The organism is Xanthomonas campestris pv. campestris str. ATCC 33913 (assembly GCF_000007145.1).
Taxonomy (GTDB): Bacteria; Pseudomonadota; Gammaproteobacteria; order Xanthomonadales; family Xanthomonadaceae; genus Xanthomonas; species Xanthomonas campestris.
The window spans coordinates 2,650,399-2,706,711 of record NC_003902.1 but is presented as its reverse complement, the minus strand read 5'-3'; the positions used below and the strand labels follow the sequence as shown (position 1 = coordinate 2,706,711).

Here is a 56,313-nt window from a genome sequence, read left to right as displayed (position 1 = left end):
GCAGCAGCGCTCCGCTGACGCAGCTACAGGCCGTGTTGCGCCAGCGCCCAGCCCACATGCTCGCGCACCAGGGCGGAGTCGTCATGGCGCCGTGACTCCAGCGCGGCGAGCACGTCTTCGCTGCCGGGGGCATTGCCCAGGCCAACGGCGATGTTGCGCAGCCAGCGTTCGTGGCCGCTGCGGCGGATCGGGCTGCCTTCGGTACGGCGCAGGAACTCGGCCTCGTCCCAGGCGAACAGCTGCGGCAGGGTCGCCACATCCAGATCGTTTCGCGCGCGGAAATCCGGCTCGTCGGTGCGCTGGGCAAACTTGTTCCAGGGGCAGATCAGCTGGCAGTCGTCGCAGCCGAAAATGCGGTTGCCGATCGGCTTGCGCATGTCTTCGGGAATTGCGCCGTCGTGCTCGATGGTGAGATAGGCAATGCAGCGGCGTGCATCCAGCCGGTGCGGCGCGATGATGGCCTGGGTCGGGCAGATGTCGATGCAGCGCGTGCAGGTGCCGCAATGCGCAGTGGCCGGCGTGTCGATGGGTAGCGGCAGGTCCAGGTAGATCTCGCCCAGGAAGAACCACGAGCCGCCGCCGCGGTCGATCAGGCAGGTGTGCTTGCCGATCCAACCCAGCCCGGCATTGCGGGCGAGGGCGCGTTCGAGCACCGGCGCCGAATCCACGAACACGCGGTAGCCGAACGGCCCGACCTCGGCCTGGATGCGCTCGGCCAGTTTCTGTAGCCGGTTGCGCATCAGCTTGTGGTAGTCACGCCCCAGCGCATAGCGCGCCACGTACGCGCGGCGGCCGTCGTGCAAGGTGTCCCAGGCCTCGGTGTCGTCCTTGCGGCCGTAGTCCATGCCCACCGACAGCACCCGCAAGGTGCCCGGCACCAGTTCCTGCGGGCGTGAGCGCTTGTCGCCGTGCTGCGCCATCCAGTGCATGGTGCCGTACAGGCCTTCGGCCAGCCAGCTGCGCAAGTGCGCTTCGTCCTCGCCCAGCTCGATGCCGGTGATGCCGCAGCGCTGAAAGCCGGCCTCGCGCGCAAGCGTGCGGATGCGCGCGGCGGCATCGGTCGGGTCGGGGCGGGCAAGGACGGCGGACATGGCGACAAGTATAGAATTCCCGGCATGTATGCACCGCTCGCTCTTTACGACACCGCTGCCGCGCGCATGCTGGACGCGCAGGCCACCACGCTGCTCGGCGGCGACGGCTACACGCTGATGCAGCGCGCCGGGCAAGCCGCCTGGCAGTGGTTGCAGGAACGTTTGCCGCGCGCACGCCGCATCGTGGTGATGTGCGGCACCGGCAACAATGGCGGCGACGGCTATGTGCTGGCGCGGTTGGCTCACCGGGCCGGACGCCAGGTGCAGGTCGTGCATCTGCCCGAACAAGGGCCGGCCAGCGAACTGGCGCAGCGCGCCTGCACGGATTATCTGGCCGTGGGCGGCGCGATCGCGCTGTTCCCGTGTGCGCTGGCGCATGCGGATGTGCTGGTGGATGCGGTGTTCGGTATCGGTCTCAATCGCGCGCCCGGTGCGCAGATGGACGCTTTGTTCGATGCCATCAACGCCGCCGGCGTGCCGGTCCTGGCGCTGGACGTGCCCAGTGGCATCGACGCCGATCGCGGCATCGCACCCGGCAGCGCCGTGCGTGCCAGCGCGACCTTGCAGTTCATCGTGCCGCACGTGGGCCTGTACACCGGCGATGCGCTGGAATACGCCGGCGAGCGCGACCTTGCCACGCTGGAGGTGCCGGGCTCGGCATTCGACGGCCTGGCACCGGTTGCGCAGCGCTGGGAGCGTGATGCACTGGCCGCGCATCTGCTGCCGCGCCGACGCAACACCCACAAGGGCGAATCCGGGCGTGTGCTGTGCGTTGGCGGCAATGCCGGCAGCGGCGGCGCCATCATGCTGACCACTGAAGCGGCCCTGCGCAGCGGGTCTGGCCTGGTGCAGGTGGCAACCCGCGCCGAGCATGTGGCGCCGCTGCTGGCGCGCTGCCCGGAAGCGATGGTGCGCGGGGTACAGGAAGACGCCGACATCACCGCGCTGGCCGAGGCTGCCGATGCGGTCGCGCTGGGCCCCGGGTTAGGCCGGGACAGCTGGGCGCGCGCCTTGTGGAGCGGTGTGCTGGCATCGGCCACGCCCACCGTCATCGACGCCGACGGCTTGAATCTGCTCGCATCCACTTCGGTGCCTGCGCGGGGCCCGCGCGTGCTCACGCCGCATCCGGGCGAAGCGGGGCGTTTGCTTGGTCAATCCACCGCGCAGGTGCAGCGCGACCGCCTGGGCGCTGCGCATGCGCTGGCCACGCGCTTTGATGCGGTGGTGGTGCTCAAGGGCGCCGGCACCGTGGTTGCCGCGCCAGATCGCCTGCCGCGCCTGATCGACGCCGGCAATGCCGGCATGGCAGTGGGCGGCATGGGCGACCTGCTGACCGGCGTGATCGCCTCCTTGCTCGGCCAGGGCTGGGCGCCCTTCGACGCGGCCAGCCTGGGCGCCTTGCTGCACGCCTGCGCCGGCGATGCCGCCGCCGCCGACGGCGAGCGCGGCCTGCTTCCCACCGACCTGCTGCCGGCGCTTCGCCGTCTCGCCAATGCTGGAGCCATTGCATGACCACGCTGCACGCCTTTCTGGCCGACGTCGATGCCACCGAGCAGGTCGGGCAGGCCCTGGCGGCCACCCGGCCCGCCACCGCCGTGGTGCAGTTGCACGGCGACCTGGGCGCCGGCAAATCCACCCTGGCGCGTGCGTTGTTGCGTGCGCTCGGCGTCACCGGCCCCATTCGCAGCCCCACCTACACGCTTGTGGAACGGTATCCACTGACTGCCGGTGGCGAAGCCTGGCATCTGGATCTGTACCGCATCGGCCACGCGGGGGAGCTGGATTTTCTCGGACTGGACGAGGGCAGTGCCACCCTGTGGCTGGTCGAATGGCCGGAGCGCGGGGCTGGCGCTTTGCCGGCGGCGGATCTGGAGGTCGAATTGGCAGTGGCCGGGGAGGGACGCGCGCTGACCCTGCGCGGCGCGAGCCCAAGCGGGCAGGCATGGGTGAACGAGCTGGCAGCGCGGGACGAGTTGCGGGCGCTTTTTGCCGCCGAACAAGAGGAATGAACGCCAGGTTATGGATTATTAAGGGAAATTGCCTTGCAATTCGTGCGTTCGGGTGATTGAATCCGGCTCCATGACCCAGGGGAGCCACCATCGCTTTGCTTTCGCCCTGACCGCCGGCCTGAGCCTGGCGGTTTTTAGTGCGCGGGCAGGCGAAATCAAGCAAGTGGATGTCAGCACCGGGGCCACGGGCACGCGTGCAGAGATCCAACTTGCCGGCAGCGGCGGGTTCAAGACCTTGTCGCTGGCCAATCCCAATCGACTGGTGGTGGATTTCCCGGCCTCCTCGGCAAAGAGCGGCTTGAAGCTGCCGGCCGCCGCCGGGCTGGTGACGTCGGTGCGCACCGGGCAACCGGTCCCGGGGACCTTCCGGGTGGTGTTCGAGCTGGCAACGCCAGTCACTGCGCTGAAGCCGCAGATGCAGACCCTGGGCAGCGCCTCGACGCTGGTGATCGAGTGGCCCGGCGATTTCGCGCCGGCCAAGCCGGTCGCTTCAACATCAAGCGCTGTGCCAGCAGCAACAACGCCGCCAGCCGCAGTGCCTGCCACACGTCCGCTGGATGCACAGGCGGAAGCTGCACGTGCCACTGCGGCGCTCGCGGCCTCCGCACAGCGCGCCTCGGCGCTTCCACCGCCAACCCCGGCACCAGCGCCCACGCCGGTACCCGTGCCTGCATCGGCGATGCCGACAGTGACGCCTGCGCCGGTGCCCACGACGATTGCCACTGGCGTGCCGACTCCGCGTCCCGGGACGGTTGCCGCACCAGGCGCGCCCGCCACGACCGGCGGCACCCGCACCACGATCGCCACGGGCACGCCGTCGCCGGCAGCCATCTTGAACGGTGGCAACGTGGCGCAGGTCGCGCCGCAGGGCGCAGCCGTGACGTCGGCCGGTGTGGCTGCCGCCGATGCGCAAAATGACGATGTGCCGCCGCGCCCGCTGCTGCCAAGCGAGGCATCGCGCGTCAAGATGGCACCCGGCATGCGTCCGCTGGTGGTGGCCATCGATCCCGGCCACGGCGGTCAGGATCCCGGCGCCATGGGCCCGACCGGCAAGCGCGAAAAAGACGTCACGCTGGCCATCGGCCGCGAGCTCGCACGCCAGATCAACGCCACGCAGGGCATGAAGGCGTACATGACCCGCGATACCGACGTGTTCATTCCGCTGCCGATGCGTGCGCAGAAGGCACGCTCGGCCAAGGCCGACATCTTCATCTCCATTCATGCCGACGCTGCGGAAAACCGCAGCGCCACCGGTTCATCGGTCTATGTGCTGTCGACCAAGGGTGCGTCGTCGCAGCGTGCACGCTGGCTGGCCGACAAGGAAAATGCCGCCGACCTCGTCGGTGGCGTGCGCCTGCAGCAGACCGAAAGCACGTTGGCCAACGTCTTGCTGGACCTGGCCCAGAGCGGCCACATGAAGGCATCCGAAGACGCCGCAGGCCATGTGCTGGGCGGTTTGAAGCGCATCGGCAACAATCACAAGCCGCAGCTGGAACGCGCCAATTTCGCGGTGCTGCGCACTTCCGACATGCCGGCGATGCTGGTGGAAACCGCCTTCATCTCCAACCCGGATGAAGAGCGCCGGCTGATCGACCCGTCGTATCAGCGCAAGATCGCCTCCGCGGTGCTGGACGGTATCGATACGTTCTTCACCCGTCAGCCGCCCCCGGGCACCTTGTTCGCGGCACGTGCGCAGGCCGAGGCCGACGCCGCAGTCGGCACCGTGGCCGGCGGCAGCCGCTGAGCCGCTCGGCTATCATTCCGCACTGATTCCTCGATGACGGCGCCTGGCGCCGCCGGATGGCCGTGCCGACGTTTTTCCCCTTGATGTCATCATTCGCCCATGCGGGCGGCCACTGCGTGCGCGCAGCGCATCTGCCAGGGAGCTCCCGCTGATGGCGATCCGGCAATTGCCCGAGATCCTGATCAACCAGATCGCTGCCGGCGAGGTGGTCGAGCGCCCGGCATCGGTCGTCAAGGAACTGGTCGAAAACGCCCTCGATGCCGGCGCCACCCGCGTGGATATCGATCTGGAAGAGGGCGGCGTGCGGCTGATCCGCATCCGCGACAATGGCGGCGGCATTGCGCCGGAAGAGCTGCCGCTGGCGGTGTCGCGTCATGCCACCAGCAAGATCGCCTCGCTGGATGATCTGGAAACCGTCGCCACGCTGGGCTTCCGCGGCGAAGCGTTGCCGTCCATCGCCTCGGTCAGCCGCTTTACGCTGGCCTCGCGTCGCCCGGATGCCGAGCACGGCTCCGCGCTGCAGATCGAAGGCGGGCGCCTGGGCGAGGTGATGCCGCGTGCGCATGCGCCGGGCACCACCGTTGAGGTGCGCGAGCTGTTCTTCAACGTGCCGGCACGGCGCAAGTTCCTGCGCGCCGAGCGCACCGAGTTGGGCCATATCGAAGAGTGGCTGCGTTCGCTGGCACTGGCGCGCCCGGACGTGGAATTGCGCGTCTCGCATAACGGCAAACCGTCGCGGCGCTACAAGCCGGGCGATCTGTATTCGGACGCGCGGCTGGGCGAGACCTTGGGCGAGGATTTCGCGCGCCAGGCGCTGCGCGTGGACCACAGCGGTGCCGGCCTGCGCCTGCACGGCTGGGTGGCGCAGCCGCATTACTCGCGCGCCAGTACCGATCAGCAGTATCTCTACGTCAACGGCCGCTCGGTGCGGGATCGCAGCGTGGCGCATGCGGTGAAGATGGCCTACGGCGATGTGCTGTTCCACGGGCGCCAGCCGGCATATGTGCTGTTTCTCGAGCTGGACCCTGCGCGCGTGGACGTCAACGTGCACCCGGCCAAACACGAGGTGCGCTTCCGCGAGGCGCGGCTGATCCACGACTTCGTCTATCGCACTCTGCAGGACGCACTAGCGCAGACCCGTGCCGGCGCGCTGCCCGCTGATGTTGGGGTCGGGGGGGCGGCAGCCCTCGGTATCGGCGCCGTTGCCGCGCAGGGCGGCGGAAGCTACGTTGCTGACGCCGGTGCAGGGCATCCGGGCGCTGGCAGTGGCTCCGGCTATGCAAGCTGGGCGCCGTCGCAGGCACCGCTGGGTTTGCGCGTAGACGAGGCGCGCGCCGCCTACGCCGCGTTGTATGCCCCTGCGGCCGGCAGCGCGTTGCGCGACGACGGGCAACCGGTGCTGTCCGGCACCGGCTTGCCGGCGACCGCGCACGACAGCGGAGTCCCGCCATTGGGCTACGCGGTGGCGCAGTTGCACGGCATCTATATCCTCGCGGAAAACGCCGAAGGCCTGATCGTGGTCGACATGCATGCCGCGCATGAGCGTATCGGCTACGAACGCCTCAAGCAGGCGCACGACAGCATTGGCCTGCATGCGCAGCCGCTGCTGGTACCGATGACGCTGGCAGTGGGCGAGCGCGAGGCCGACACCGCCGAGCGCGAGGCCGATACGCTTGCCAGCCTGGGCTTCGAAATCACCCGCAGCGGTCCGCAATCGCTGCACGTGCGCAGCATTCCGGCGCTGCTCGCCAATGCCGACCCGGAGGCGTTGTTACGCGATGTGCTCGGCGATCTGCGTGAGCACGGCCAGAGCCGGCGCATCGCCACCGCGCGCGACGAGTTGCTGTCCACCATGGCCTGCCACGGCGCGGTGCGTGCAAACCGCCGGCTCACCGTGCCGGAAATGAACGCCTTGCTGCGCGACATGGAAGCCACCGAGCGCTCGGGCCAATGCAACCATGGCCGGCCAACCTGGGCCCGGTTTACGCTGGGCGAAATCGATCGCTGGTTCCTGAGGGGACGTTGATGACAGTGCTGCACAGGGGGAGGGGCTGGCTGCTCGGCATGTTGGTAGCGGTAGGTGTGCTCGGCTGTGGCCGCGAGGCACCACCCGCACCGGCGCCAGTGGCGTTGGACAAGACGTTTCTGGCCGATAACGCCGCCTGGCGCGAGGCGCGCCTGACCGAGCTACGCGCGCCCGATGGCTGGACCAGCCTGGTCGGTCTGCATTGGCTGTCGTTGAAGGCGCACTACATCGGCCGCAGTGCCGACAGCGGCATCCGCCTGGCCGTGGGGCCGCCCAAGATGGGCATGGTGTCCAGCGAGCGCGATGCGGTGTGGTTCGTGCCCGAGCGTGGTGCGGCACTGACCGTCGGCGGCAAACCGCTCACCGGCAAGATCCGCTTCCAGTCCGATGTCGATCCGCAGCCGACGCTGATCGGCTTCGACGATGGCAAAGGCGTGTTGAGCCTGATCCACCGCGGCGATCGCTACGCGCTGCGGGTCAAGCATGCCGACGCGCCGTCGCGCACCGGGTTTGCGGGGCTGGAGTACTGGCCCATCGATCCGTCCTGGCGCATCCAGGCGCGCTACGTGCCCAACAATGTCGGCAAAACCATTCCCATCGTGGATATCGTCGGCATCAGCAGCGAGCAGCCCAATGCCGGTGCGATCGAGTTCGAGCGCGATGGCAAGACCTATCGGCTGGAAGCCATTGGCGAGCCGGGTCGCCCGATGTTCGTGGTGTTCGCCGATCGCACCAGCGGCCACGGCAGTTATTCGGCCGGGCGCTTTCTTGATCTGGAAGCCCCGGACGCCTCCGGGCACGTGGTGGTGGACTTCAACCGCGCCATCAACCCGCCGTGCGCGTTCACGCCGTTTGCGACCTGCCCGTTGCCACCGCCGGAAAATCGCATCGACCTGGCCGTATCGGCGGGCGAAAAAGCCTACAAGGCAGCGCATTGATGCGCTGGATGACACGGGCGCGTCGCGCGCTGCTGCCCGCCTGCGCCGGCCTGCTGGCGATCGCTGCGTTGTGGGGCGGCACAGCGGCTGCCGCCTCGGCACCTGGCATCGCTGCTGCCGCCAGCCCGCCGGTGCCGCTGCTGTGGAAGGTCGATGGCAAGGGCGGCACCCTGTATCTGCTTGGTTCGTTCCATCTGCTCAAGCCCGACGACTACCCGCTGTCACCGGATGTGCTGCAGGCCTTTGCGCAGGCCGACCGGCTCACCTTCGAACTGCCACCGGCCGATGTGCAGTCGCCCGAATTGGCGGCCAAGATGCTGCGTGCCGCCCGCCGCAGCGATGGCAAGCGCCTGCAGGATGCACTCGAAGCCCCAACCTGGCAGGCGCTCGCCACGCAGGCGCGCAAGCACGGCATCCCGCTGGAGAGCCTGCAGCCGATGAAACCGTGGTTTGTCGCCCTGACGCTCAGCCTGGCCGAGATGCGACGCCAGGGCATGCAGGCCGATGCAGGGCTGGACAATTACCTGATGCAGCTGGCGCAGGCACGTGGCAAACCGGCCGATGGCCTGGAGCGCGCGGACGAACAGATCGCCCTGCTCGACAGCATGACTGCGACCGAACAACAGCAACTGCTGGCCGAAACCCTCGATGAGGCCGGTGCCGCCGATCAGGTCAATGCGCTGCACGATGCCTGGCGCCGTGGTGACGTCCATCTGCTGACCACGCAAATGGCCGAAGACATGCGCAAGCAGTATCCCGCGCTGTATCAAGACATCAACGTGGAGCGCAATGCGCGCTGGGTGCCGCGTCTGGAGCAGCGGCTGGGCAAGCAGGGCGGCACTACGCTGGTGGTGGTCGGTGCCTTGCACCTGCTGGGTCGCGACGGGGTGGTGGAGCGTCTGCGTGCACGCGGGTATCGCGTGGAGCGGATCTGCAAGGCCTGCGCGGAGCAGGCTGGCCACTGATGTGATGACGGGCGCGGCGCAGGTTGCGCCACGCCAGTCAGGGCTTAGCCGCGGTTGCGGGCCTTGCCGGTGGTGCCGGTCGCGTTGCTGCTGCTGGTTCCGCTGCCTAGACCGCTGCCCATGCTGCTGCTGCCGGGCGGGGTGGGCGGCGTACCAGGGCCACCCGGGCGACCGAAGCCGGCGCCGAAGTTGCGCTGGAATTCCTGCCAGAGCTCGAGATTGCGCTCGGTGAGCTGATTCATCATCGCCCAGGGCGTCTGCCCGAGCAGGTTGCCCATCTGCTGGCGGAACTGCTGCTGCTGGTCCAGGAACACCTGCATGCTGCGCTCCAGGTAATTACCCATGAAGCCCTGTAGGGAGTCGCCGTAGAAACGGATGATCTGGCTCAGCAACTGGGTGGAGAGCATCGGCTCACCGTCCTGTTCCTGGTCGGCGATGATCTGCAGCAGCACGGCGCGGCTGAGGTCTTCGCCGCTTTTTGCATCGCGGACCTCGAACTCCTCGCCGTCGATGATCAGTTGGCGCACATCCTCGATGGTGATGTAGCTGGAAATTTCCGTGTCGTAGAGACGGCGGTTGGGGTACTTCTTGATGATGCGAAGTCCGGCCATGGAACGTTCACTCACAACGATAGTGCGCGCAGGATGGCGCACCGCAGCAGCGCTTGCAACAGCCAGAACGCCTTATTTTCTTAAGCAGACGGGGAAAAAATGCTGCGCAGCATGATTTGACACGGATTTCCATGCTGCACCGCTCATCTGCAGCAAACGTTACCAGCCCATGTGGTGGCCGCCATTGATGTCCAGGTTGGAGCCGGTAATCCACGCCGCCTCTTCGGCCACCAGAAACGCCACTGCATACGCAATTTCCTCCGGCCGCCCAAGCCGGCCGGTGGGGATATCGGCGACGATCTTGGCGCGCACTTCTTCCGGCACAGCCATCACCATGTCGGTGGCCACGTAGCCCGGCGACACCGTGTTGACGGTGATGCCGAAGGCCGCATTTTCGCGCGCCAGCGAGATGGTGAAACCATGCATGCCGGCCTTGGCGGCGGCGTAATTGGCTTGGCCGTACTGGCCTTTGAGCCCGTTGATGGAGCTGATCTGGATCACCCGGCCCCAGCCGCGCTTGCGCATGCCTTCGATCACCGGGCGGGTCACGTTGAACACCGAATTGAGATTGGTGTTGATGACGTCGTGCCACTGCTCGGCGGTCATGCGATGGAACGTGGTGTCGCGGGTAATGCCGGCGTTGTTGACCAGCACTTCGATCGGCCCGAGCGCGGCTTCCACGTCGTCCACCAGCGCGCGCGCATGGTCGGACGAGGCCACATCCCCACGAAACAGGGCGAATTCGTAGCCTTGGACCTGCATGCGCTGCTGCCACTCGCGTGCTTTTTCTTCGTTGCGGAAATTGCTGGCGACCCGGTGACCCTGGTCGGCCAGGCGCTTGCAGATGGCGGTACCGATACCGCCGGTGCCGCCGGTGACCAACGCGACGCGAGATGTCATGCGCAACTCCAATGAGCAGATAGGGCTGGCGGCGCCCGCGACGCTGCGGAGGCGTCAGGGCGAAAGCCGGTGCTGGGTCGCAATTCTAGTCAAGCCGGGGCGTCGATGCGCGTGGCAGCGTCCAGGCTGGCAACGCGCGGCAGCCGCTGCGGCGAAAAATGCTGCACGGCATGCTGCAGCACACCGGCCACCGATGCGCGCGCGGGCAGGGCCGCCGGTGCCTGGCCCAGCGCCCGCCAGGCCGCGCGCAGCGCTGGCAGCGGGTCGCTGTCATCCACTGGTTGCGCCGCATGCGACTTGGAAAGCTTGCGCCCGTCGGCGCCCAGGATCAGCGGCAGATGCAGATAGCGCGGCGGTGCCACGCCCAGGGCCTGCTGCAGCACCAATTGGCGCGGGGTGGAGTCGAGCAGGTCCGCCCCGCGCACCACATCGGTGATGCCCTGCGCCGCATCGTCGACCACCACCGCCAGCTGGTAGGCCCAGTAGCCGTCGGCCCGGCGCAGGACGACGTCGCCTACTTCGGAGTACACATCCTGGGTGATGCGCCCCTGCAGCGCGTCCTGAAAGCTTGCCTGGGTGTTCGGCGGCACCCGCAGGCGCACGGCGCGGCGGATGCCCAGTGGCGCCACGCAGACGTGGTGGATGCCACCCATCGCGGCCAGCTCTGCGCGGCTGCAACTGCATTCGAACGCCGCACCGCTGCGCAGCAGCCGCGACAGTGCTGCCTCGTAATACGCATCGCGGTCGGACTGATACAGCACCGGCCCGTCAGAGTGCAGCCCGAACGCAGCCAGCGTATGCAATTGACGCTCTGAGGCGCCTGGCTCGGCACGCGGCGGGTCGATGTCTTCGATTCGCACATGCCATTCGCCACCGGCATGGCGCGCGAGCAGCCAGCTGCCCAACGCAGCCAGGAGCGAGCCGAAGTGCAGGGGGCCGGTGGGCGAGGGCGCGAAGCGGCCGCGGTAAGGGAGTGAGGACATGGGCAGCTGAATCGTCGGTCAGGTGCTTGCTTGATTTCAACCCGCCACGTCCGCAGATCCGCAGCAGTTCACCCTCTTTGCGTGCGGAGCCACTGCCTCTATGTTCAACCGTGTCGTCCTGTTTCTCTTGACCAACTTTGCGGTGCTGATCCTGGCCGGCATTGTGATGTCGGTGCTGGGCGTGAATCCGACACAGATGAGTGGCCTGCTGGTGATGGCCGCCATCTTCGGCTTCGGCGGCTCGTTCATTTCGTTGCTGCTGTCCAAGTTCATGGCCAAGCGCAGCACCGGCGCGCAGGTGATCACCGAGCCGCGGACGCAGACCGAGCGCTGGCTGGTGGACACGGTGCGCCGCCAGGCCCAGGCGGCCGGTATCGGCATGCCGGAAGTGGCCATCTACGACGGACCGGAAATCAACGCCTTCGCCACCGGTGCCAACCGCAACAATGCGCTGGTGGCGGTTTCCACGGGCTTGCTGCAGCACATGCGCGAAGACGAGGCCGAGGCCGTGCTGGGCCACGAGATTGCCCACATTGCCAATGGCGACATGGTCACCATGGCCTTGCTGCAGGGCGTGCTGAACACCTTCGTGATCGTGCTGGCGCGCGTGGTGGGCGGCATCATCGACAGCGCGCTGTCTGGCAATCGCGACAGCGGGCGTGGATTTGCCTACTACATCATTGTGTTCGTGCTGGAGATGGTGTTCGGCCTGTTCGCCACGATGATCGCGATGTGGTTCTCGCGCCGCCGCGAGTTCCGTGCCGATGCCGGTGGCGCGCAGCTGGCCGGGCGCAACAAGATGATCGCCGCATTGGAGCGCCTATCGCTCAATCACGGCCAGAACACCTTGCCCTCGCAGGTGCAGGCGTTCGGCATTTCCGGCGGTGTGGGTGAGGGCTTGCGTCGCCTGTTCCTGAGCCACCCGCCGCTGACCGAGCGCATTGCCGCCTTGCGTGCGTCCAACGGTACGGCGATGTAAGCCAGCGGTTTGCCTTTCAACAAAAAACCCGCGTCATGCGGGTTTTTTGTTGTGGCGTGTTTCCTTGATTCTCGGCAGCGCACCGTGGCGATAAACCGCACACGGCGCCAGCCAGCAGCATGGCGCCTTACGCGGGTGGCTATGGCCTCAGCCGAACTCGTAGTTCATCAGCGGGCCGGTGGGCGCGACGAAGTCGCCTTGCACGTAATCGACCCCCGCAGTGAAGAAGCTGCTCATCGACTGTGCATCGGCCACGAACTCGGCCACCGTGAGGATGCCGGTCGGCTGCGCCCGTGAGGTGATCTCGCGGATCTTTTCCTGGCTTTCGCGGGCAGAGGCGATGTCGCCGGTGATGCTGCGGTCGAGCTTGAGGAACGCGGGCTGGAAGTGTGCGAGCAGCTGGAACGAATCCAGTCCCGAACCGAATTGCTCCAGCCCCACCTTGCAGCCCATTGCCGAGACCGAAGCCAGGAATTGCTGGGCGTTGCGCAGGTGGGTGAATACCTTCGATTCCGGGGTCTGCAGCCACAACCGCTCTCCTGGCACGCCGTAGACCGCCAGCTGTTCGCGGATAGTGTCGATCATCTGTGGGTCGGAGAACGAATTGGGCCCGATGCGCACCAGCAGGTGGGTCTTGTGCCCGGCGCGCTGGCGCTCGCCCAGCTGGCGGATGGCACGTGCCACCACCCAGCGGTCGATCTCGGTGATCAGGTCGTGTTCTTCGGCAATGGCCATGAACGCATTCGGCGACATCATCTCGCCATTGCGCTCCAGCCGCAGGAACGCCTGATACAGCTCCAGCGGCTCGCCCTGCAGGTTGAGCACGGGCTGGTAATGCAGCAGGAAGCCGTCGCCGATCAGCGCCTCGCGCAACTGTTCCACCCAGCGCTCGATGCGTTCTTCCTCGGCGCGATCGGCGGCGGCCGGGTCGAAGATGCTGACCGCATTGCCACCGAGCTCGGCCGTGGTGCGCACCGCCTCGGTGCCGCGGTTGAGCACCTGCCCGATGCTGGCGATCTTCTCGCCAATCTGCACACCGCCGATGCTGACGGTGACCGTGGCCGAGCGTTCGCCAACACTGAACACGTGCTGCGCAAACGCGTCACGCACCAATTCGGCCAGCGCATGCGAGCGCGCATAGTTGCCGTCCATCAACAACGCAAAGCTGTGCTCGCCGAAGCGCGCGGCCACCACGCTGTCATCCAGCACGCTGGCCAGGTGCGCCGCCAGTGAGGCGATCAGCGCATCCGCCGAATCCAGGCCGATCTCCGGCAGGATCCGCGCGTAATGATCCGGTTCGATCAACAGGAAGCCGGACTGGCCTTCGCTGCGGCCGGCCTGTGCCACCGCCTGTTCGAGCGCCACCATGAAGGTGGGGCGGTTGAGCAGGCCGGTGACCTGGTCGCGTTGGCGCAGGTCCTCGACCTCGCGCGCCAGTTCCGGGTCGAATTCTTCGCGGCGCCGGAACACCACCTGGATGCAGGGCTCGCCCTCATAGGTGGCGGTGGCAAATTCCATGGTCGCCGGAAAGGTATCGCCCTCCAGCCGACGCGCGTCGACCTTGTACTGCGCCGGCGGCGGCTCGCCCTTGGACAGGGCCTTGAGCAGTTGCTTGAAATCGTCCACGTATTGCGCGGCGATCATGTCCAGCAGCGACACACCTTCCACGTCCTCGAAGGACTCAAAACCGAACATCTCCAGGTACGCCTCGTTGGCACGGATATGCATGCCTTCGTGGACGTAGGCGATCGGGTCGCGCGACGAGGCAATCAGTGCATCGCAGCGGCGCTCGGTTTCGCGCATCTGCGCCTCGATGCGACGCAAGCCGCGGCGCGCCTGCAGGTCGGCCCACTCAGAGCGCACCAATGCCAGCAGATGCTCGGTGCGATGGCGCAGCGCAATCGCACGCACGCCATGCGCGGCGGCTTCGACCAATGCGTTCTCTTCGATGCGATCGGCCAGCTGGATGATCGGGATGTCCTTGCCGCTGCCGGCAATCTGCTGCTGCAGGGCCGACATCGGAATCTGCTGCGCCTGGCCTTGCACCGCCAGGTCGATCTGCCCGGACAACATGCTGCCGAGCTCTTCCGGTGTCTGCGGGCGTGACGGCCGCACGGCGATGCCGCCGTTGCGCAGCGCGGTCACGATGGCCTCGGCACTCTCCACGCTGTCATCGACAATCATCAGGCGGAGGGTGAGATCTTTGCCTTTCTGCATGCGCGGCTCCCTAGAGACGGGCTTTAATACACGAAGGGGTTCGGCGCGTCCATGTATGTGGACGGGCGCGCAGCGACGGTGAGACCTAGGCCACGCTTCCGGCAGCATGCCCGGACGCCCAGGCCCATTGGAAGTTGTAGCCGCCCAGCCAACCGGTGACGTCGAGCACTTCGCCAACGAAGTACAGCCCGGCTACCAGGCGCGACTCCATCGTCGCACTGGACACCTGGTCGGTGTCCACGCCGCCCAGGGTGACCTCGGCGGTGCGATAGCCCTCGGTGCCGCTGGCCACCAGCGGCCAGCCACCGAGCAGGTCGGCGGCCGCGCGCAACTGGGGTGGATCGAGCTGGCGCACCGGCTTGTCTGGCAGCCACACCTCGCACAGTCGCTGCGCAAAGCGCCGTGGCAGGACCTCGCCCAGCACGTTGCGCAGCTCGGTGGCCCCGCGCAGTTGCTTTTGTTCGCGCAGCCAGGCCTCGGCGTCATGGCCTGGCAGCAGGTCCAGGCGCAGATCATCGCCGGGCTGCCAGAACGAGGAGATCTGCAGGATCGCCGGCCCGCTGACGCCACGGTGGGTGATCAGCATGAAGTTGCGAAAACTGGCGCCATTGCAGTGCGCCTCGACCGGCACGGCCAGGCCGGACAGATCCTGCAGGCGTTCCTGATGCTTGCCGCTGAGGGTGAGCGGCACCAGCCCGGCGCGGGTAGGCAGCAGCTGATGACCGAATTGCCTGGCCAGCGTGTAGCCGAAGCCGCTCGCGCCCATGCTAGGAATCGACAGCCCGCCGGTCGCCACGATCAGCGCCTGCGTCTGCACGCGGCCTTGGCTGGTGTCCACGCTGAAGCCGTCGCTGTCGCGGCGCACCGCCTGCACCTCGCATTGGGTGCGGATCTGCACGCCGGCCGCCTCGCATTCGTCCAGCAGCATGCGCACGATCTGCTTGGACGACACATCGCAGAACAACTGGCCCAGCTCTTTCTCGTGATAGGCGATGCCGTGCTGCTCCACCAGTTCCACGAACGCACTCGGGGTGTAGCGGGCGAGGGCGGACTTGCAGAAGTGCCGGTTGGCCGAAACAAAATTGGCCGGGGTGGTGCCGGTATTGGTGAAGTTGCAGCGCCCACCGCCGGACATCAGGATCTTCTTGCCCACCTTGTTGGCGTGGTCGATCACCAGCACCTGCCGCCCGCGGCGGCCGGCCGTGAAGGCGCTCATCAGCCCGGCAGCGCCGGCGCCGACGACCAGCACATCGCAACGCGTGCTCATTCCGCCGGGGCTTGTCGCACGATCGGAGTGAGCGTGACGGTGCCCTGGTCGGCCAGCATCTGCACTTCGCCGTCCTGGATGATTACGTCAAAGCGCATGCCGCGCTGGATCAGCGCACCAAGCGCCTCGGTGGCCTGCGATTCGAGCTCCAGCACGCGCAGGTTGCGGTGCCGGCCGAGAGCATTGGCATGCTTCTTCCACCAAGTCTCGGTGGCCTGGCCGCCGTACCCGATGACCACGACTTCCCGCGACCGGTTGCAGGCCTTGCGGACGCGGCTCTCGTCGGGCTGGCCCAGGTCGATCCACAGGTCGGGGTCGCCGGTGTAGTCGCGCCGCCATAGATCCGGTTCGTCGTCATTGCTCAGCCCGCGGCCGAACTCCAGGCGGTCGTCGGCGAACAGGGCAAACGCCAGCAGGCGCACCATCAGGCGTTCGTCGGTTTCGGAAGGGTGCTGGGCCAGGGTCAGCGAATGGTTGGCGTAGTAGCCGCGATCCATGTCGCTGATCTGCAGTTCCGCCCTGCGGACGGTGGCGGTGAGAGCCATCGGGAAACCAGTTGCAAAGGGCGGTCATGATACGCCTGCGGGCTCCGCGCGAGGGTCTTCATGACCGGGCGGATTGCCGTGCCAGCCAGCGGTCCAGCTGTGCCGCGAACGCCTGGCGGTCGCGTGCGTGCAGCGCAGGCGGCCCGCCGGTGGCCACGCCGGCGCCGCGCAATTCTTCCAGAAAGCCGCGCACCGACAGGCGCTCGGCGATGCTGTCGCTGCTGAACGGCTCCCCGCGCGGACTGACCGCTGCGGCGCCGCGTTCCAGTACGCGCGCCGCCAAAGGAATGTCCTGGGTCACTACCAGATCGCCAGCGTTGACCCGCTCGGCAATGGCGTCATCGGCCGCATCCGGGCCGCCGGGCACCTGCAGCGCCCGCACATGGGCCAGGGTTGGCGTGCGCAGGAAGTGGTTGGCGACCAAGGTGACAGGGATGCCGGTGCGCTGGGCGGCGCGGAACAAAATGTCGCGAATGACCGCCGGGCAGGCGTCGGCGTCGACCCAGATCTGCGCAAGACCTGGCGGGAGTGGCGTATTCATCTAGGAAATCGGGAGGGAAATGGCCTGACGGGGGGTCAGAATGCGCCTGACAGCAAAAGTTTTGTCCGAAGGTGTCGCTTTTTGCATAAAACACGAGTACTGTGCACTCACTGTGTTTGCAAGGGTCACCGTGAATCGTGGCCTGGTGTAGCTAGATCTCATTCGATCCCGCTCCATCGTTCCGCTTTACCAACGCCTGCAACTCAGTCTCAGCGCCGGTTTTTCGGTTGCTGCGATTTATCCATCTAAAAGTTCAGGAGTTAGTAAAATGTCAGATCGTCAGAACGGTGTCGTGAAGTGGTTCAATGATGCCAAGGGCTTCGGCTTCATCACCCCGGAAAGCGGCCCGGACCTGTTCGTGCATTTCCGTGCCATCCAGGGCACCGGCTTCAAGTCGTTGCAGGAAGGCCAGAAGGTCTCCTTCGTCGCCGTGCAGGGCCAGAAGGGCATGCAGGCTGACCAGGTGCAGGCGGTCTAATCCGTCTGCAACCGTAAGGTTGCCAAAAACGCCGGGCGCGCAAGCGTCCGGCGTTTTTTATTGTCTGCGATTTGTCGCGTTGACCGGCCTGCGCGTCCTGCCCTCCCGCGTGCACACCGGTGCTGGCGTGACGGATGCAGTGAGCACGGCAATGACGTATGCCTGGGTAGGATGTGCGTTTTCCGCACGCCGGCTCTCCCATGCTTACTGTCCACCACCTCAATAATTCCCGCTCGCAACGCGTGCTCTGGTTGCTGGAAGAACTGGCGTTGCCGTACCAGATCGTGCGCCACGAGCGCGACCCAAAGACCATGCTGGCGCCTCCGGCGTTGCGCGCGATCCATCCGCTGGGCAAGTCGCCGGTGGTGGTCGATGGTGGGCTGACCATTGCCGAGTCCGGCGCGATCCTGGAATACCTCACCGAGCGCTACGACACCGAATGCGCGCTGTCGCCGTCGGCGCGGCCAGCGGAGTCCGCCGAGCGCCTGCAATTTCGGTACTGGATGCATTACGCCGAAGGCTCGGCAATGCCGCCATTGCTGATGACGCTGATCTTTGGGCGCATCCGCTCAGCCCCGATGCCCTTTTTCGCCAAGCCCATTGCGCGCGCGATTGTCGACAAGGCGATGTCTGGCTTCGTCGGGCCGCAACTCAAGTTGCACATGGACTGGATGGAGCAATCGCTGGGCGGCAGCGGCTGGTTCGCGGGTGAGCGCTTTACCGCGGCCGACATTCAGATGAGTTTCCCGGTGCAAGCGGCGGCTGCGCGAGGCGGCGGGCTGGAGGCCTACCCCAAGCTGCGCAGCTTTATCGAGCGCATCGAGGCGCGGCCGGCATATCAGGCCGCACTGAAGAAGGGCGGGCCATTCGAGCTGCAGCGGGCCAAGCCCGCCACCTGAGTCGTTCGCAGCTAACCGGCTGACTTAGGTGTGTTGCCCGATTGGGCGGGCTCTCCCCTCAAGGAGCCTTGCAGTCACGCAGGAACTGCAGGGTATCGCGCAGGGCTGGCGAGTCGGCCGGGTTTTTGCGCAGCGACAGCACCAGGCCCATGTGCCCCATGCCGGGATAAAACGTGGTGTTCGCCTGGACGCCGACGCGCCGTTCGGCAGCGGCCAGCGAGGTGCTGTTGCGCGGCTCCACGACGCGGTCGTCTTGCCCATGCAGCAGCAACATCGGCGGCTCGTCGCCATCTGCGTGAACCACAGGCTGCGACGCGGCTTGCTGTTCGGGTGAGGTGCCGAAGACCTCGATGAGTTCGGGATCGGTCATGGGCGAGAAATCATACGGACCGGCAAGGCCGACGAAACCACACAGTTGTTGCGGACGCAGGCCCTGCGCCTGAAGCCAGCTGCGATCCGTCACCAGCAGTCCGGCAATATGCGCGCCTGCCGAATGCCCCATCACCGCCACGCGTGTCGGATCGCCGCCGTAGGCCTGTGCATGTTGATAGCCCCACGCCGTTGCCTTTGCGGCATCGGTCATGAAGCCGTCCAGCCCGACCTGCGGATACTTGCGGTAATCGGCGACCAGCGCGACCACGCCCTGGCGCGCGAGCGAGCGGCCGACCCAGCTGTAGTTCTGGCGCGTGCCGCGCTTCCAGGTGCCGCCGTAGAAGAACACCACCACCGGCGCATTGAGTGCGTTGCGCGGTTGATAGACGTCCAGCGCCAGCCCGAGGGCCGGGTCGAACAGCTCGTTGCGGTGCTCGATCACGCCCTCGCGACTGGTGGCGGCATTGATGCCGCCGAAGAACACACTGCTGCAGGCGCTCAAGGTCAGCGAACCAAGTAGCACGAGGGCAGGGCGGAACCAGCGGGAAGCGCGTGAGGGCATGGGCGTTGTCGCTCGAGAGGCAGAAGAGAGGGCGCTGGGCGCGTGGTGACTGCAGGCAGGCCGAGCCTGCTTGGCAATGGTGCAGCAGGTGAAGATACGATGCCGGCGCGCGCGTGGATGCGTGCTGCGCGCATGCGAAGTTCATCGCCAGTGCCCTAGGCTTGCACGCATGACCCATCTTCAATTCGATAACCGTTTGCGCGCCGAGTTGCCGGGCGACCCGGAAGAAGGCCCACGCCGCCGCGAAGTGCTGGCCGCCTGGTCTGCGGTGCAGCCGACGCCGGTCGCTGCGCCCACACTGCTGGCGTATTCGGCCGATGTCGCGCAGCGCCTGGGCCTGCGTGCCGAGGATCTTGCCAGCCCACGGTTTGCCGAGGTGTTTGGCGGCAATGCCTTGTATCCCGGAATGCAGCCGTGGGCGGTCAACTACGGTGGTCACCAGTTTGGGCATTGGGCAGGACAGCTGGGCGATGGCCGCGCGATCTCATTGGGCGAGGCCATCGGGGTCGATGGCGGGCGCTACGAGCTCCAGCTCAAGGGCGCCGGGCCAACGCCGTATTCGCGTGGGGCGGATGGCCGCGCCGTGCTGCGTTCGTCGATCCGCGAATTCCTGTGCAGCGAGGCGATGCATTACCTGGGCGTGCCGACCACCCGGGCGTTGAGCCTGGTGGGCACCGGTGATGCAGTGGTGCGCGACATGTTCTACGACGGGCATCCGCGCCGCGAGCCGGGCGCGATCGTGTGCCGCGTGGCGCCCTCGTTCATTCGGTTCGGCAATTTCGAACTGCCCGCCGCGCGTGGCGACGTCGATCTGCTACGGCAGTGGGTGGACTTCACCCTGGCGCGCGATTTCCCTGACCTGCCGGGCAGCGGCGAAGACCGGATTGCCTCCTGGCTCGGCCAGGTGTGCGAGCGCACTGCGGTGATGGTCGCGCACTGGATGCGCGTGGGCTTCGTGCATGGGGTGATGAATACCGACAACATGTCCATCCTGGGGCTCACCATCGACTACGGCCCCTACGGCTGGGTGGACGATTACGACCCGGATTGGACGCCCAACACCACCGATGCGCAGGGTCGCCGTTATCGCTTCGGCACCCAGCCGCAGGTGGCGTACTGGAACCTGGGGCGGCTGGCCCAGGCACTGTCGCCGCTGTTCGGCGATGCGGCGCCCTTGCAGGCCGGGCTGGACCAGTTTCGTGACACCTATCTGGCCTGTGACCGGCGCGATACCGCGGCCAAGCTGGGGCTGGCCGAGTGCCAGGACGAGGATCTGCACCTGATCGACGACCTGCGTGCGCTGATGCGCGAAGCGGAGATGGACATGACGCTGACCTTCCGTGGCCTGGTGGATCTGTCGCCGCAGCAGCCGGATGCTTCTGTGCTGCGTGAGGCCTTCTACGACGAGACCAAGCGTGCTGCGCAGGCGCCAGCGCTGGGCGCCTGGCTGCAGCGGTATGCCGCACGTTGCCTGCAGGACGGCGCGTCAGATGCGGTTCGCGCTTCGCGGATGCGGGCGGCCAACCCGCGCTACGTGCTGCGCAATTATCTGGCGCAGCAGGCGATCGACCAGGCCGAGCAGGGCGATCTGTCGGGCGTGCACGCGCTGCTGGAGGTCATGCAGCGCCCGTACGACGACCAGCCCAGGCGCGAGTCATTCGCAGCTAAGCGCCCGGACTGGGCGCGGGACCGCGCGGGATGCTCGATGTTGTCCTGCAGTTCCTGACGCGCTCATGTCGGCAGCGGTCGTCGGCGCCGCACAGTCGGCCCGCTCGCCTAGAATAGAGCGCTCCCACTGGCCACGACCGCCATGAACGACTGCAGCCGCTGCGCCGGTTCCACCTCTTCCGGACCGGCCCACTGGTCGGGCCGGATCCGCGACATCGCCGATTTTCCCAAGCCGGGTATCGTGTTCAAGGACATCACACCGCTGCTGTCCGATGGCCCGGATTTCGCTTCTGCGCTGGATGAAATGGCGCAGCCCTGGCGCACCACGCCGCTGGATGCGGTGCTGGGCATCGAGGCGCGGGGCTTCATTCTGGGCGCGGCGTTGGCGCGCGAGCTGCGCACTGGCTTCGTGCCGGTGCGCAAACCGGGCAAATTACCCGGGCGCACGTTGATCCAGGAATACGCGCTGGAATACGGCACCGATCGCATCGAGATGCATGAGGATGCGCTGCCGCGTGGTGCACGGGTCTTGATTGTCGACGACGTGCTCGCCACCGGCGGCACCCTGCGTGCGGCCTTGGGCCTGGCCGCGCAGCTGGAGCTGGAAATCGTCGGCGCGGCGGTGCTGGTCGAGCTGCTGGCCCTGCAGGGCCGCAGCAAATGGCTCAACGACGTGCCGTTGCTGGCGACGCTGAGCTACTGAGCAAGGGATCGCTGTACCTGTGCAGCGGCCAAGCCGCTGCGCCGTCGAGCCCACCTGCGTGGGCTCCCTGATTCGGCTAGACGCGCTGCCTAGAGCTTGGTCACCCGGAAGCGGCGGCCCTTGATCTTGCCGGCCTGCAAGTGGGTCAGTGCACGAGCGACCTGCGCCCGCGCAATCGCCACGTACGAGCGGGTGGGGTAGATGGCGATCTTGCCGATCGCCGCACCCGACAAGCCTGCTTCGCCGGTCAATGCGCCCAGAATGTCGCCGGCACGCAGTTTGTCGGTCTTGCCGCCGTCGATGCGCAGCGTGGTCATCGCGGCCAGCGGCAATTGCGCCGGGCGTGCGGTGGCCAGCGGTGCGCGTGACCACTTGAGCGGCTGGCCGTGCTCGGCCTCCAGCGCCTGCGCACGAGCGCTTTCGCGCGGCGCCACCAGGCTGAGTGCCAAGCCGTGCTTGCCGGCGCGCGCAGTCCGGCCGATGCGGTGGCGATAGGTTTCGGTGTCGGTGGGAAGCTCGTAATTCACCACTGCCGCGAGGTCTTCCACATCCAGGCCGCGCGCGGCCACGTCACTGGCAACCAGTACGTTGCAGCTGCGATTGACGAAGCGCACCAGCACCTCGTCGCGGTCGCGTTGCTCCATGTCGCCATGCAATGCCAGCGCGGAGAACCCGAACTCCTGCAGCGAGCCGGCGACTTCGTCCACTTCCTTGCGGGTATTGCAGAACACCACGCTGGATTCGGGATTGAAGCGCAGCAGCAGCCCGGCCACCGCCTTCTGCCGATAAGTGGGGTCCACTTCGAAGAACTGCTGGTCGATCTCCGGTGCGTTGTCCGCACCTTCCACGGTGATTTCCACCGGGTCCTTCAACAGCTCGCGCGCCAGCGTGCGGATGATGTCGGGGAAGGTCGCCGAGAACAGCAGGCTCTGGCGGTGTTTGTCGCAGCGGCTGGCGATCTCGCGGATGGGTTCTTCAAAGCCCATGTCGAGCATGCGGTCGGCCTCGTCCAGCACCAGCGTGCGCACGCCGCCCAGATGCAGGGCGCGTTTGCGCGCCAGTTCCTGGATGCGGCCGGGCGTGCCGACCACGACCTGCGGGTCGTGCGCTTCGAGCGATGCCAGCTGCGGACCAAGCGGCATGCCGCCGGTGAGCACCAGCAACTTCATGTTGGGAATGCCGGTGGCCAGCTTGCGCAGTTGCTTGCCGACCTGGTCTGCCAGTTCGCGCGTGGGGCACAGCACGAGCGCTTGCGCACGGGTCAGTGCCGGGTCGAGCTTTTGCAGCAGGCCCAGCCCGAACGCGGCGGTCTTGCCGCTGCCGGTGGGCGCTTGGGCAATCACATCCAGCCCCTGGAGGATCGGCGGCAGGCTCTGCGCCTGGATCGGCGTGAGGGTGGTGTAGCCCAGGGCATCGATGCCGGGGGCCAAGGCTGGCGAGAGCGGCAGCGCGGAGAATTCGTTCATGGCGCATTTTAACGGGAATCGGGAGTGGTGAATCGGGAATCGCAACGGCGAGGCTTTTCCATTCCCGATTCACCATTCCCGATTCCCGTACAATTAGCCCATGCCTTTAATCACTCTGCAAAGCGTCGACTACAGCGTCGGCGGCCCGTTGTTGCTGGAAAAAACCGACCTGACGATCGAGCCGGGTGAGCGTATCGCCCTGATCGGCCGCAACGGTGCCGGCAAATCGACCCTGATGAAATTGATTGCCGGCGAGCTCAAGCCCGATGACGGCGAAGTGCGCGTGCAGCAGGGCGTGCGGATCGCGCGGTTGGAGCAGGAGGTTCCGCAGGGAACCGGCGGCAGTGTGTTCGACGTGGTGGCCGACGGGCTGGGTGAACTGGGTCACTGGCTGGCCGAGTTCCATCAACTCAGCCACGCCGAGGTCTTCGATGCCGAAGCCTTCGGCAAGGTGCAGGCCAAGATCGATGCGGCCGAGGGCTGGGCGCTGGATCAGCGCGTCAGCGAGACGTTGACCAAGCTCGATCTGGACGGCGATGCGGAGTTCGCGCGGCTGTCCGGCGGCATGAAGCGGCGCGTGCTGCTGGCACGCTCGCTGGTGGCTTCGCCGGACGTGCTGCTGCTCGACGAGCCAACCAACCACCTGGATATCGAAGCCATCGATTGGCTGGAAACTTTCCTGAAGGGCTGGAATGGCAGCGTGCTGTTCGTTACCCATGACCGGCGCTTTCTGCGCGCGTTGGCCACGCGCATCGTCGAGATCGATCGCGGCCAGGTCACCAGCTGGCCGGGCGACTGGGCCAATTACGAGCGCCGGCGCGAAGAGCGGCTCAATGCGCAGGCGCAGGAAAATGCGCGCTTCGACAAGATGCTTGCGCAGGAAGAGATCTGGATCCGTCAGGGCATCAAGGCGCGCCGCACGCGCGACGAAGGCCGCGTGCGACGGCTGGAATCGATGCGCAACGAGCGCGTGCAGCGCCGCGATCTCACCGGCAATGTGCGCATGGAAGTCTCGCAGGGCGAGTCGTCCGGCAAGAAGGTGATCGAAGCCAAGGAAGTCACCTTTGCGTTCGGCGCGCGCACGATGGTCAAGGACTTCTCCAGCATCATCCAGCGTGGCGACCGCATCGGCCTGATCGGCCCTAACGGTAGCGGCAAGACCACCTTGCTCAAGCTGCTGCTGGGTGACCTGCAGCCGCAGCAGGGCGAGATCCGTATCGGTACCAATCTGCAGATTGCTTATTTCGACCAGTACCGCGCCACCTTGCGCGAGGACTGGAGCGCGATCGAAAACGTGGCCGAAGGGCGGGACTTCATCGAGATCAACGGCAAGCGCAAGCACGTGCATGCGTATCTGCAGGATTTCCTGTTCACCCCCGAGCGCGCACGTGCGCCGATCACGCGCCTGTCCGGTGGCGAGCGCAATCGCCTGCTGCTGGCGCGCCTGTTCGCGCAGCCGTCCAACCTGCTGGTGATGGACGAACCGACCAACGACCTGGACGTGGAAACCCTGGAGCTGCTGGAAGAGCTGCTCGGCGAATACACCGGCACCTTGCTATTGGTCAGCCATGACCGCGACTTCCTCGACAACGTGGTGACCTCCGCGCTAGTGATGGAGGGCGATGGCCTGATCGGCGATTACGTCGGCGGATACAGCGATTCGCTGCGCCAGCGCCGCACCGCGCCGGCCAATGCAATGGCGGTGGCCAAGGCCTCGGCAACTGCTGCGGCGACCACGCCGGTGGCCGCTGCTGCACCGGGACCGGCTGTAGCCGAGGAGGCTGCGCCCAAGCGCAAGCTCAGCTACAAGGAAGCGCGCGAGCTGGAGCAACTGCCGGCGCTGATCGAGACCCTTGAGCAGCAGGTCGCCGCATTGACCGACGCCATGAACGACCCGGCGTTCTATCAGCGCGATAGCGCGGCGATGACCGCGCACACTGCCGCCCTCACCGATGCGCAAGCGCAGCTGGATGCGGCCTACGCACGCTGGAGCGAGCTGGATCGCTGAACAAGTGTGCGGGGCAGGTGACGCCGACACGCACGTGCTGCGTCGGCGTAGCAGCTGTCTTGCGCGTCAGTCGCAGGCGCTTGCCGGCGCGACGAAGGCGGCAAAGCTGCGTCCGCGCGCCGCCCAGGCGGTGGCAGCTTCGTCGAGGATGTCGAGCAGGCTGTCGCGGTCGGCCGGTGCGTGGGTGGCCAATGCATCGGCACCATCGAGCAACAGCGCGTAGCCGCGTGGTGCCGGCAGCCAGCTGAGATCGCGCAGGGCATCGCTCAACGCGTCCCAATTACGACCAAAACCAGGCGGGAAATCGAGCTGGATTGCCAGGCGCATCAGCAGGGTGCGTTTGTCGGCGCAGGCCGCCAAATCCACCCGCAGGATGCGCAGCCCGGCATCGCGTGCCAGGGCGGCCATGGTGTCCAGGTCCTGGGTCTGCGCCTTATACACGCCGGACTGCTGTGGGTCGGATAGATCCAGCGCAAAGTCGCCTGCACTCATGGTGCCTGCTCCGGGGTGGGGCCCTGGAAGGATTTGAAATTGGCGTAGTGATCGTCGCTGTAGTACCAGCTCTGCGGCGGCGTGCCGCCGGTGACGATCCGGCGTGCGCCGCGATCTGCGCTGCCGGGCGTGTCCACGGTGTACTCGTGGTAATAGCCGCGCGGCCGTTCCGGCAGCCGCTGCTCACGATTGCCGAACACCGCGCCGTCCTGCGGATACGGAAACGGCCCGCCGCGTTGTATCAACACGATGGTTGCCATGGCTTCGGTCGGCAGGAATGCCGGCAGCCGCGGCACCTGGCGCGCCGACGTTACGGCTGGTGCGGCAGCCACAGGTGCCGACAGTTGCGGGGCGAACTGCGGCTTGGGCGTCTGCACGACACGCATGACCCAGAGCCCGGCCACAAGCAGGACGATGGCGACGATCAGCAAGGCGGGTTTGCGCATGGGTGGTCCGAAGCGAAAGAGGCAACCGCAGCCATGGCGGATGAGAGACCAAGTATGCCGTCGCGCGACTGTGTCGACTTTGAACGTGGCGGCGGGGAAGGGCACGCCCGGTTCACGCCGAAGTAACCGGGGCATGGTGCAAGGTGTGCAGCCGAGGAACTGCGGCACTGCGCAGGTGATGGGATGAAGTTTCCCTCGCCTCACCCTTGGTAAGCGCAGTCCAGGTCCTTACCATCTACCCCGCAACGCCCGGTCTTTTGCCGGGCGGCAAGTCCAGGAGACCCTCATGGCTTATACCCTTCCGCAGTTGCCCTACGCTTACGACGCGCTGGAACCGAACATCGATGCGCAGACGATGGAAATCCATCACACCAAGCATCACCAGACCTACATCAACAACGTCAATGCGGCGCTGGAAGGGACCGAGTACGCCGACCTGCCGGTTGAGGAGCTGGTCTCCAAGTTGAAGAGCCTGCCGGAAAACCTGCAGGGCCCGGTGCGTAACAACGGTGGTGGCCATGCCAACCATTCGCTGTTCTGGACCGTGATGTCCCCCAACGGCGGCGGCGAGCCCAAGGGCGAGGTCGCCAAGGCGATCGACAAGGACATCGGCGGTTTCGAGAAGTTCAAGGAAGCCTTCACCAAGGCCGCGCTGAGCCGTTTCGGTTCGGGCTGGGCATGGTTGAGCGTCACCCCGGACAAGAAGGTCGTGGTCGAAAGCACCGCCAACCAGGACAGCCCGCTGTTCGAAGGCAACACGCCGATCCTGGGCCTGGACGTGTGGGAACACGCCTATTACCTGAAGTATCAGAACCGTCGCCCGGACTACATCGGCGCGTTCTACAACGTGGTGAACTGGGACGAAGTCGAGCGCCGTTACCACGCCGCGATCGCCTGAGTCTGCGCTGATGCTGTAACGCAAGAAGGCCGGGAGCGATCCCGGCCTTCTTGTTTGCTGCGGTCTGTCGCGTAGGAGCGACCTTGGTCGCGACGAGGCGTTCCTCGGGAAAGCTTCATCGCGCGCGAGCGCGCTCCTACGATTGCCGGAGCGCTGATTAAAATGTGTTGGCGAATGTAGGTGAGTAGCCAGCGTTCACGCTGTAACGCAAGAAGGCGGGGAGCGATCCCGGCCTTCTTCGTTTGGTGCGGTCTGTCGTGTAGGAGCGACCTTGGTCGCGAGGAGGCGTTACTCCGGGGAGGCTCCATCGCGCGCGAGCGCGCTCCTACGATTGCCGGAGCGCTGATTAAAATGTGTTGGCGAATGTAGGTGAGTAGCCAGCGTTCACGCTGTAACGCAAGAAGGCCGGGAGCGATCCCGGCCTTCTTCGTTTATTGCGGTCTGTCGTGTAGGAGCGACCTTGGTCGCGAGGAGGCGTTACTCGGGAAAGCTCCGTCGCGCGCGAGCGCGCTCCTACGATTGCCCGGGTGCCGGTCAGAACTTCGAATCGAATTCGCGTGCGTAGCCGGTGTTGACGATCACCTTCTGCAGTGCGTCGCTGATCTTGATGTTGCCCGCCACGATCTGCTGCGTTTCCGGGCCCATGTTGTCCATGCGCGGCGGGGTGGCGCCCTTGTAGTCGCAAACGCGGCCACCGGCTTCGCGCACCAGCAGCACGCCGGCCGCGATGTCCCAGGCTTTGACGCCGGCTTCGAAATACGCATCGGCACGGCCGCAGGCGACATAGGCCAGGTCCAGCGCGGCCGAGCCGGTACGGCGCACGTCTTCTGCCTGCACCAGCAGCGCGTCCACGCACTTGAGCTGGGCGCTGGCGCGTGCGCGCTCGCGCGGCGGGAAACCGGTGTGGACCATCGCGCCTTCCAGATCCTTGCGCTCGGCAATGCGAATACGGCGATCGTTGAGCACTGCGCCTGCGCCACGGCTGGCAGTGAACAGCTCGTTGCGCAACGGGTCGAAGATCACCGCGTCGGTCGGCTCGCCATTTTCCACCAGCGCAATCGACACGCAGTAATGCGGGAAGCCGCGCAGGTAGTTGCTGGTGCCGTCGAGCGGGTCGATGACCCAGGTGTAGCGGCCACTCTTGCCGCCCTGCACGCCGCCTTCTTCGCCGAACACGGCATACTCGGGGTAGCCGCGCTTGAGTTCCTTGATGATGACCTTCTCGGCGTCGGCATCGACTTCGCTGGCGTAGTCCATGCGGCCCTTCTGCACCACGTTGAGGGCATCGAGCTTGTTGATACCGCGCAACAGCACATTGCCGGCGAGGCGGGCGGCTTTGACCATGACGGTGACGGCGGGTTTCTGCATGGTTAAAGCTCCCGTGAAGGCAGAATCGGAAATGGCGAAGGTAAAAGAGCGGTCCGGCGCGAAAGCCGGCTGCGCAGTTTACCATCTACGGTCGAACTGCTCCCCAATCTCCGTTCATGTCCGTCAGTCAGCGCATCCGTTTTGTTCTCGTCGGTACCCAGCATCCAGGCAACATCGGCGCCGCCGCGCGCGCGATGAAGACCATGGGGCTGACGCGCCTGGTGTTGGTCGCACCGGAAAAGGCACTCGATGAAGATGCCTACCGCCGCTCTGCTGGCGCCGAAGACGTGCTCAGCGATGCACCGATCTTCGAGACGCTGGCCGAGGCGGTGGCGGACTGCACGCTGGTGATCGGCTGCACGGCGCGCGCGCGCCGGGTAGCGCTGGAAGAGTTGGCGCCGGACGTGGGCGCGGGCCGCGCCTGGGCCAAGGCGGCCGAACCGGCCGAGGTGGCGATCGTGTTCGGGCGCGAGCGCACCGGGCTGACCAATGACGAATTGCAGCTCTGCCATGCGGCCGTGCATATCCCCTCCGACCCGCAGTTCAGTTCGCTCAACCTGGCTTCGGCGGTGCAGGTGCTGGCTTACGAGATGCGCCTGGCACAGCTTGCGGCAGAGGCCACGCCCGCCGCACCGGCCGCGCCGGCCGCGGACAGCGCTGGCCCACGTGAGCTGCCGGCCAGCCATGCGCAGATGGAAGGGTTGTTCGGCCAACTGGGCCAGACCCTGGACGAGATCGACTTCCATAAGGGCCGTGCGCCGGATTCGGCAATGCGCAAGTTGCGTCGGCTGCTGCTGCGCGCGGAAATGACCGAGCAGGAAGTGCGTCTGCTGCGCGGCATCCTGGCCGATGCCCAGCGCATGGCGGGGCTGGCGCGCCAGGCCGGAACCTGACGGCTGTCACAACCTGGAAGATTCGGCTAAGGTGTCGGCGACTCTAGGGGAGTAGCTGGTTTGCGCGGTCTACGATGCTGTCTGATTGCGTGGCTGCTGGCCTGCGCAAGTTTCGCCGCGACGGCTGCGGCAGCGCCTTCTTCGGTCCTGGTTCTGGGGCGTATCAGCGATGATCCGGCCACCCATTACGATCAACTCAAGCCGCTGCTGGACTATGTGGTGCCGCGCATGCGCGGGGTCGGCATCCGCAGTGGCGAGATCCTGATGGCGCCGGATGCGCGCCAGATGGCCAGTTACCTGCGCCGTGGCCGGGTGGACTGGGTCAGCGAAACCGCCGGTGCGGCGATGCTGCTGGAGCAGCGCGGCAGCGCACATCCATTGTTGATGACCGAACGTAGCGGGGTGCGCGACTTCCACACCGTGTTTTTCGTGCGGCGCGACAGCCCGATCCGTTCGCTGGCGCAGTTGCGTGGCCACACCCTGGCGCTGCAGAACGCCTCGTCCACCAGTGGCTACCTGGTGCCGATGCTGGAGCTGGTGCGCAATGGCCTGGCCTGCGATGTGCTGCTGTCGCCCGACGATACCCAGGTGCTCGGTTCGGTGGGTTACCTGTTGGTCGGCTCGAAGTTGAACATCGCCGCCTTCGTGCACAAACGGCTAATCGACGCCGGCGCCTTCAGCAACCTCGATTGGGACGACGAGCGCCACCTGCCGCCCACGTTCAAGCGCGAGTTCCGCATCGTGCACCGCAGTGCGCCGGTGCCGCGCGCGGTGGAGATGGTGCGTACCGGCATCGATCCGGCGGTGGAGAGGCGCCTGCGCGCGGTGCTGCTGCAGGCCGCCGCCGACCCACAGGCCGGCCCGGCGTTGAAGCGCTTTTTCGGCACCACGGCGTTCCATCCCGTGGACGCGCCCAGCCGCGCGCGCCTGGAGGCGTTGCGCAATGGGCTGCAACAGGTCAGGACCCAGGTGGAATGACGCAGGTGCGCTTTGGATTGCAGGCCCGGTTCCTGCTGGTGATGGCGCTGACGCTGTTGCTGGTCGGCGCCATCCTGGCCTCGCTGTTGCAGCGGCAAAGTTCGATGCAGCGCGAGGTGCGCAGCCTGAGCGCGCAGATCCTGCATGAGTTGTTCGACCGCAGCCTGCGCACGCGTGGCGAGACCCTGGCCACCGAGCTGGCCTCGGGCCTGGCCAACCCGCTGTACTACTCGGATCTGGCGGCGGTGGGCGCGCTGGTGCGCAACGCCTCGCGCCAGCAGGTGGTGAGCTACGTGCGGGTGTTCGACCGCCGCGGCCGGCTGGTGCACGACGGCAGCGCCACGCTGCAGGGCTATGGCCAGCCCATGCAGGACCCGCTCGCTGCCAAGGCGATCGCCGCGCCGGCCCTGCTGTTGCAGTCTTCGCCGGAAGTGCTGGATGTGACGGTGCCGATCAAGGTCGGCGACCAGCGCATCGGCGGCGTGCGGGTGGGCATGTCGCGCGAGCGCGTGCGCAAGATCGAATCCAGCGCCAACCTCACCCTGGTGCAGAATCTCAATGCGATCGGCAAGCGCGATCTGGGCTGGCTGCTGGTACTGCTGGCAGCGCTGGTGGCGCTAGGAATCCTGCTGGCCATCTATGTGCAACGCACGCTGGTCGCGCCGGTGCGCCTGCTGGCGGCGGCGGCGCGGCAGATCGAACGTGGCGACTATCTGGTGCAGCTGCCGCCGCATCCGCGCAATGACGAAATCGGCGAGCTGATTTCCGCGTTCGGGCGCATGAGCGAAAGCATTGCCCGGCACGATCGCGAGGTGCGCCACATGGCCTACACCGACGCGCTGACCGGGCTGACCAACCGCCTGGGCTTCCGCGAAGGCCTGGACCATCTGCTGCACACCGCACGCAGTACCGACAGCAAGCTGGCGCTGTTGTTCGCCGACATCGACGACTTCAAACGGGTCAACGACACCCTGGGCCACGAGGCCGGCGACGAGGCGCTGCTGCAGTTCTCCAGCCGCATCAGCCGTGCGGTGGCGGCACTGGGCGGCGATGACGCCATCCTGGCGCGGTTTGGCGGCGACGAGTTCGTGATCCTGCTGCAGAGTGGCGATGTGACCTTGCTCGCCGCGCAGCTGGCCGACCGCCTGGTGCATGAGTTGAGCCGCCCGTTGAACGTGCAGGGACGCGAGGTGTTTTTGGGCACGTCGATCGGCATCACCTTGTTCCCGGACGATGCCAACGACGCCACGGCGCTGCTGAAAAACGGCGACATCGCGATGTACCAGGCCAAGGTGGCCGGCAAGAACTGCCACCGGTTCTACAGCCGCGCAGCCGACCATGCGGTGGAGCGCCGCGTGCACATGGAACACGAGTTGCGCGGTGCCTGGGAGCGCGACGAATTACGCCTGGTCTATCAGCCGATCTACCGCACCAGCGACCGCGTGCTGGTGGGCGTGGAAGTGTTGCTGCGCTGGCAGCACCCGGCGTTGGGCACGATTCCGCCGTCCACGTTCATTGATATTGCAGAGCAGAGTGGGCTGATCGAAGTGATCGGGCCCAAGGTGCTGCGTGCGGCCTGCCTGGAAGCGGCCAAATGGCCGGTGGTGGGCGAGGGCTTGTTCATTTCGGTCAACGTCTCGCCGCGCCAGCTGCGCAGTGGCGACCTGATCGACACCGTGGCCGAGTGCCTGGCCGAATCCGGCCTGCCGGCCGCGCGCCTGCATCTGGAGCTCACCGAGACCGCGGTGATCGGCGACGAGATGATGGCTGCAAGCCTGCTCGATCAATTGCACCGCACCGGGGTGAAGGTGTGGCTGGACGATTTCGGCACCGGCTTCTCCGGCCTGAGCCATCTGCGTCAGGTGCCGGTGGATGGCGTCAAGATCGACAAGAGCTTCATCGCCGACCTGCAGCGCGACCCCGACGACCTGGCCCTGACCACGGCCATCATCGGCATGGCGCATTCGCTGGGGATCACCGTGGTGGCCGAGGGCATCGAGCAGGAAGCGCAGTTCAACCTGTTGCGCGACCGCGGCTGCGACCTGGGCCAGGGCTACTGGTTCAGCCGCCCACTGAGCCCGGCTGACATGGTCAAGCTGATCGCGGCGGGCTGACGAGTGCCTCCACCGGCTTGATTGCAGCGTCTGTTCTTGGCGTCGCCTATACGATTGCGGGGGCAGTGCGGCTAGCTACGTAGAGCGCACCTGTGCGCGATGGAGCTTTCCCGGTAACGCCCGTCGCGCCCAAGCGCGCTCCTACGGGATATCGGGTGCCCGGCCGCACCCGGGTGCGCTCCTACGAGATGGTGGTTTGGTTTGTTTCCCCGCAGCCGAGCGGAAAGCTGCGCTCTACATGCCACTCCCGCGCGCCACCGAGGTATTTACAGTGGCCGCTTTCCCGTATCGCCGGGAATCTCGCGCACCAGGCGCGGCACCAGATAGCCGGACAGGCGCGTTGCCAGCTCGGCATGCAGCGCACGGGCGCGTGCGTCGTCGACTTCGAAATGCGCCACGCCGGCCACGCGGTCCAGCTGATGCAGGTAGTACGGCAGCACGCCGGCGGCGAAGCTGCGCTCGCTCAGCGCCGCTAGTGCGTCCACGCTGTCGTTGACGCCGCGCAGCAGCACCGCCTGGTTGAGCAGCTGTGCGCCGGCACCACGCAGCGCGTGCAGTGCGGCGTCGACCTCGGCATCGAATTCATTGGCGTGGTTGGCGTGGATCACGAAGGCCACCGGCCACGGCAGGCTGCGCAGCCACGCCAGCAGCGGCGCATCCACGCGTTCGGGCAACACCACCGGCAGCCGGCTGTGGATGCGCAGGCGCTTGAGATGCGGGATGGCGGCCAAGGCGTCGGTGAGCTCGGCCAGCTTGGGCGTGGTCAGCGACAACGGGTCACCGCCGGAGAGCAGTACCTCGTCGATGTCCGGATCGGCGGCGATCGCCGCCACGGCCTCGCGCCAGCCATCGCGGGCGGCGGTTTCCTCGGCGTAGGGGAAATGGCGGCGGAAGCAGTACCGGCAATGCACCGCGCAGCTGCCGGTGGCGATCAGCAGAGCCCGGCCGCGGTATTTCTGGATCACCCCGGTGGTGGTGCGGGCGGCGCCATCGCCCACCGCGTCGAGCGCAAAGCCAGGCACCACGCGCATCTCCGCATCCAGCGGCAATACCTGGCGCAACAGCGGGTCGGTCAGGTCTCCCGGGCGCATGCGCGCCACGAAGCTGCGCGGCACACGCACGGCGAACTGGGCCGCGGCGTCCTCGCTGATGCCCGCCGCCTGCGCGTCCAGCCCCAGCAGCGCCAGCAGCTCACGCGGGTCGCGCACGGCCTGCCGCCACAGCTGTTGCCAGCGCGGGGGCTGCAGGGCGGGCGGTGTGGATGGCTGTAAGGCGAGAGGGGCTGCGGTTATCATGTGCGGTCACAAAAGCAATGCCCGCCGGTTGCGGCGGGCGCCCCATTCTAATCCGGCCGGCCAGGAAGTGGCGGGCCGTCGCCTTATCGAGGAGCTGCACCATGGCCACTGTTGGCATGAACGACGTCAAGAACGGCATGAAGATCCTGGTCAACAACGAACCGGCGGTCATCACCGAGACCGAATACGTCAAGCCGGGCAAGGGCCAGGCCTTTACCCGCATGAAGTACCGCTTCATCAAGTCCGGCCGCGTGGTGGAAATGACCATGAAGGCCACCGATGACGTGGAAGTGGCCGACGTGGTCGATACCGACATGCGTTACCTGTACACCGATGGCGAGTACTGGCACTTCATGGACCCGGAATCCTTCGAGCAGGTGCAGGCCGACAAGGCCGGCATGGGCGGCGCGGAGAAGTGGCTCAAGGGCGAAGAAGACTGCATCGTGACCTTGTGGAACGGCGCCCCGATCTGGGTGCAGCCGCCGAACTTCGTCGAGCTGAAGATCACCGAGACCGACCCGGGCGTGCGTGGCGATACCTCTGGCGGCGGCGGCAAGCCGGCCACCCTGGAAACCGGTGCGGTGGTGCGCGTGCCGCTGTTCGTCAACCAGGACGAAGTGATCAAGGTCGACACCCGCTCGGGCGAGTACTCGGCGCGCGTCAAGTAATCCCGATGCACCTGGGACGCCGGTCCGGCCGAGCAGTACGCAGTGCCAGTGTCCTGATGGTGCTGAGTGGCACGCTTGCGGCGTGCCCGGTGTTTGCGCAAACGGTAGCAACCGCCTGCGATGCGCAGAGCGTAGCGGCGGTGGCCGCGGTTGCCGCCTCCGGTGTGGTGGGTGGCGCTGCAGCGGCGGTGCCGGCGGAACGTGCCGTGGCGCAGACCTGCAAGCCGTGGCCGTACGATCCCTCCATCCGCTTGGCGGCAATCGCGTTTGCTGGCGATGCCACTACCCCGGCTGGCGAGCGCGACCTGGAGTTGCGTATTGCAATGCTCGATGCCGGTAGTGGCGAGGTGGTGGCGTTGTATGCCCAGGCAATGGGCGAGGATGCCAGCCTGGAACTTGCGGCCGATAGCCTGCGCCTGGATACCGCGCGCTATGACCTGGCCAAAGGCGTGCGCGCGTTTGGTGTCGTGGTGCACAGCGTCGCGCGTGGCGCCAGTTGCCCGGATTTCGACAGCGACGACGCATTGACCTTGCTGGTCCGCGAAGGGCGCCGGCTACGCCCGGTGCTGCAGCAGAACCTGACTGTCTGGCGACAGGTACAAGGCGAGCTATGCAACTGGGGGAAGGCAGGCGTGGTGACCGAGCGCGGCACCTTGACGCTGTCGATGGACACGCCGGTCCACGCCGGCTACTCCGACATCGCGCTGACCGCAAACGTGGTGACCTCCACCACGGTTGAGGGCGCACAAGACACCGAACGCACGCGCCGCCAACGCCAAGTGTTGCGCTACGACGGCATGCGCTACGTGCCTGTGTCACGCTCCACCGACTCCTGGCCGTTCGGCAACTAACTTCAATGGATCCGCTCATGACCAACGCCCCGCCCGAACCCTGCGACCTGCTGATCGAGGCCGGCTATGTGGTGCCGATCGAACCGCATGCGGTGGTGCTTGAAGACCACGCGGTGGCGGTCAGCAACGGTGTCATCGTTGCCGTGCTGCCAACGGCCGACGCACGCGTGCGTTTCGCGCCGGCACGCACCGTGTCGCGCCCCGACGCGGCGCTGATGCCCGGCCTGGTCAACGCGCACACGCACAACCCGATGACGCTGCTGCGCGGCGTGGCCGACGATCTGCCGCTGATGGTGTGGCTGCAGCAGCACATCTGGCCGGTGGAAGCGGCAGTGATCGGCCCGGAATTCGTCGCCGATGGCACCACCCTGGCGATCGCCGAGATGCTGCGCGGCGGCACCACCTGCGTCAACGAGAACTACTTCTTTGCCGACGTGCAGGCGGCCGTCTACAAGCAGCATGGCTTCCGTGCGCTGGTGGGCGCGGTGATCATCGATTTCCCCACCGCCTGGGCCTCGTCGGACGACGAATACTTCGCACGTGCCGGCGAGCTGCACGACCAGTGGCGCGACGACCCGCTGATCAGCACCGCGTTTGCACCGCATGCGCCGTACACGGTGAACGATGCCAACTTCGAGCGCGTACGCATGCTGGCCGACCAGCTGGACATGCCGGTGCATCTGCACACGCACGAAACCGCGCAGGAAGTGGCTGATTCGGTGGCGCAGTATGGCCAGCGCCCGCTGGCACGGCTGGATCGTCTGGGCCTGGTCAACGACCGCCTGATTGCGGTGCACATGACCCAGCTCACCGAGGCCGAAATCCACCTGTGCGCCGAGCGCGGTGTCAGCGTGGTGCACTGCCCCGAATCCAATCTCAAGCTGGCCTCGGGCTTTTGCCCGGCGTGCGCGCTGCAACGCGCCAGCGTGAATCTGGCGATCGGCACCGACGGCTGCGCCAGCAACAATGACCTGGACATGTTCAGCGAGAACCGCACCGCGGCGATCCTGGCCAAGGCAGTGGCCAACGATGCCACCGCGCTGGATGCGGCCACCACCTTGCGCGCCGCCACCTTGGGGGGCGCACGCGCACTCGGCTTTGGCGACCGCATCGGCTCGATCGAGGTGGGCAAGCAGGCCGACCTGGTTTGCGTGGATCTGTCCGCGCTGGAAACCCAGCCGCTGCATCACGTGTTGTCGCAGCTGATCTATGCCGCCGGCCGCCACCAGGTGACCGATGTGTGGATCGCCGGCAAGCCCAAGCTGGTGCAACGCGAGCTCATCGACATGGATACCGCTGCCCTGGTCGCCAACGCGCGCCAGTGGCGCGACCGTATCCGCACCGTCCGCGCCTGAGCGCGGCCATCGCATCACGGAGAGCCACATGAATCCGAATCCACAATCCACATCGTCCAATTTCCACCAGACCGAGCTGGACAAGTTCGCTGCGCTGGCCAACCGCTGGTGGGATGCCGACGGCCCGCAGAAGCCGCTGCATGCGCTCAATCCGGTGCGGCTGGACTACGTGGCCGCACGGGTTGCGCTGCCGGGCGCACGCGTGCTCGACGTCGGCTGCGGTGGTGGCCTGCTCAGTGAAGCGATGGCGCGCCTGGGCGCGCAAGTCACCGCGATCGACCTGGCGCCGGAGCTGGTGAAAGTGGCGCGCCTGCACAGCCTGGAATCGAGCGTGCAGGTGGACTACCGCGTGCAGTCGGTGGAAGACCTGGCTGCCGAGCAGCCGGGCAGCTTCGATGCGGTGACCTGCATGGAAATGCTGGAGCACGTGCCAGACCCGCTGGCGATCATCCGCGCCTGCGCAAGCCTGCTCAAGCCGGGCGGCACGCTGTTCCTGTCTACACTCAATCGCACGCCGGCAGCGTTTGCGCTGGCGGTAGTAGGCGCCGAATACATCGCGCGGTTGCTGCCCAAGGGCACGCATCACTACAAGGATTTCATCAAGCCGTCCGAACTGGCCGCCTGGCTGCGCACTGCCGAGCTGCAGCTGCAAGACGTCAGCGGCATGCTGTACGAGCCGTGGCGCAACCGCGCGCGCTTGTCCTCGCGCACCGAAGTGAACTATCTGGCGTGTGCGGTGAAGCCGTGACGAGCGGGGAATGGGGAATCGGGATTCGGGAATCGCAACGGCGGTTGGTTGCGGTCTTGATGTCGACCGGTTCCTGTCTGATGGCCGATCGCGCTGGGATGGCGGTGCGTCTGTGAGGTTTCCGCGTGCGGTGTTGTTCGACCTGGATGGCACCTTGCTCGACAGTGCGCCGGACATGTTGGCCACCGTCAACGCGATGCTGAGCGAGCGTGGACTGCCGTGCATCACGCTGGCGCAGCTGCGGCCGGTGGTGTCGAAAGGATCGCGCGCCATGCTCGCTGTGGCCTTCGCGCATCTGGATGCGGCCGCGCGCGAGGCGTTGGTGCCGGAGTTTCTCAAGCGCTATGAAGCGCTGCTCGGCACGCAGGCACAGCTGTTCGACGGAGTCGAGGTCATGCTGCAGCGCCTGGAGCAGGCCGGCTGTGTCTGGGGCATTGTCACCAACAAGCCCGAATACCTTGCGCAACTCATTCTGCCGCAGCTGGGCTGGCAGCAGCGCTGCGCGGTGCTGATCGGCGGCGATACGCTGGCCGAGCGCAAGCCGCATCCGCTGCCGTTGCTGGTGGCGGCCGATCGCATCGGCGTCGCCGCCACGCAGTGCGTCTATGTGGGTGACGACGAGCGCGACATCCTGGCCGCACGTGCGGCCGGCATGCCGTCGGTGGCTGCGTTATGGGGTTACCGGCTGGGCGATGACGACCCGCTGAGCTGGCAGGCCGACGTGCTGGTGGAACAGCCGCCGCAGTTGTGGGAGCCGGCCGCCTGGCCGCAGCCCTGATCTTTTCTTTCGCTTTTCTGGACCCGCCATGAGCCAATCCAGCGCCCTGGACAGTTTTCTCGACAAGTGGCGCAGCCGCTGGCCGGAATGGTCGGTGGCCGAGCCCTTCATTCCCGAACCGCAGCGTCGCCTGGCCGCGGCCTGGTTCGCATTGCTGCAGGAATGGGAGGACATCATGAACATCGCCGGCGACCCGTTGCCGGCAGACGCCAAGCTGGCCTGGTGGCAGCAGGAATTGAACGACTGGTCGAACCAGCGCTCGCGTCATCCATTGGGGCGCGTGCTTGAACCGGTGCGCGCACCCTGGGCGCAGTTGGCGCAGACCTTGCCGGCGATGCAGGCCGCACGTGCGCAGCCGGACGACCTGGCGCAGGCCATGGCGCGGCTGCAGGCATTTGCCGAAGCGGTGGTGGCGGTGGAAGCGGTGGTCTTCGCACGCACACGCAGCAGCGATGCCACGGCCGTGGTGGTGCAATGGCTGGATGCGCGCCAGCGTGTGGCCGGCGACAGTGCCGCGCCGGGTGGCGTCGGTGCGCCGGCCTGGCGTGCGCAGCTGTTGCGCGCGTGGCCACGCAAGGCGGCGCTGGCCAGGCCACATCGGGTCTGGTCGCGTCTGGCGCGGCTGCGCCTGCAGCGCGAGTTGGCCGGTCGCACGGCCTATGCGCCACCGATGCAGCAGCTCTGGCACAGCTGGCGCGCAGCCAGCGGCGCCGAATGAATAACCGCTGCTGCGGCCAGGCCGGCCACAGCAGCGCCACAGGCATGCAGACACCGCGTTGCTTAGATCGGTGAGTCGGGCAGCACGCTGTGGTACGCAATGAAGGCATCGTCGCATTGCAACGGCGCGCCCGGCCCGGGCCGGCCCTGCAACTGCACATCGTTGGCCGCCGACTCGGTGAGCTGATCAAAGAAGCTCACCGGCCCGCCTTTGAAGGTGAAGTGCACCGCGCCCGGGTTGCTGGCCGGTCCACCAAAATGCGGCTGCGCAAAGGCGACCGGGCCGCCGTCGAGCACCACGTTGTCCAGCGACATGGTGATGGGCAGGGTGGTGGTCGCATCGCGATAGCCGTAGAAGCTCAATTCGCCGCCACCGAAGGCCTTGGAACCCAGGGAGTGCACATTGGTCAGTGCAATGCCGCTGAACCGCGGCAACTGGTCGCGTGTGGCCGGGTTGGCGTAGTTGGCGTCGAATACCAGCGGCCGCGCAACCCCGCGCATGCAGATGTTCTCGAATCTGATGTCGTAGACCTGGCCGCCGCGCGAAGCATCGGACTTGATACGCAGGCCATTGGCCGAGTAGGGATCGCGCTGCACGTCGTTGGCGTTGAAGCCGTCGATGCTCAAGCCGCGCACGGCGATATGGCGCATCCCCGAATCGGTTTCGCTGCCGAGCGAAAAACCGTGCGTGTAGTAGAACTGGTTGTAGGCGAACAGCATGTTTTCCGAGGCGATGCTGCGCTTGTTTTTGGCATGCGCCTTGATCGCCACGCCGTCATCGCCGGTACCGATATACGAGTACGCCAGCAGCACGTTCTTGGATTGGCCAGGGTCGAAGCCGTCGGTGTTCTTGGCGGTTTCCGGGGTGAAGCAGCTGGCGTGCGGATTGACGTCCGGGGTGCTGCCGGCAGGGCAGTGGTAGCCGGGGCGCGAATACACCAGGCTAGGTGCCAGGATCTTGATGCCCCAGGCGGTCAGGCCCACCACGTTGTCGGTGGTGACGTGGAAATTGGGCGAGTTTTCCAGGGTGATGTCGTACAGCGTGAAGTCGGTGCTGTCATCGATCTGCAGCAGCCGTGGCACGTGCTGGCTCAGGCCCTTGGTGACGTTGAGATAGGCCAGATCCCACCAGCTGGCCTTGCCGGCATTCGGTCCCGCGGTGAGCGTGCTGCCACCGCGGCCGTCGATCTTGCCGGCGCCCACGATGGCGCTCTTGGCAGTGTCGGCGACGTGGATCAACGGGTTGCAGGACTTGGCCTTGTCGGTGGTGGCGGTGCCGCAGGTGCCCAGGCCATTGTCGTAATCCTGCGGATTGCGCGAGCCGAACAAGGTCACGCCGCGATCGATCCACAACGTCACGCCGCTCTTGATGGTGAGCGGGCCGCTCAACAGGCCGGATTCTCCGCCATCGCCGACCACCAGACGCACCGCGCTGCCGGCAGGGCAATCGTCGATGGCGGCCTGCAGGCGTGCGGTGTCGCGTTTGGATTGGGTGGGATCCTGGTCGAGCGCATCCAGCGAGCCGGCAACCGGCACCAGCGCAGCCTTGAGCGTTGTGCAGACCTGGCTGGGGAGCGCGGGCTGCTGCACGACACCCCAACTGGTGGAGATGCTGTGCGCGGTATCGGCAACGTCTAGCCCATGCGGGCGTGCTGCGCTGGCCTGAAACGTGGCAAGGCCGAGGAGTGCGAGCGAGAGTGGCGCGAGCGCGGGAAGGCGAGGGTGCGGTTGCATCGGCGGTTCCGGGGGGAGGGAAGTGGGAGAGAGGTGACAAAAGGGATGCGATGCGTGCTGCAAGGAATAAGCGCAGGTCGCTGCGATGGCACGCCACGCTGGATTTGCGCAGTGCACTGCTCACCTCATGCGAGAGATGCACAGTGCAGCGCGGATGCGAGTCGCATGATTGATCGTATGCATGACTGGTCGGATGGCACGTCACCATCGCGCGTTTGTCTGGCGCTCGGAAACCGGCAGGCGAAGTCGGCACCGCCAAGCCGAAGTGAGTGCCAGGTCTGATGAGGTGTTGGCGTGGAGGCGGCAGCCTGCGTGCCGAGCTGATGCTTAGACGTGCGCGCAGTTGCCGGCCGCGGCGCTGCCAGTCCTGCGCTACGGATGGCTTACCGCGGAGAGCGCTGCGAGATCTATCTCACCACACGCATGGAGGTGCACGACGTCTCGATGTCTGCGAAGCGCTAATCGCAAAAGCGCATGTCGCGTTGCGGTCGCACTGCCTCCATCTAATTGCCCTCTCGCGCGGCATCAAACGGCTGGCGCTAAGGCAACAAGCCGTACTCATTGCCTTGGTGCTCCACCTAACAGCAAGCCCGGCGCCGTTATGTGAGTTCAGTACCCGCTTCGATATTCGTTGCACTCGCCGCGTAATCACAGCGAGGCAGATCACCTGTTAGCGAAGCAGATCCACTGCGCTGGCGCCGCCGCCGGCACGCGCAAACACGCGTACCGGCGGCCGACGCTGCTATCGAACGCTGCGGCCTGGATCAGTCGGCACTGCCAGCACCGCTGTTGCCGTATTCGAAAAAAAGCGGTTGGCCGAGTTGGTGCAGTTCCTGCTGCAGAACGGGCGGCTGGCGGTGGAGGCATTCCATGGCGCGGTCTTGCGGATGTGGCTGCCCAGCGTGGAATCGCGGATGGTCACCTGGCCATTGGGCGAGGTGCCGTTGACGTACGCGGACAGGCCACTAACGCCTTCGTCCCATGCGCGCCCGAGGTAGGTTTGATTGTCCGGCGAACCGGAGCCCGCTACGAAGCGGCTGTTGATCGCCAGAAAGCCGTAGCCGCTGCCCGGGCGCGTGCTTGGCGCGAAGATGTAGCCACCACGGCTGCTGCCCAGGCGCGCGCCGGCCGAGCGAATGATTGCGTTGTCGAACACGCCGATGCCGGACCCGAAGATGAAATCGACATCGCCTTCGATCGTGCTGCTCTTGAAATACGCGCGGATCACGTTGGCGGCGTTGGTCGCGCTGATCAGCAAGGTGTCCTGGTTGCCGGTGACCAGCACGTCCTCGAAGCTGGCCTGGTCGCCGCGCACGGCCAGTGCCACTGCCGATTGATTGTTGTCGGCGTAAGTGCCTTCGACATAGTTATTGTCGAAGCGCAGATGCCGCGCCTGGAAGCCGCTGGCACGTACGGTAACCGTCGCGCTATTGGAAGTGCCCACTGTGGCGGCTGACGCATTGCTGGCGCAGGGGTGACTTGCGGTGCCGGTTGGCTTGGGCGTGGGGTTGGCATTGTTGTAGCGGATGACGGTGTCGGTCGTGGCGCTGCCAAGCCCGAACAGGGTCAGTGGCGGTGCACCGCTCGGCACGCACACCAGCTCGGTGTAGGTGCCGGCCTTGACGCTGATGTAGCGGCGCGTGCTGCCACCGGCGGCCACCGCCGCGTCGATTGCCGATTGCACCGTGCGATAACGGGTGGAGCCGTCGGCGGCAACTGCAAAGTCGGCGGTCAGCAGCGCCACGCCGGCGGTGGGGTTCCAGTTGTCGGTCACCAACGCTGTGATCGGGCCGGCCTTGGCGAGCGCCTTGCTGATCGTATACGTGCCTGCTTCGCTGCTGGTGAGCTGCGGGCGGCTGGCGGTGCCGGTAAGGGCAGCAGCATCAAGGCTGATCAGGCTCAGCAGCGCGGTGGCGAGGCAGGTGGTGCGGATATGCGATGCAGACATGGGATGACGCTCTCCAGAGAGGATGCGCTTGCCGGATGGCAAACGCCAAACACCAGCGGTGCGCCGCGTGCTGGCAACGCAGACGCAGGCGAGGCACACCACTGGCTTGCGAAGCAAACGTGCTGGCACCGCATGCGCGGTGCGGCGATGCTACTGCCGCGGCCGCTTGGCGGCGGCGTGCAGCAGCGGCAATGTGCAAGAGCTTCGCCGGGGTCACGCTTTGCACTGTGCGCGCGTCGCAACAACGCACTGCTGGGCAACGCGAATATGCGTTTGCACAACGGCAGTGCCACGCAACCATGCAGGCCCACGCGGCATGCAACGGCGCACGTCGTCACATGCCGTGGGCATGCCGGCTTCCAGACTGACGCACCCGCAGAGACATGCGCCTAGTCAGGAATCGAAGATGGCAGATCCCAAAGAACTGCAAGACAAATTCTGGAAAGCCCTCAAGTCCGATCGCACCGTGATGCTCGGCCTGGATGGCGTCGAAGACGGCCATGCGCGCCCGATGACCGCGCAGATCGAAGGCGACAGTGGTGGCCCGATCTGGTTCTTTACTTCCAAGGACAATGCCTTGATCGCGATGCTGGGCCAGGGCCGCCGCGTGATCGGTGCGTTCAGCAGCAAGGGGCATGACCTGTTCGCCAGCATCAGTGGTTCGCTGCGCGAAGACACCGACCCGGCCGTGGTCGATCGCCTGTGGAACCCGTACGTCGCAGCCTGGTACGAAGGCGGCAAGGACGATCCGAAGCTGGCGCTGCTGCGCCTGGACGCCGATCACGCGCAGATCTGGCTCAACGGCTCCAGCCTGCTGGCCGGTATCAAGGTGCTGCTCGGCGTGGACCCGAAGAAGGACTACCAGGACAAGGTGGCAGACGTCCCGCTGCGCTGAGGTGCCCTGGAGCGCCTAACGGAACGTAGCGAGCAGTCGTCAGGTGGATGCGGCCGCGTGGAAGAATCGGAGTGTACGTGGGTATATACCAACTCCGAGCATCGGCCGCGCCCGCCTGGCAGCTGCGCAGTCGTTTTGATCGCTGCTCTTGGCACGCACACACAGCCGTCAAAGCAGTGTGTGCGTGGCGGCCGTCGTCGCTGCATCGCTCACCGATGAGCGACGACGTCCTTGCAATGCTGGCCCGCCAAGCGCGGAGCGTGCCGATGCGCGTGCACCACCTCAACTGCATCTCCACCTGCCCGCTGGGCGGCCACCTGATGGATGGACGCACGCATGGCGTGCTTGAGCGCGGCCACCTGAGCTGCCATTGCCTGTTGGTGGAAACCAATGCCGGTCTGGTCCTGATTGACACCGGCTTCGGGCTGCGGGATGTCGCCGAGCCACGTGCGCGGCTAAGCGCGTTCTTTCTGGCGTTGGTGAAACCGGACCTGCGCGAAGACATGACGGCGATCCGGCAGATCCAGCGCTTGGGTTTCGACCCGCGCGATGTGCGGCATATCGTGCTCACCCATCTGGATTTCGACCATGCTGGCGGGCTGGATGATTTTCCGCATGCGCGCGTGCATCTGATGACGCGTGAGCGTGATGCCGCGCTGGCGCAGCACACCTGGATGGACCGGCAACGCTTTCGCCCGCAGCAATGGTCCACACGGGGGCAATGGCGCACCTATGACAGCACCGCCGGCGCGGCCTGGATGGGCCTGGAGTGCGTCCACGACCTACAAGGGCTACCGCCAGAGATCCTGCTGGTGCCGCTGCCCGGCCACACCTTCGGGCATGCCGCTGTTGCGGTGCGCACCCCTGAGCGTTGGCTGCTGCTCGCCGGCGATGCGTATTTCTATCACCGCGAAATGGACCCGCAACCCTACTGCACGCCCGGGCTGCGTTTCTATCAATGGATGCTGGAAAAGGACCGCACTGCAAGGCTGCATAACCAGCAACGGTTGCGCGCACTGCGGCAACAGCACGGTGCGGAGGTGGAGGTGTTTTGTTCGCACGATGTCGTGGAATTCGAGCGCGTCGCCGGGCTGCCCGCACACTTGCCTGCGGCCGCGTTGCAACACGCGCCCACGGCGTGAGCACGTGCGCTTCACTTCGCCAGAACGTGCCGCAGCGCGATCATGCGCCACCAGTGCCGCAGCAGCCACGCGGTGCGCTACAGGAGAAGCACGATGCAGCAGATTGAAGTAGGCCAGATGGTGTTCTTGCGCGATGGCGAAGTGGGCGTTGGCGCGGTGCGCGAAGTACGCAGCAACGGGGCCGAATTGGTGATCAATATCGAAAACGGTGGCGACGTCACCGTGGCCACCTCGGTGGTGCGCGATGTGCATTCTGGCAAGGTGATGCTGGACGTGGAACAGCTCCCCGAAGCAGTGCGCGACGCGCTGCGCAAACCGCACGAGAACGAATTGCCCACCAGCACCTATGCGGCCAGCGATCCGCAGGATGGCGCGCTCAAGTAAGCGCGCGTATCAGCTTGGTGATTTGGAAACGAGCGCATGGCGCCGCCGATTCAGGCAGCGCCATGCGCTCTTCGTTTATTCAGGCAGCAGGAAGTTGCGCGGCGCCGCTTGCGATGCGGTATCGGTGCCCAGCAATGGGCGATCCGCTTCGTCCTTGAGCTGCACGCCAGAGAGTTTGCGTCTGAACGCCTCGCGCAGCAGGTACCCGAGCTTGTGGCCAGCCTCGGCATAGCTCAGGCCTTCGCCACGGATATTGGAAATGCAGTTGCGTGCCGCATCGGTATGGCCAACACGCGGCGCATAGGTGAGATACAGCCCCAGGCTGTCCGGCGAGCTGAGCCCCGGGCGCTCGCCAATCAGCACGATCACCGCTCGCGCCTGCAGCAGTTCGCCCACCTCATCGCCAATCGCCACACGGCCTTGCGCAATCAGGGTCACCGGCGCCAACGACCATCCTTCGTGCGCAGCCAGCGCATCGATCTGCTCCAGCATCGCGCCTGCATGCCGATGCACCGCCAGTGCAGACAGGCCGTCTGCCACCACCACCGCCAGATCCGCGCCACCGCCATGCACGGCGGTCGTGCCACGCAGTTGTTCGGCCGCCTCATCGCTCAGGCGGCGGCCCAGGTCGGGCCGTTGCAGATAAAGATGACGGTCGGATGCCGCGCTATGCAGCAATACGCTGCGGCGGCCGCGCTGCTGCAGCACCGCCTGCAACGGCGCAGGGTCGAACGCCAGGTGCACGGCATCGCGCGCCTGCGCATGCGCAAGCTGGAACTCCAGATGCGAAGCGGTCGGCAGGCTGGTGCCGGCTCGCCCCAACGCGATGCGGGCCGGTGTCAGCGCTCGCAAGCGTGCCCACGCATCGCGAGGTGGTGTGGTTGGCGTGCTCATCCGCGTTGCTCCGCATCCAGCTGTGACAGCGCCTTGCGAAACGGCGCCGGCATCTCACTGCCCAATTCGAACCGGCCATCGCGCAGGCGCAGGATGCCTTGCGTGTCCAGCCAGTGTTCGAACTCCGGCGCGGGGCGCAGGCCTAGCGCCTGCCGCGCGTACAGCGCGTCGTGGAAGGAGGTGGTCTGGTAGTTGAGCATCACATCGTCCGAGCCCGGAATGCCCATGATGAAGTTGATGCCGGCGGTGCCGAGCAGGGTCAGCAGCATGTCCATGTCGTCCTGATCGGCTTCGGCATGGTTGGTGTAGCAGATGTCGCAGCCCATCGGCACGCCAAGCAGCTTGCCGCAGAAATGGTCCTCCAGTCCCGCACGGATGATCTGTTTGCCGTCGTAGAGATATTCCGGGCCGATGAAGCCCACCACGGTATTGACCAGCAGCGGGTTGAACTGGCGCGCCACTGCGTAGGCACGCACCTCGCAGGTCTGTTGATCCACGCCATGATGCGCATTGGCCGACAGCGCGCTGCCCTGGCCGGTTTCGAAATACATCACGTTGTTGCCCACGCTGCCGCGCTGTTGCGACAAGCCCGCGTCCAGCCCTCCCTGCAGCAACGCCAGGTTGATGCCGAAGCTGGTGTTGGCCGCTTCGGTGCCGGCAATGGACTGGAACACCAGGTCCACCGGCACGCCGCGGTTGATCGCATCGATGGTGGTGGTGATATGCGCGAGCACGCACGCCTGGGTGGGGATGCCGTAGCCAGTGATCACCGCATCGAGCATGCGCAGCAGCGCGGTGGTCGCGGCCAGGCTGTCGCTGGCCGGATTGATGCCGATCACCGCATCGCCGTTGCCGTACAGCAGGCCATCCAGCACGCTGGCGGCAATGCCGGTGGCATCGTCGGTGGGATGGTTGGGCTGCAGGCGCGTGGACAGGCGGCCACGCAACCCCAGCGTGTTGCGGAAGCGGGTGACCACGCGGGTTTTCTGCGCGACCAGGATCAAGTCCTGCACCCGCATCAGTTTGGAGACGGCGGCCACCATTTCCGGCATCAGCCCCGGTGCCAATGCCGCCAGCGCGGCGTCGTCGGCCTGCGCGCCCAGCAGCCAATCGCGAAACCCGCCAACGGTGAGGTGCGCCACCGGCGCAAACGCGGCAGCATCGTGCTGATCGACGATCAGGCGCGTGACCTCATCACTTTCATACGGCACCACCGCCTCGTCGAGGAAATGCCGCAGCGGCAGCTCCGCGAGCGCCATCTGCGCGGCGACACGCTGCAATTCGGAGTGGGCCGCCAGCCCGGCCAACTGATCGCCCGAGCGCGCGGGCGTGGCCTTGGCCAGCAGGTCCTTCAGATCGGCGAAGCGGAAGCGCTCGCCGCCGGCACTGAAGGCAAATCCACTCATCCCGCGAGACTCCCGGCGTTGGGGCGGCCACGCAAGCTCAGCAGGCAACACACCGCACCGAACAGCAGCAGGCCGACGAAGACCAACGCCACCAGCGGGTTGAACCAGACCATCGCCACCAGGCACACCAGCGCCAGCAGCAAGGCAATCGCCGGCACCACCGGGTAGCCGGGCGCACGGAAGCTGCGCTCCAGCGTGGGTTCGGTGCGGCGTAATTTGAACAGGCTGAGCATGCTCATCACATACATCACGATGGCGCCGAACACGGACATGGTGATCATGGCCGCGGTCAGCGACATGCCCTGAATCTTCACCACGCTGTCGCTGCAGATGGCCGCAATGCCGATCACGCCACCGGCCAGGATGGCCCGGTGTGGCGTGCGGAAGCGCGACAATTTCGCCAGCCCGTGCGGCAGGAAGCCGGCGCGTGCCAGCGCGAAGAACTGCCGCGAATAGCCCAGGATGATGCCGTGAAAGCTGGCCACCAGACCGAACAGGCCAATCCACACCAGCATGTGCAACCACGTCGAGCTGTTGCCCACCACCGCCTTCATTGCCTGCGGCAGCGGGTCGTTGATGTTGGACAGCTGGCGCCAGTCACCGACGCCGCCGGCAAACACCATCACACCCAGCGCCAGCACCACCAGGGTAAGAATGCCGGCGATGTAGGCGCGTGGAATGGTCCGCTTGGGGTCCTTGGCTTCTTCGGCGGCCATTGCCGCGCCCTCGATCGCCAGGAAGAACCAGATCGCAAACGGGATCGCGGCGAAGATGCCGGAGATCGCCGCTGGCCCAAACTGATTGCTGCCGGCCCAGCCGTTCGCGGCAAAGCGCGCCACGCTGAAACCCGGCGCCACCACGCCCATGAACACCAGCAGCTCGATCACCGCCAGCAAGGTCACGATCAACTCGAAGGTGGCCGCGATCGCCACACCCACGATGTTCAAGCTCATGAAGATCACGTACGCCCCGATCGCGGCGACGCGTGGGTCCAGCGTGGGGAACTGCACATTGAGATACGCGCCAATGGCCATGGCAATGGCCGGTGGCGCGAACACGAATTCGATCAAGGTCGCCAGCCCGGCGAGCATGCCGCCATAGGTGCCGAACGCGCGCAGGCTGTAGGCGAACGGGCCGCCTGCATTGGGGATGGCCGTGGTCAGTTCGGTGAAACTGAAAATGAAGCAGGTGTACATCACCGCCACCAGCACCGTGGTGACCAGAAATCCAAGCGTGCCGGCCGTGCCCCAACCATAACTCCAGCCGAAATATTCGCCTGAGATCACCAACCCGACTGCAATGCCCCACAGTTGCCAGGTGCCCAGGGTCGGCTTGAGTTGCTCGTTGCGCATGTCGCACATCTCCTGCAGTCGGGGGAGGGGAGACGAAGCGCGTCGGTTGCCAGGACTGGGCCGCGACACGGACTGACCGTCGCTGGCTGATCGGCCGCTGTCACCGGCAATGATCGACGCTCTCCCGGTTATACCCCAAAGCCCGGCGACGGACACAAGCGCAGCGGGTAGGTGTGGTGCAACGTGGTGGCGTTGCGATCTTTATTAACTTTCCTGATGCTTGACCTCAGGTTCCAGAGAGACAGGCCCAGCTCCCGGTTCCCGGTCTGGTCTGGTCTGGTCTGGTCTGCGAGTTCAGCATGTCTGCCCTGTGCTCGCGCAGTGGCACTAGCGTGTCGTTGGCTCACGCTTTTAGTGCCGCATAGCCTCGCACGCGCAGCAAATCCATTCGATCAACCGACAAGTGGGTGGAATCACCGACAGGCCGCTGTGCGGCCGCAATTGCTGAAAGCCCCTCTCCCTGCGGGAGAGGGTTGGGGTGAGGGTACGGTTGCTTAGTTAACCAGCAGCCGGCGCGCCCTCATCCGGCGCTACGCGCCACCTTCGCCCGGCGGGAGAAGGGAGGTGTCCACGGGTGGCTGTGAGCGTGCACGGGTTGAGCGCTTGATGCGCAAACGCTGGCATTGCCACAGCCCACAGCCCACTGCCCACAGCCCACAGCCCACAGCCCACAGCCCACAGCCCAGGCATTCGATCAATCAACAATTGTACGCAATCGTCGACGACACGCTTCGCTGCCGGCAAGTGAAAGCCCCTCTCCCCCCGGGAGAGGGGTTGGGGTGAGGGTACGGTTACTCAGTTAACCAGTAGCAGCCGCACCCTCATCCGGCGCTACGCGCCACCTTCTCCCGAGGGGAGAAGGGAAAAGCCGCCCACTGGCACTTACTTCCCGCGCTCAAGCACCAACAAGGGGTCGATACGCACATCGAACCAATTCATCCCCCAATGCAGATGCGGCCCGGTCGCGCGCCCGGTGGCGCCCACCGCGGCGATGACCTGGCCCTGTTCCACGCGATCGCCTACCTTCACGTCGATCCGCGACAGGTGCAGGAAGTTCGAACTGATGCCGAAGCCGTGGTCAAGCAGCAACGTGCCGCCGGTCAGGTACAGATCCGGTGCCGCAAAGGTCACCACGCCAGCGGCGGGCGCCTTGACCGGCGTGCCGGTGGGCACGGCGATATCCATGCCCGAATGACCGGCGCCAGGCTGGCCGTTATACACGCGCGCATTGCCGAAGCGGCCGCTGATGCGGCCCTGTACCGGCCACACGAAGGGCTGCGCAAAATCGGCGCGTGGGTCGTCGCGATCGCGTGCGGCAGTGACCTGCGCCTGCTCGCGCTTGATGCGCTCGGCAATGGCCGGTGGTGGGTTGACGGTCTTTGGCGGCACGCCGTTGACGCGCTCCACCGGCCAGTCGCGCGGAGTGACCGCGATGGTTGCGGTCTCCTTTCCACCATCGGCGCGGGTGATCTGCACCTGCAACGGGCCGGTGGCGTCACGGCCGATGCCGAACACCACGCTGCCGTAACCACTCACGCGCAGCGCGCGGCCGGCGTACTCGACCCGGCTGCCCGCCGGCACTTTGCCGATCACCATCGCCCCTTGCGAGGCGCTGGCCGGAAACACCACGCGCCCGTCTGCAGCGGCGGGCTCCTGCGCAGACACCGGCACCGTGAGCAATGTGCACGGCGCCAGCGCAAGCGCCGCGCCCATCAGCAGTGCACGCATCAGCGGTCGAAGGTCAGGCGCTGGCCGGCGGCACTGCCCACCAGCTGTTCGCCATCCCACACCTGCTGGCCGTTGACCCAGGTTGCAGCGATGCGTGAGCGGAAGGTGGTGCCTTCGAACGGCGACCAGCCGCACTTGGACAACACCTGTTCGCGCTTGACGGTGAACGGCCTGTTGTCGATCAGCACCAGGTCGGCGAAGTAGCCTTCGCGCAGGAAGCCGCGTTGCTCCACGTCGAACAACTGCGCCGGCGCATGCGCAAACTTCTGCACGACGCGGGTGATCGGCAGCTTGCCTTCATGCACGAGCTCCAGCGCGGCGACCAGCGCGTATTGCACCAGCGGCAAGCCCGAGGGTGCCTGCGCATACGGCTTCTGCTTTTCGTCCCAGGTATGCGGGGCATGATCGGTGGCGAGCACGTCGATGACGTCTTCGGCCAAGGCCTCGATCAATGCCAGGCGGTCCTCGGGATCCTTGATCGCGGGATTGCATTTGATCAGGTTGCCCAGGCGCGCGTAATCGCTGCGGTCAAAGCGCAGGAAATGGATGCAGGTCTCGGCGGTGATGCGCTTGCGCACCTTGCCATCGGCATCCACCAGCGGGCCGGCTTCGAACAGCATCAATTCATCGGCGGTGGAGATGTGCAGCACGTGCAGGCGGGTGTTGTGCTTGCGCGCCAGCGACACCGCCAGCTGCGAGGACTTCAGGCAGGCTTCGCGCGAGCGGATGTCCGGATGCATCTCGGCAGTCAATGCGTCGCCGTACTTTTCCTTGTAGGCGGCCATCGTGGCATCGATGGTGGGGGTGTCTTCGCAGTGGGTGATGATCGGCGTGGGGGCGTCGCGGAAGATCGCATCCAGCGTCTCGGGGTTGTCCACCAGCATGTTGCCAGTGGAGGCGCCCATGAACACCTTGATGCCGGGTGCGGTCTTGGGGTCCAGCGACTGGATGTGGGCCAGGTTGTCGTTGCTGGCGCCCATGTAGAAGCCGTAGTTGGCCCAGGCGCGCCCGGCGGCCGCATCGTACTTGGCCTGCAGCGCGTCGGCGTTCAGGGTCGGCGGATTGGTGTTGGGCATGTCCATGAAGCTGGTCAGGCCACCGGCCACCGCGGCACCGGATTCGGTGGCGATGTCGCCCTTGTGGGTCAGGCCCGGCTCGCGGAAGTGCACCTGGTCATCGATCATCCCGGGCAGCAGCCAGCGGCCGGCCGCATCCACCACGGTGTCGCCGGCAGCCGGTGCGATATGGCTGTCGATGCGGGCGATGCGGCCGCCTTCGATCAGGAGATCGGCGTCGAACTCCTTGCCTTCATTGACCAGGCGGGCGTTGACGATGACGGTTCGGCTCATGGATGGGGTCCTTTGCAGCGGCAGGAAGAGGGGGAAGATGTGGGCGCATCGGGAACGGGGTCGAACCCGCCCGGATGGAACGGATGGCAGCGGCCCAAGCGGCGTGCAGCCAGCCAGCTGCCGCGGAGCGGACCGAAGCGGGCGATGGCAGTCATCGCATACTCCGAGCAGCTGGGCGCAAAACGGCAGCGCGGTCCCAGCAGGGGGCTGATGAACCGCTTGTAGAAGCGCAGCAGCGCGATGAGCAGGCGTCCGATCACTTGCCAATGATATGCCACTTGGATTAATACGTGGTTGCCGGGGGTCTGTGGGGTAGGCTATAAAGGCCCGCTTTCCCGGGCCCCGGGGGAACCAAGGAAGAGCGTTTCGTGGCTGCTAAAAAAACTGCACAAAAGGCCGTCCAGGCCGCCAAGAAGTCCGCCAAGCCTGTTGCCAAGAAGGCCGCGGCGCCTGCCGCTGCCAAGCCGGCCGCCAAGAAGGCGACCCCGGCCGCCAAGCAACCGGTTGCCAAGAAGGCACCTGCGACCAAGACCGCTGCCAAGCCGGCGCCGGCCTCGAAACCCGCAGCGCCCAAGCCCGTGAAACCCGTCGCCAAGAGTGCTGCCAAGCCGGCGGCGAGCAAGGCAGCTCCGGCTGCCGCCAAGCCGGTCACCAAGCCGGTGGCCACCAAGTCCGTACCGAAGCCGGCCACCACGCCGGCTCCGGCCAAGTCAGTCCCGGTCAAGGCTGCCAAGCCCGCGCCCGCACCGGCCTCCAAGGCCGTCCCTGCGAAGCCGGCGAAGTCTGCGACCCCGTCATCCAAGAATCCCGTGCCCGTTTCGAAATCCTCAGCAAAAACGCCAACCAAAACCGAAGCCCCCGCCAAGCCCGCCGCGACCCGTCCGGTCGGCAAGGTGGCTGTGGCCGTGACCTCCAAACCGTCGGGCTCGACCCCGAAGGCCAAGTACAAGGTCGTCGACTACAAGACCGACGAAACCACCGGCCGCCCGATCCTGCCGCAGGGCTACAAGCCCTCCGCGGACGAGGAGTACATGAGCAAGCTGCAGCAGGAGTACTTCCGTCAGCGCCTGCAGCGTTGGCGCAACGAGATGGTGGAAGAGTCCAAGCAGACCATCGAGAACCTGCGCGAAGAAGTGCGTGACATCGGCGACGAAGCCGAACGTGCCACCCGCGAAACCGAGAACTCGCTCGAGTTGCGCGCGCGCGACCGTGCACGCAAGTTGATCTCCAAGATCGACAGCACGCTCAAGCGTCTGGAAGACGGCGACTACGGCTACTGCGTAGACACCGGCGAAGAGATCGGCCTGGACCGCCTGGAGGCGCGCCTGACCGCCGAGCGCACCATCGACGCCCAGGAGCGTTGGGAACACCTGCAGAAGCAGCAGGGCGACTGATCACCCGTTAGGGCGGTTGTCTACTATTGCGACCAAGCCCCGCCTAGTGCGGGGCTTTTGTCGTGGGCTACGCACCCGGCGGTGGTCAAGGGCAACTTCGCATTCGACAAGGTCCAGCGCCTGCCCGGCAACATCGGCTACGAGAAGTTCCGCCTCTTCGCCTACCCGTACCTGGCCGCAGCGACCGCGAGTTCGGCGACGGACTTCGTCGCTAATACCGATGCGCTGATCATTGACCTGCGCGATAACGGTGGCGGCGACCCGGCGACCCGGCGACCCGGCGACCCAGCGACCCGGCGACCCAGCGACCCAGCGACCCAGCGACCCGGCGATGGTGGCGTAGCTGGCCAGCTATCGGTTCGACACGCGCGTGCGCTTGCACGACATCGTGACCCGCAAGGGCGGAGTGACCGAGCAGGCCTGGACCACGCCGGGTCTGCCAGGGCAGGCTTTTGGTGGCAGCAAACCGGTGTACCTCCTGAACAGCCAGTAGACCTTTTGGGCAGCCGAGGACGTTGCGTATGCGCTGCAGGCGCTGGCGCGCGCCACGGTGGTGGGCGAGGTCACCGCTGGCGGTGCGCATCCAAGCCGCGGCTTCAAGATCAGTAACCAGGTTGTTGCGGTGGTGCCCTACGCCCGGTTAGTGAGCCCGATCACCCGCGGCAATTTGGAGCGCAGTGGCGTGATCCCCGACGTGGCGGTGCCGGCCGCACAGACGCAGCAGACGGCCTACCGATCAGGCGTGCAGGCGCTGATCGCTAGGGCGGCCAATGAAGGCGAGGCCGCGGGTTTGCGGGCGTTGCTGGAGGACCCAGCCAGTAGTTGTGTCGCGGTTGCGCGCGCATCGAAGCTTCACAACCAAAAGCAACGCACTTGTAGGAGCGCGCTTGCGCGCGAGAGGCGTTCCCGGGAATGCCCTTCGCGCGCAAGCGCGCTCCTACGTGGGCATGCGTTGATCGAAACGTCAGCTTAATGTATGGATCGCCAAGAAGCGGGGGCGGTAGTTCGCGCCACGCTGTGATCGCGGCGGCTGTCCAGGCGGCCGTGTATGTGCCGCCTACTTCCGCGATCGGCGGCGCACACTCTCGACCCTATTGCGTGCGCGGACTGCAGCGGCTACTGCAAGCACGACCCAGAGGCGGATGTGCAGCGCGTTGTGCAGCAGTCGCACACGCAACGCCTCACACGCGACAGCAATGCCCTACGTGGAGCATGCGTCGATGGAGATGCCAGCCCATCTACCGGTGGCCAAGAAGCCGCTGCGGTAGTCCGCGCCACGCTATGGTCGCGATGGCTCTCCATACTGCGCCAGCGGCGTCACGCATCGTCACGCATTGCTAGTAGTGGCTGTTCGCACGGCCGTATCTGCGCCGCCCATTTTCGCGAGCAGGCGCACGCAAACTCGACCACGCTACATGTAGCGGCTACTGCAGATCGCGCAGATCCAGCTTGCGCAATTTCGGCGCCTTCCACGCAGTGGTCGCCACCACGCCCAGGGTCACGCAGCCACCGATCACCACCGCCGGCACCAGGCCGACCAGCCGCGCCATCACCCCGTCGTAGAACGCGCCCAGCTCGTTGGACGAGCCGATGAAAATGCCGTTGATCGATGACACCCGGCCGCGCATCGCGTCCGGCGTGGCCAGTTGCAGGATGGTCTGGCGTACCACGACCGACACGCCGTCGCACATGCCGTAGGACAGCAGGATCGCCGCCGATAACCAGAAGTGGCGTGACAGGCCGAAGGCGATCGTGCACAGCCCGAACCCGGCCACCGACAGCAGCAGGATGCGCCCGGCGTTGCGCTGCAGCGGGTGCCGCGCCAGCCATACGCCGACCAGGATCGAGCCCAGCGCAGGTGCGCCGCGCAGGATGCCCAGCCCTTCCGGCCCGTAGTGCAGGATGTCGTGGATGAAGGCCGGCAGCATCGACACCGCACCGCCGAGCAGCACCGAGAACATGTCCAGCGCCATCGCGCCGAGCATGATCTGGTTGGACAACACGAACTGCGCGCCTTCGGCAATGCTGCGGAAGATCGGTGCACGCGGGCCTGCGTTGACCGGCTCGGTCACGCGCAGCAGGAACAGCGCCAGGATGGCCACCAGCGCCACGCTTGCCGCTACGCCATAGGCCAGGCCCTTGCCACCCCAGGCGACCAGCACGCCGCCCAGCGCCGGGCCGATCACCATGCCGGCCTGGAAGGTCACGCTGCCGATGCTGGCGCCACGCGCGAAGGCCTCGCGCGGCAGGGCGCGTGCGAACAAGGCGTTGTACACCGGCGACAGGAACGAGCGCGCGGCGCCGGTCAGCGCGATGGCCGCATAGATCGGCCACACGCCGTTGACTGGCAACCAGCCATGCGTGATGGCCGTCAGGATCAGGGCGGTGGCCACCAGGCCCAGCGCGGCCGTCATGCCGAGCCGGCGCCGCGGCAGATGGTCGACCAGATACCCGGCGAACGGCGCGATGCAGAAGAACGGCAGGATTTCCGCCAGCCCGATCAATCCCAGCGACAGCGGACTGCGGGTGATCTCGTAGATGTGCCAGCCCACCGTCACCGCAACGATCTGGTAGGACAGCATCGCGCTGACGCGGTACAGCAGGATCAACCCGAAGCCGGGGTAGGTCAGCAGCGTGCGCAGCGAGGCTGCCCGTGACGGCGTGGGCGTGCTCACTGCTGCGCGCGGGCGGTGTCGCGGATGAAGGCCAGCATCGCGGCCACGCCATTGCTGCGGGTCGGTGAGAGGTGCTTGGCCAGGCCGATTCCGGCGATGTAGTCCGGCTCGGTCGCCAGGATTTCCTGCGCGCTACGGCCCGAGTACACGCGCAGCGCCAGGTAGATCAGGCCGGAGACGATGGCCGAATCGCTGACCGCGTGGAAGTCCAGGCGCTCGGCGTTGCCCTCCGGCACGATCCACACCATCGACTGGCAGCCGTGCAGGCGGTGTTCTTCGCTCTTCCACTGTTCCGGGAAGGTGGGCAGCTTGCGGCCCAGGTCGATCAGGTACTGGTAGCGCTCGGACCAGTCGCCGAAGAAGGAAAACTCCTCGGCGATGGTGGCTTGCGCTTCGGCGGCGGTGGGTTCTAGCGGGAAGGGGGTGGTGGTCATCAATACTCCAGAATCATTCGCAAAATCCAGGGTCGTTCGGTCAAAGCCCCTCTCCCTCCGGAGCGAGAAAGCACGGTTTGCGCGCCACTGGCGCGCGGGCCTTGGAGCGCCCGCGCCGCCAGCGCGGGCCGGGGCGCGGGGGTTGGGGTGAGGGTACGGGCGAAGCTTCGCTGGAGTTCGATGCGGGTGGCTTCGCGCTTACCTCAAAAAAATCGATGCACGTGGCTTCGCTAGTACCCTCATCCGCCCCTGCGGGGCACCTTCTCCCGGAGGGAGAAGGGAATAAAGTCATGCGCGCTTCCAGCGCACGCCCTGCGCAGTGTCTTCCAGCACGATGCCTTCGTCGGCCAGCTGCTGGCGGATGGCATCGGCGCGGGCGAAATCCTTGGCTTTTTTCGCCGCGCT

51 protein-coding genes, 1 other RNA gene and 1 pseudogene (1 of these 53 only partly in view) are annotated in these 56,313 nt (G+C 66.3%); 27 read left to right on the top strand and 26 right to left on the bottom strand.

All coding sequences use genetic code 11. The features are described from left to right. Nucleotides 1-23 precede the first annotated feature (23 nt). Nucleotides 24-1,091 (bottom strand): tRNA epoxyqueuosine(34) reductase QueG, encoded by a 1,068-nt coding sequence (gene queG, locus XCC_RS11985; protein WP_011037446.1) that lies wholly within the window; start codon nt 1,089-1,091, stop codon nt 24-26. 24 nt (nt 1,092-1,115) lie between these two features. On the opposite strand from queG, the gene XCC_RS11980 reads away from it, so the two are divergent. From XCC_RS11980 to XCC_RS11955, 6 genes are all read left to right on the top strand, one after another. Continuing rightward, a complete protein-coding gene (locus XCC_RS11980) occupies nt 1,116-2,603 on the top strand; it encodes a bifunctional ADP-dependent NAD(P)H-hydrate dehydratase/NAD(P)H-hydrate epimerase (RefSeq protein ID WP_011037445.1) in 1,488 nt (495 codons plus the stop codon). Next, complete coding sequence (gene tsaE / locus XCC_RS11975) at nt 2,600-3,100, top strand: tRNA (adenosine(37)-N6)-threonylcarbamoyltransferase complex ATPase subunit type 1 TsaE (RefSeq protein ID WP_011037444.1); 501 nt, start codon at nt 2,600-2,602, stop codon at nt 3,098-3,100. The genes XCC_RS11980 and tsaE overlap by 4 nt, the downstream gene beginning before the upstream one ends. Nucleotides 3,101-3,170: 70 nt before the next feature. Beyond that, nucleotides 3,171-4,844 carry an N-acetylmuramoyl-L-alanine amidase gene (locus XCC_RS11970; protein WP_029216998.1) on the top strand — a complete coding sequence of 558 codons (1,674 nt, stop codon included), beginning with the start codon at nt 3,171-3,173 and terminating at the stop codon, nt 4,842-4,844. Between the two features lie 151 nt (nt 4,845-4,995). Then, a complete protein-coding gene (gene mutL, locus XCC_RS11965; protein ID WP_011037442.1) occupies nt 4,996-6,870 on the top strand; it encodes a DNA mismatch repair endonuclease MutL in 1,875 nt (624 codons plus the stop codon). Continuing rightward, complete coding sequence (locus tag XCC_RS11960) at nt 6,870-7,808, top strand: DUF1684 domain-containing protein (protein ID WP_012438136.1); 939 nt, start codon at nt 6,870-6,872, stop codon at nt 7,806-7,808. The genes mutL and XCC_RS11960 overlap by 1 nt, the downstream gene beginning before the upstream one ends. 8 nt (nt 7,809-7,816) lie before the next feature. Then, nucleotides 7,817-8,773, top strand: coding sequence for a TraB/GumN family protein (locus tag XCC_RS11955; RefSeq protein WP_372357234.1), 957 nt, complete (start codon nt 7,817-7,819; stop codon nt 8,771-8,773). 44 nt (nt 8,774-8,817) lie between these two features. Here the strand turns inward: XCC_RS11955 and phaR are convergent, their stop codons facing one another. The 3 genes from phaR to gluQRS form a co-directional block, all read right to left on the bottom strand. Beyond that, nucleotides 8,818-9,384 carry a polyhydroxyalkanoate synthesis repressor PhaR gene (gene phaR / locus XCC_RS11950; protein WP_011037439.1) on the bottom strand — a complete coding sequence of 189 codons (567 nt, stop codon included), beginning with the start codon at nt 9,382-9,384 and terminating at the stop codon, nt 8,818-8,820. 159 nt (nt 9,385-9,543) lie between these two features. After that, nucleotides 9,544-10,284, bottom strand: a complete 741-nt coding sequence (locus XCC_RS11945; protein ID WP_012438138.1) for a beta-ketoacyl-ACP reductase — start codon at nt 10,282-10,284, stop codon at nt 9,544-9,546. An 89-nt stretch (nt 10,285-10,373) separates the two neighbouring features. Then, a complete protein-coding gene (gene gluQRS, locus XCC_RS11940) occupies nt 10,374-11,267 on the bottom strand; it encodes a tRNA glutamyl-Q(34) synthetase GluQRS (RefSeq protein ID WP_011037437.1) in 894 nt (297 codons plus the stop codon). 100 nt (nt 11,268-11,367) lie between these two features. Between gluQRS and htpX the strand changes: the two genes are divergently transcribed. Continuing rightward, the gene (gene htpX / locus XCC_RS11935) at nt 11,368-12,246 is read left to right on the top strand and encodes a protease HtpX (protein WP_011037436.1); all 879 of its coding nucleotides are present in this window, start codon (nt 11,368-11,370) and stop codon (nt 12,244-12,246) included. Between the two features lie 147 nt (nt 12,247-12,393). On the opposite strand, the gene XCC_RS11930 is transcribed toward htpX, so the two are convergent. The 4 genes from XCC_RS11930 to XCC_RS11915 form a co-directional block, all read right to left on the bottom strand. Next, nucleotides 12,394-14,463, bottom strand: coding sequence for an EAL domain-containing protein (locus XCC_RS11930; protein WP_011037435.1), 2,070 nt, complete (start codon nt 14,461-14,463; stop codon nt 12,394-12,396). Between the two features lie 85 nt (nt 14,464-14,548). Next, nucleotides 14,549-15,730, bottom strand: a complete 1,182-nt coding sequence (locus XCC_RS11925; RefSeq protein ID WP_011037434.1) for an NAD(P)/FAD-dependent oxidoreductase — start codon at nt 15,728-15,730, stop codon at nt 14,549-14,551. Next, complete coding sequence (locus XCC_RS11920) at nt 15,727-16,275, bottom strand: YaeQ family protein (RefSeq protein ID WP_011037433.1); 549 nt, start codon at nt 16,273-16,275, stop codon at nt 15,727-15,729. Before XCC_RS11920 ends, XCC_RS11925 begins: the two co-directional genes overlap by 4 nt. Nucleotides 16,276-16,333: 58 nt before the next feature. Next, complete coding sequence (locus XCC_RS11915) at nt 16,334-16,816, bottom strand: YaiI/YqxD family protein (RefSeq protein WP_011037432.1); 483 nt, start codon at nt 16,814-16,816, stop codon at nt 16,334-16,336. 268 nt (nt 16,817-17,084) lie between these two features. Here XCC_RS11915 and XCC_RS11910 point away from each other — a divergent pair, with 268 nt between their 5' ends. After that, entirely contained in the window at nt 17,085-17,294 is a 210-nt protein-coding gene (locus XCC_RS11910; RefSeq protein ID WP_011037431.1) for a cold-shock protein, read from the top strand. 200 nt (nt 17,295-17,494) lie between these two features. Next, nucleotides 17,495-18,193, top strand: coding sequence for a glutathione S-transferase (locus tag XCC_RS11905; RefSeq protein ID WP_011037430.1), 699 nt, complete (start codon nt 17,495-17,497; stop codon nt 18,191-18,193). A 58-nt stretch (nt 18,194-18,251) separates the two neighbouring features. On the opposite strand, the gene XCC_RS11900 is transcribed toward XCC_RS11905, so the two are convergent. Beyond that, on the bottom strand, nt 18,252-19,127 hold the full coding sequence (locus XCC_RS11900) for an alpha/beta hydrolase (protein WP_011037429.1): 876 nt from the start codon (nt 19,125-19,127) through the stop codon (nt 18,252-18,254). Between the two features lie 169 nt (nt 19,128-19,296). Between XCC_RS11900 and XCC_RS11895 the strand changes: the two genes are divergently transcribed. Beyond that, nucleotides 19,297-20,853, top strand: a complete 1,557-nt coding sequence (locus XCC_RS11895; protein ID WP_011037428.1) for a protein adenylyltransferase SelO — start codon at nt 19,297-19,299, stop codon at nt 20,851-20,853. A gap of 84 nt (nt 20,854-20,937) precedes the next feature. Then, on the top strand, nt 20,938-21,498 hold the full coding sequence (locus XCC_RS11890) for an adenine phosphoribosyltransferase (protein WP_011037427.1): 561 nt from the start codon (nt 20,938-20,940) through the stop codon (nt 21,496-21,498). 89 nt (nt 21,499-21,587) lie between these two features. On the opposite strand, the gene dbpA is transcribed toward XCC_RS11890, so the two are convergent. After that, on the bottom strand, nt 21,588-22,964 hold the full coding sequence (gene dbpA, locus XCC_RS11885; RefSeq protein WP_011037426.1) for an ATP-dependent RNA helicase DbpA: 1,377 nt from the start codon (nt 22,962-22,964) through the stop codon (nt 21,588-21,590). A gap of 100 nt (nt 22,965-23,064) precedes the next feature. Between dbpA and XCC_RS11880 the strand changes: the two genes are divergently transcribed. Then, on the top strand, nt 23,065-24,972 hold the full coding sequence (locus XCC_RS11880) for an ATP-binding cassette domain-containing protein (RefSeq protein WP_011037425.1): 1,908 nt from the start codon (nt 23,065-23,067) through the stop codon (nt 24,970-24,972). Nucleotides 24,973-25,038: 66 nt separating this feature from the next. On the opposite strand, the gene XCC_RS11875 is transcribed toward XCC_RS11880, so the two are convergent. Continuing rightward, complete coding sequence (locus tag XCC_RS11875; protein WP_011037424.1) at nt 25,039-25,464, bottom strand: barstar family protein; 426 nt, start codon at nt 25,462-25,464, stop codon at nt 25,039-25,041. Continuing rightward, nucleotides 25,461-25,910 (bottom strand): ribonuclease, encoded by a 450-nt coding sequence (locus tag XCC_RS11870; RefSeq protein ID WP_011037423.1) that lies wholly within the window; start codon nt 25,908-25,910, stop codon nt 25,461-25,463. The genes XCC_RS11875 and XCC_RS11870 overlap by 4 nt, the downstream gene beginning before the upstream one ends. Nucleotides 25,911-26,196: 286 nt before the next feature. Here XCC_RS11870 and XCC_RS11865 point away from each other — a divergent pair, with 286 nt between their 5' ends. Next, nucleotides 26,197-26,808 carry a superoxide dismutase gene (locus XCC_RS11865; RefSeq protein ID WP_011037422.1) on the top strand — a complete coding sequence of 204 codons (612 nt, stop codon included), beginning with the start codon at nt 26,197-26,199 and terminating at the stop codon, nt 26,806-26,808. A 534-nt stretch (nt 26,809-27,342) separates the two neighbouring features. On the opposite strand, the gene XCC_RS11860 is transcribed toward XCC_RS11865, so the two are convergent. Further along, a complete protein-coding gene (locus tag XCC_RS11860) occupies nt 27,343-28,176 on the bottom strand; it encodes an inositol monophosphatase family protein (RefSeq protein ID WP_011037421.1) in 834 nt (277 codons plus the stop codon). 116 nt (nt 28,177-28,292) lie between these two features. On the opposite strand from XCC_RS11860, the gene XCC_RS11855 reads away from it, so the two are divergent. From XCC_RS11855 to XCC_RS11845, 3 genes are read left to right on the top strand one after another with little or no spacing between them, the layout of a single operon-like run. Then, nucleotides 28,293-29,069: an RNA methyltransferase gene (locus XCC_RS11855; protein ID WP_011037420.1), complete on the top strand. Its 777-nt coding sequence runs from the start codon at nt 28,293-28,295 to the stop codon at nt 29,067-29,069. A gap of 60 nt (nt 29,070-29,129) precedes the next feature. After that, nucleotides 29,130-30,047: a phosphate/phosphite/phosphonate ABC transporter substrate-binding protein gene (locus tag XCC_RS11850; protein WP_011037419.1), complete on the top strand. Its 918-nt coding sequence runs from the start codon at nt 29,130-29,132 to the stop codon at nt 30,045-30,047. Beyond that, nucleotides 30,044-32,161, top strand: a complete 2,118-nt coding sequence (locus tag XCC_RS11845) for a putative bifunctional diguanylate cyclase/phosphodiesterase (protein WP_011037418.1) — start codon at nt 30,044-30,046, stop codon at nt 32,159-32,161. The genes XCC_RS11850 and XCC_RS11845 overlap by 4 nt, the downstream gene beginning before the upstream one ends. A 266-nt stretch (nt 32,162-32,427) precedes the next feature. Here XCC_RS11845 and epmB read toward each other — a convergent pair whose 3' ends face one another. Then, nucleotides 32,428-33,456 carry an EF-P beta-lysylation protein EpmB gene (gene epmB / locus XCC_RS11840; RefSeq protein WP_011037417.1) on the bottom strand — a complete coding sequence of 343 codons (1,029 nt, stop codon included), beginning with the start codon at nt 33,454-33,456 and terminating at the stop codon, nt 32,428-32,430. Between the two features lie 101 nt (nt 33,457-33,557). Here epmB and efp point away from each other — a divergent pair, with 101 nt between their 5' ends. The 6 genes from efp to XCC_RS11810 all read left to right on the top strand — a co-directional run bounded on the left by efp (nt 33,558) and on the right by XCC_RS11810 (nt 38,574). Then, nucleotides 33,558-34,124, top strand: a complete 567-nt coding sequence (gene efp / locus XCC_RS11835; protein ID WP_011037416.1) for an elongation factor P — start codon at nt 33,558-33,560, stop codon at nt 34,122-34,124. 5 nt (nt 34,125-34,129) lie between these two features. Beyond that, nucleotides 34,130-34,975 (top strand): hypothetical protein, encoded by an 846-nt coding sequence (locus XCC_RS11830; RefSeq protein WP_011037415.1) that lies wholly within the window; start codon nt 34,130-34,132, stop codon nt 34,973-34,975. A gap of 17 nt (nt 34,976-34,992) precedes the next feature. Beyond that, nucleotides 34,993-36,330, top strand: a complete 1,338-nt coding sequence (locus XCC_RS11825) for a TRZ/ATZ family hydrolase (RefSeq protein WP_040942304.1) — start codon at nt 34,993-34,995, stop codon at nt 36,328-36,330. Nucleotides 36,331-36,358: 28 nt separating this feature from the next. Then, complete coding sequence (gene ubiG, locus XCC_RS11820) at nt 36,359-37,078, top strand: bifunctional 2-polyprenyl-6-hydroxyphenol methylase/3-demethylubiquinol 3-O-methyltransferase UbiG (protein ID WP_011037413.1); 720 nt, start codon at nt 36,359-36,361, stop codon at nt 37,076-37,078. Nucleotides 37,079-37,190: 112 nt separating this feature from the next. Further along, nucleotides 37,191-37,856, top strand: a complete 666-nt coding sequence (locus tag XCC_RS11815; protein ID WP_011037412.1) for a phosphoglycolate phosphatase — start codon at nt 37,191-37,193, stop codon at nt 37,854-37,856. A gap of 28 nt (nt 37,857-37,884) precedes the next feature. Next, nucleotides 37,885-38,574, top strand: coding sequence for a phytoene synthase (locus XCC_RS11810; protein WP_011037411.1), 690 nt, complete (start codon nt 37,885-37,887; stop codon nt 38,572-38,574). Nucleotides 38,575-38,636: 62 nt separating this feature from the next. Here the strand turns inward: XCC_RS11810 and XCC_RS11805 are convergent, their stop codons facing one another. Together XCC_RS11805 and XCC_RS11800 are read right to left on the bottom strand one after the other, a co-directional pair. Continuing rightward, nucleotides 38,637-40,307 carry a glycoside hydrolase family 28 protein gene (locus XCC_RS11805; protein ID WP_011037410.1) on the bottom strand — a complete coding sequence of 557 codons (1,671 nt, stop codon included), beginning with the start codon at nt 40,305-40,307 and terminating at the stop codon, nt 38,637-38,639. Between the two features lie 764 nt (nt 40,308-41,071). Continuing rightward, nucleotides 41,072-42,213: pseudogene (locus XCC_RS11800) on the bottom strand (putative acyl-CoA thioester hydrolase). Between the two features lie 448 nt (nt 42,214-42,661). Here XCC_RS11800 and XCC_RS11795 point away from each other — a divergent pair. Further along, nucleotides 42,662-43,150, top strand: coding sequence for a pyridoxamine 5'-phosphate oxidase family protein (locus tag XCC_RS11795; protein WP_011037408.1), 489 nt, complete (start codon nt 42,662-42,664; stop codon nt 43,148-43,150). A 13-nt stretch (nt 43,151-43,163) separates the two neighbouring features. Here the strand turns inward: XCC_RS11795 and XCC_RS11790 are convergent. After that, a non-coding RNA gene (locus XCC_RS11790) (sX9 sRNA) lies at nt 43,164-43,237 on the bottom strand. A gap of 179 nt (nt 43,238-43,416) precedes the next feature. Between XCC_RS11790 and XCC_RS11785 the strand changes: the two genes are divergently transcribed. Then, on the top strand, nt 43,417-44,292 hold the full coding sequence (locus XCC_RS11785) for an MBL fold metallo-hydrolase (protein ID WP_011037407.1): 876 nt from the start codon (nt 43,417-43,419) through the stop codon (nt 44,290-44,292). Nucleotides 44,293-44,385: 93 nt separating this feature from the next. Then, a complete protein-coding gene (locus XCC_RS11780; protein WP_012438158.1) occupies nt 44,386-44,676 on the top strand; it encodes a hypothetical protein in 291 nt (96 codons plus the stop codon). Between the two features lie 75 nt (nt 44,677-44,751). Here the strand turns inward: XCC_RS11780 and eutC are convergent, their stop codons facing one another. From eutC to yidD, 6 genes are all read right to left on the bottom strand, one after another. Next, the gene (gene eutC / locus XCC_RS11775; RefSeq protein ID WP_011037405.1) at nt 44,752-45,570 is read right to left on the bottom strand and encodes an ethanolamine ammonia-lyase subunit EutC; all 819 of its coding nucleotides are present in this window, start codon (nt 45,568-45,570) and stop codon (nt 44,752-44,754) included. Next, the gene (locus XCC_RS11770) at nt 45,567-46,976 is read right to left on the bottom strand and encodes an ethanolamine ammonia-lyase subunit EutB (RefSeq protein WP_011037404.1); all 1,410 of its coding nucleotides are present in this window, start codon (nt 46,974-46,976) and stop codon (nt 45,567-45,569) included. Before XCC_RS11770 ends, eutC begins: the two co-directional genes overlap by 4 nt. Beyond that, nucleotides 46,973-48,337, bottom strand: coding sequence for an ethanolamine permease (eat, locus tag XCC_RS11765; protein ID WP_011037403.1), 1,365 nt, complete (start codon nt 48,335-48,337; stop codon nt 46,973-46,975). The genes XCC_RS11770 and eat overlap by 4 nt, the downstream gene beginning before the upstream one ends. 873 nt (nt 48,338-49,210) lie before the next feature. Beyond that, nucleotides 49,211-50,056 (bottom strand): M23 family metallopeptidase, encoded by an 846-nt coding sequence (locus XCC_RS11760; protein ID WP_012438160.1) that lies wholly within the window; start codon nt 50,054-50,056, stop codon nt 49,211-49,213. Further along, complete coding sequence (locus tag XCC_RS11755) at nt 50,056-51,405, bottom strand: dihydroorotase (RefSeq protein ID WP_011037401.1); 1,350 nt, start codon at nt 51,403-51,405, stop codon at nt 50,056-50,058. The genes XCC_RS11760 and XCC_RS11755 overlap by 1 nt, the downstream gene beginning before the upstream one ends. Next, on the bottom strand, nt 51,402-51,683 hold the full coding sequence (yidD, locus tag XCC_RS11750; RefSeq protein ID WP_011037400.1) for a membrane protein insertion efficiency factor YidD: 282 nt from the start codon (nt 51,681-51,683) through the stop codon (nt 51,402-51,404). The genes XCC_RS11755 and yidD overlap by 4 nt, the downstream gene beginning before the upstream one ends. Nucleotides 51,684-51,773: 90 nt before the next feature. Here yidD and dksA point away from each other — a divergent pair, with 90 nt between their 5' ends. Further along, a complete protein-coding gene (gene dksA, locus XCC_RS11745) occupies nt 51,774-52,799 on the top strand; it encodes an RNA polymerase-binding protein DksA (RefSeq protein ID WP_011037399.1) in 1,026 nt (341 codons plus the stop codon). A 550-nt stretch (nt 52,800-53,349) separates the two neighbouring features. Continuing rightward, on the top strand, nt 53,350-53,772 hold the full coding sequence (locus tag XCC_RS22425; RefSeq protein WP_341809779.1) for a hypothetical protein: 423 nt from the start codon (nt 53,350-53,352) through the stop codon (nt 53,770-53,772). A 451-nt stretch (nt 53,773-54,223) separates the two neighbouring features. Here the strand turns inward: XCC_RS22425 and XCC_RS11735 are convergent, their stop codons facing one another. From XCC_RS11735 to cysS, 3 genes are all read right to left on the bottom strand, one after another. Continuing rightward, nucleotides 54,224-55,474 (bottom strand): MFS transporter, encoded by a 1,251-nt coding sequence (locus XCC_RS11735; protein WP_011037397.1) that lies wholly within the window; start codon nt 55,472-55,474, stop codon nt 54,224-54,226. Further along, a complete protein-coding gene (locus XCC_RS11730; RefSeq protein ID WP_014507936.1) occupies nt 55,471-55,908 on the bottom strand; it encodes a SufE family protein in 438 nt (145 codons plus the stop codon). The genes XCC_RS11735 and XCC_RS11730 overlap by 4 nt, the downstream gene beginning before the upstream one ends. Before the next feature lie 288 nt (nt 55,909-56,196). Beyond that, on the bottom strand, nt 56,197-56,313 hold the end of the coding sequence (cysS, locus tag XCC_RS11725; RefSeq protein ID WP_043877745.1) for a cysteine--tRNA ligase. The gene runs 1,251 nt beyond the window's last position; 117 of the gene's 1,368 nt are visible here — the last part of the coding sequence; its start codon lies off the right edge, out of view; it ends in the stop codon at nt 56,197-56,199.

Excerpts from the sequence above, each read along its gene's own strand:
- XCC_RS11955 (WP_372357234.1), top strand. The coding sequence starts at position 7,817 with ATGACACGGGCGCGTCGCGCGCTGCTGCCCGCCTGCGCCGGCCTGCTG.
- dbpA (WP_011037426.1), bottom strand. The coding sequence starts at position 22,964 with ATGAACGAATTCTCCGCGCTGCCGCTCTCGCCAGCCTTGGCCCCCGGC.
- queG (WP_011037446.1), bottom strand. The coding sequence starts at position 1,091 with ATGTCCGCCGTCCTTGCCCGCCCCGACCCGACCGATGCCGCCGCGCGC.
- epmB (WP_011037417.1), bottom strand. The coding sequence starts at position 33,456 with ATGATAACCGCAGCCCCTCTCGCCTTACAGCCATCCACACCGCCCGCC.
- XCC_RS11920 (WP_011037433.1), bottom strand. The coding sequence starts at position 16,275 with ATGGCTCTCACCGCCACCGTCCGCAGGGCGGAACTGCAGATCAGCGAC.
- XCC_RS11825 (WP_040942304.1), top strand. The coding sequence starts at position 34,993 with ATGACCAACGCCCCGCCCGAACCCTGCGACCTGCTGATCGAGGCCGGC.
- XCC_RS11980 (WP_011037445.1), top strand. The coding sequence starts at position 1,116 with ATGTATGCACCGCTCGCTCTTTACGACACCGCTGCCGCGCGCATGCTG.
- XCC_RS11880 (WP_011037425.1), top strand. The coding sequence starts at position 23,065 with ATGCCTTTAATCACTCTGCAAAGCGTCGACTACAGCGTCGGCGGCCCG.
- XCC_RS11865 (WP_011037422.1), top strand. The coding sequence starts at position 26,197 with ATGGCTTATACCCTTCCGCAGTTGCCCTACGCTTACGACGCGCTGGAA.
- mutL (WP_011037442.1), top strand. The coding sequence starts at position 4,996 with ATGGCGATCCGGCAATTGCCCGAGATCCTGATCAACCAGATCGCTGCC.
- XCC_RS11730 (WP_014507936.1), bottom strand. The coding sequence starts at position 55,908 with ATGACCACCACCCCCTTCCCGCTAGAACCCACCGCCGCCGAAGCGCAA.
- htpX (WP_011037436.1), top strand. The coding sequence starts at position 11,368 with ATGTTCAACCGTGTCGTCCTGTTTCTCTTGACCAACTTTGCGGTGCTG.
- XCC_RS11760 (WP_012438160.1), bottom strand. The coding sequence starts at position 50,056 with ATGCGTGCACTGCTGATGGGCGCGGCGCTTGCGCTGGCGCCGTGCACA.
- XCC_RS11870 (WP_011037423.1), bottom strand. The coding sequence starts at position 25,910 with ATGCGCAAACCCGCCTTGCTGATCGTCGCCATCGTCCTGCTTGTGGCC.
- XCC_RS11805 (WP_011037410.1), bottom strand. The coding sequence starts at position 40,307 with ATGCAACCGCACCCTCGCCTTCCCGCGCTCGCGCCACTCTCGCTCGCA.
- gluQRS (WP_011037437.1), bottom strand. The coding sequence starts at position 11,267 with ATGTCCTCACTCCCTTACCGCGGCCGCTTCGCGCCCTCGCCCACCGGC.
- XCC_RS11890 (WP_011037427.1), top strand. The coding sequence starts at position 20,938 with ATGAACGACTGCAGCCGCTGCGCCGGTTCCACCTCTTCCGGACCGGCC.
- ubiG (WP_011037413.1), top strand. The coding sequence starts at position 36,359 with ATGAATCCGAATCCACAATCCACATCGTCCAATTTCCACCAGACCGAG.
- XCC_RS11895 (WP_011037428.1), top strand. The coding sequence starts at position 19,297 with ATGACCCATCTTCAATTCGATAACCGTTTGCGCGCCGAGTTGCCGGGC.
- XCC_RS11810 (WP_011037411.1), top strand. The coding sequence starts at position 37,885 with ATGAGCCAATCCAGCGCCCTGGACAGTTTTCTCGACAAGTGGCGCAGC.
- XCC_RS11860 (WP_011037421.1), bottom strand. The coding sequence starts at position 28,176 with ATGCAGAAACCCGCCGTCACCGTCATGGTCAAAGCCGCCCGCCTCGCC.
- efp (WP_011037416.1), top strand. The coding sequence starts at position 33,558 with ATGGCCACTGTTGGCATGAACGACGTCAAGAACGGCATGAAGATCCTG.
- XCC_RS11900 (WP_011037429.1), bottom strand. The coding sequence starts at position 19,127 with ATGCCCTCACGCGCTTCCCGCTGGTTCCGCCCTGCCCTCGTGCTACTT.
- XCC_RS11960 (WP_012438136.1), top strand. The coding sequence starts at position 6,870 with ATGACAGTGCTGCACAGGGGGAGGGGCTGGCTGCTCGGCATGTTGGTA.
- XCC_RS11915 (WP_011037432.1), bottom strand. The coding sequence starts at position 16,816 with ATGAATACGCCACTCCCGCCAGGTCTTGCGCAGATCTGGGTCGACGCC.
- XCC_RS11785 (WP_011037407.1), top strand. The coding sequence starts at position 43,417 with ATGCGCGTGCACCACCTCAACTGCATCTCCACCTGCCCGCTGGGCGGC.
- XCC_RS11910 (WP_011037431.1), top strand. The coding sequence starts at position 17,085 with ATGTCAGATCGTCAGAACGGTGTCGTGAAGTGGTTCAATGATGCCAAG.
- XCC_RS11945 (WP_012438138.1), bottom strand. The coding sequence starts at position 10,284 with ATGACATCTCGCGTCGCGTTGGTCACCGGCGGCACCGGCGGTATCGGT.
- XCC_RS11970 (WP_029216998.1), top strand. The coding sequence starts at position 3,171 with ATGACCCAGGGGAGCCACCATCGCTTTGCTTTCGCCCTGACCGCCGGC.
- XCC_RS11780 (WP_012438158.1), top strand. The coding sequence starts at position 44,386 with ATGCAGCAGATTGAAGTAGGCCAGATGGTGTTCTTGCGCGATGGCGAA.
- XCC_RS11845 (WP_011037418.1), top strand. The coding sequence starts at position 30,044 with ATGACGCAGGTGCGCTTTGGATTGCAGGCCCGGTTCCTGCTGGTGATG.
- eutC (WP_011037405.1), bottom strand. The coding sequence starts at position 45,570 with ATGAGCACGCCAACCACACCACCTCGCGATGCGTGGGCACGCTTGCGA.
- XCC_RS11930 (WP_011037435.1), bottom strand. The coding sequence starts at position 14,463 with ATGCAGAAAGGCAAAGATCTCACCCTCCGCCTGATGATTGTCGATGAC.
- XCC_RS11770 (WP_011037404.1), bottom strand. The coding sequence starts at position 46,976 with ATGAGTGGATTTGCCTTCAGTGCCGGCGGCGAGCGCTTCCGCTTCGCC.
- XCC_RS11830 (WP_011037415.1), top strand. The coding sequence starts at position 34,130 with ATGCACCTGGGACGCCGGTCCGGCCGAGCAGTACGCAGTGCCAGTGTC.
- tsaE (WP_011037444.1), top strand. The coding sequence starts at position 2,600 with ATGACCACGCTGCACGCCTTTCTGGCCGACGTCGATGCCACCGAGCAG.
- XCC_RS11875 (WP_011037424.1), bottom strand. The coding sequence starts at position 25,464 with ATGAGTGCAGGCGACTTTGCGCTGGATCTATCCGACCCACAGCAGTCC.
- eat (WP_011037403.1), bottom strand. The coding sequence starts at position 48,337 with ATGTGCGACATGCGCAACGAGCAACTCAAGCCGACCCTGGGCACCTGG.
- XCC_RS11905 (WP_011037430.1), top strand. The coding sequence starts at position 17,495 with ATGCTTACTGTCCACCACCTCAATAATTCCCGCTCGCAACGCGTGCTC.
- XCC_RS11855 (WP_011037420.1), top strand. The coding sequence starts at position 28,293 with ATGTCCGTCAGTCAGCGCATCCGTTTTGTTCTCGTCGGTACCCAGCAT.
- XCC_RS11795 (WP_011037408.1), top strand. The coding sequence starts at position 42,662 with ATGGCAGATCCCAAAGAACTGCAAGACAAATTCTGGAAAGCCCTCAAG.
- XCC_RS11925 (WP_011037434.1), bottom strand. The coding sequence starts at position 15,730 with ATGAGCACGCGTTGCGATGTGCTGGTCGTCGGCGCCGGCGCTGCCGGG.
- phaR (WP_011037439.1), bottom strand. The coding sequence starts at position 9,384 with ATGGCCGGACTTCGCATCATCAAGAAGTACCCCAACCGCCGTCTCTAC.
- XCC_RS11755 (WP_011037401.1), bottom strand. The coding sequence starts at position 51,405 with ATGAGCCGAACCGTCATCGTCAACGCCCGCCTGGTCAATGAAGGCAAG.